This window comes from Marinobacter algicola DG893, from assembly GCF_000170835.1.
Taxonomy (GTDB): domain Bacteria; phylum Pseudomonadota; class Gammaproteobacteria; order Pseudomonadales; family Oleiphilaceae; genus Marinobacter; species Marinobacter algicola.
The window spans coordinates 1-57,671 of record NZ_ABCP01000018.1 but is presented as its reverse complement, the minus strand read 5'-3'; the positions used below and the strand labels follow the sequence as shown (position 1 = coordinate 57,671).

General features: G+C 52.1%; 53 protein-coding genes (1 of these 53 running past the window's edge). 42 read left to right on the top strand and 11 right to left on the bottom strand.

What is annotated here, in order from left to right:
* The 6 genes from MDG893_RS12475 to pilB all read right to left on the bottom strand — a co-directional run.
* Positions 1-252, bottom strand: partial view of a hybrid sensor histidine kinase/response regulator gene (locus tag MDG893_RS12475; RefSeq protein WP_007154146.1) — the 5' portion only. 2,100 nt of this gene lie to the left of the window's left edge; only the first 252 of its 2,352 coding nucleotides appear in the window; it begins with the start codon at positions 250-252; its stop codon lies beyond the left edge, outside the window.
* A gap of 41 nt (positions 253-293) precedes the next feature.
* A complete protein-coding gene (tsaA, locus tag MDG893_RS12470; RefSeq protein ID WP_007154145.1) occupies positions 294-1,040 on the bottom strand; it encodes a tRNA (N6-threonylcarbamoyladenosine(37)-N6)-methyltransferase TrmO in 747 nt (248 codons plus the stop codon).
* Positions 1,041-1,045: 5 nt separating this feature from the next.
* Positions 1,046-1,648, bottom strand: a complete 603-nt coding sequence (gene coaE / locus MDG893_RS12465) for a dephospho-CoA kinase (protein WP_007154144.1) — start codon at positions 1,646-1,648, stop codon at positions 1,046-1,048.
* Positions 1,649-2,524 (bottom strand): prepilin peptidase, encoded by an 876-nt coding sequence (locus MDG893_RS12460; protein WP_007154143.1) that lies wholly within the window; start codon positions 2,522-2,524, stop codon positions 1,649-1,651. It abuts the gene before it with no gap.
* Between the two features lie 73 nt (positions 2,525-2,597).
* On the bottom strand, positions 2,598-3,818 hold the full coding sequence (locus MDG893_RS12455) for a type II secretion system F family protein (protein ID WP_007154142.1): 1,221 nt from the start codon (positions 3,816-3,818) through the stop codon (positions 2,598-2,600).
* 2 nt (positions 3,819-3,820) lie between these two features.
* Positions 3,821-5,536 carry a type IV-A pilus assembly ATPase PilB gene (gene pilB / locus MDG893_RS12450; RefSeq protein WP_007154141.1) on the bottom strand — a complete coding sequence of 572 codons (1,716 nt, stop codon included), beginning with the start codon at positions 5,534-5,536 and terminating at the stop codon, positions 3,821-3,823.
* A 420-nt stretch (positions 5,537-5,956) separates the two neighbouring features.
* Between pilB and MDG893_RS12445 the strand changes: the two genes are divergently transcribed.
* From MDG893_RS12445 to MDG893_RS12435, 3 genes are all read left to right on the top strand, one after another.
* The gene (locus MDG893_RS12445) at positions 5,957-6,406 is read left to right on the top strand and encodes a pilin (protein WP_040474571.1); all 450 of its coding nucleotides are present in this window, start codon (positions 5,957-5,959) and stop codon (positions 6,404-6,406) included.
* A 131-nt stretch (positions 6,407-6,537) separates the two neighbouring features.
* The gene (locus MDG893_RS12440) at positions 6,538-8,043 is read left to right on the top strand and encodes an O-antigen ligase family protein (RefSeq protein ID WP_157132831.1); all 1,506 of its coding nucleotides are present in this window, start codon (positions 6,538-6,540) and stop codon (positions 8,041-8,043) included.
* 94 nt (positions 8,044-8,137) lie between these two features.
* On the top strand, positions 8,138-8,581 hold the full coding sequence (locus MDG893_RS12435; protein ID WP_007154138.1) for a pilin: 444 nt from the start codon (positions 8,138-8,140) through the stop codon (positions 8,579-8,581).
* Between the two features lie 3 nt (positions 8,582-8,584).
* On the opposite strand, the gene MDG893_RS12430 is transcribed toward MDG893_RS12435, so the two are convergent.
* A complete protein-coding gene (locus MDG893_RS12430) occupies positions 8,585-9,946 on the bottom strand; it encodes an MBL fold metallo-hydrolase (protein ID WP_007154137.1) in 1,362 nt (453 codons plus the stop codon).
* Positions 9,947-10,038: 92 nt separating this feature from the next.
* Between MDG893_RS12430 and cysQ the strand changes: the two genes are divergently transcribed.
* The 32 genes from cysQ to MDG893_RS12275 all read left to right on the top strand — a co-directional run bounded on the left by cysQ (position 10,039) and on the right by MDG893_RS12275 (position 43,079).
* Entirely contained in the window at positions 10,039-10,806 is a 768-nt protein-coding gene (gene cysQ / locus MDG893_RS12425; RefSeq protein WP_007154136.1) for a 3'(2'),5'-bisphosphate nucleotidase CysQ, read from the top strand.
* On the top strand, positions 10,803-11,294 hold the full coding sequence (gene rfaH, locus MDG893_RS12420) for a transcription/translation regulatory transformer protein RfaH (RefSeq protein ID WP_007154135.1): 492 nt from the start codon (positions 10,803-10,805) through the stop codon (positions 11,292-11,294). The genes cysQ and rfaH overlap by 4 nt, the downstream gene beginning before the upstream one ends.
* 113 nt (positions 11,295-11,407) lie before the next feature.
* Positions 11,408-12,166 (top strand): Wzz/FepE/Etk N-terminal domain-containing protein, encoded by a 759-nt coding sequence (locus MDG893_RS12415; protein ID WP_007154134.1) that lies wholly within the window; start codon positions 11,408-11,410, stop codon positions 12,164-12,166.
* Positions 12,167-12,374: 208 nt separating this feature from the next.
* Positions 12,375-13,868 (top strand): capsule assembly Wzi family protein, encoded by a 1,494-nt coding sequence (locus MDG893_RS12410; RefSeq protein WP_007154133.1) that lies wholly within the window; start codon positions 12,375-12,377, stop codon positions 13,866-13,868.
* A 17-nt stretch (positions 13,869-13,885) separates the two neighbouring features.
* Positions 13,886-16,486, top strand: a complete 2,601-nt coding sequence (locus MDG893_RS12405) for an SLBB domain-containing protein (RefSeq protein WP_007154132.1) — start codon at positions 13,886-13,888, stop codon at positions 16,484-16,486.
* Positions 16,486-17,439, top strand: coding sequence for a Wzz/FepE/Etk N-terminal domain-containing protein (locus tag MDG893_RS12400; RefSeq protein WP_007154131.1), 954 nt, complete (start codon positions 16,486-16,488; stop codon positions 17,437-17,439). Before MDG893_RS12405 ends, MDG893_RS12400 begins: the two co-directional genes overlap by 1 nt.
* 71 nt (positions 17,440-17,510) lie before the next feature.
* On the top strand, positions 17,511-18,818 hold the full coding sequence (locus MDG893_RS12395) for a flippase (RefSeq protein WP_157132830.1): 1,308 nt from the start codon (positions 17,511-17,513) through the stop codon (positions 18,816-18,818).
* Positions 18,819-18,851: 33 nt separating this feature from the next.
* Entirely contained in the window at positions 18,852-20,024 is a 1,173-nt protein-coding gene (locus MDG893_RS12390; protein ID WP_040474564.1) for a sulfotransferase family 2 domain-containing protein, read from the top strand.
* Positions 20,025-20,046: 22 nt separating this feature from the next.
* Entirely contained in the window at positions 20,047-21,045 is a 999-nt protein-coding gene (gene pseB, locus MDG893_RS12385) for a UDP-N-acetylglucosamine 4,6-dehydratase (inverting) (RefSeq protein WP_007154128.1), read from the top strand.
* Positions 21,046-21,071: 26 nt separating this feature from the next.
* Positions 21,072-21,989, top strand: a complete 918-nt coding sequence (locus tag MDG893_RS12380) for a hypothetical protein (protein WP_040474563.1) — start codon at positions 21,072-21,074, stop codon at positions 21,987-21,989.
* Positions 21,990-22,029: 40 nt separating this feature from the next.
* Entirely contained in the window at positions 22,030-23,196 is a 1,167-nt protein-coding gene (gene pseC / locus MDG893_RS12375; RefSeq protein WP_007154126.1) for a UDP-4-amino-4,6-dideoxy-N-acetyl-beta-L-altrosamine transaminase, read from the top strand.
* Complete coding sequence (pseF, locus tag MDG893_RS12370; protein ID WP_040474562.1) at positions 23,193-23,900, top strand: pseudaminic acid cytidylyltransferase; 708 nt, start codon at positions 23,193-23,195, stop codon at positions 23,898-23,900. The genes pseC and pseF overlap by 4 nt, the downstream gene beginning before the upstream one ends.
* Before the next feature lie 2 nt (positions 23,901-23,902).
* Entirely contained in the window at positions 23,903-25,006 is a 1,104-nt protein-coding gene (gene pseG, locus MDG893_RS12365; protein ID WP_007154124.1) for a UDP-2,4-diacetamido-2,4,6-trideoxy-beta-L-altropyranose hydrolase, read from the top strand.
* Positions 25,007-25,031: 25 nt separating this feature from the next.
* Positions 25,032-25,538, top strand: a complete 507-nt coding sequence (gene pseH, locus MDG893_RS12360; RefSeq protein WP_007154123.1) for a UDP-4-amino-4,6-dideoxy-N-acetyl-beta-L-altrosamine N-acetyltransferase — start codon at positions 25,032-25,034, stop codon at positions 25,536-25,538.
* The gene (gene pseI / locus MDG893_RS12355) at positions 25,535-26,587 is read left to right on the top strand and encodes a pseudaminic acid synthase (protein WP_007154122.1); all 1,053 of its coding nucleotides are present in this window, start codon (positions 25,535-25,537) and stop codon (positions 26,585-26,587) included. The genes pseH and pseI overlap by 4 nt, the downstream gene beginning before the upstream one ends.
* Positions 26,587-27,975 carry a hypothetical protein gene (locus MDG893_RS12350; RefSeq protein WP_007154121.1) on the top strand — a complete coding sequence of 463 codons (1,389 nt, stop codon included), beginning with the start codon at positions 26,587-26,589 and terminating at the stop codon, positions 27,973-27,975. Before pseI ends, MDG893_RS12350 begins: the two co-directional genes overlap by 1 nt.
* A 131-nt stretch (positions 27,976-28,106) precedes the next feature.
* Entirely contained in the window at positions 28,107-28,955 is an 849-nt protein-coding gene (locus MDG893_RS12345) for a hypothetical protein (protein WP_007154120.1), read from the top strand.
* Positions 28,956-29,038: 83 nt separating this feature from the next.
* Positions 29,039-30,100, top strand: coding sequence for an EpsG family protein (locus MDG893_RS12340; RefSeq protein ID WP_040474561.1), 1,062 nt, complete (start codon positions 29,039-29,041; stop codon positions 30,098-30,100).
* Positions 30,100-31,005: a glycosyltransferase family 2 protein gene (locus MDG893_RS12335; RefSeq protein ID WP_007154118.1), complete on the top strand. Its 906-nt coding sequence runs from the start codon at positions 30,100-30,102 to the stop codon at positions 31,003-31,005. The genes MDG893_RS12340 and MDG893_RS12335 overlap by 1 nt, the downstream gene beginning before the upstream one ends.
* Before the next feature lie 53 nt (positions 31,006-31,058).
* Positions 31,059-31,436, top strand: coding sequence for a glycosyltransferase (locus MDG893_RS20965; protein ID WP_157132829.1), 378 nt, complete (start codon positions 31,059-31,061; stop codon positions 31,434-31,436).
* Positions 31,400-32,188 (top strand): glycosyltransferase, encoded by a 789-nt coding sequence (locus MDG893_RS12330; RefSeq protein WP_167319397.1) that lies wholly within the window; start codon positions 31,400-31,402, stop codon positions 32,186-32,188. Before MDG893_RS20965 ends, MDG893_RS12330 begins: the two co-directional genes overlap by 37 nt.
* A 26-nt stretch (positions 32,189-32,214) precedes the next feature.
* Positions 32,215-32,811, top strand: a complete 597-nt coding sequence (locus tag MDG893_RS12325) for a sugar transferase (protein ID WP_040474567.1) — start codon at positions 32,215-32,217, stop codon at positions 32,809-32,811.
* Positions 32,808-33,425, top strand: coding sequence for an acetyltransferase (locus tag MDG893_RS12320; RefSeq protein WP_007154115.1), 618 nt, complete (start codon positions 32,808-32,810; stop codon positions 33,423-33,425). The genes MDG893_RS12325 and MDG893_RS12320 overlap by 4 nt, the downstream gene beginning before the upstream one ends.
* Before the next feature lie 35 nt (positions 33,426-33,460).
* A complete protein-coding gene (locus MDG893_RS12315) occupies positions 33,461-34,636 on the top strand; it encodes a DegT/DnrJ/EryC1/StrS family aminotransferase (protein ID WP_007154114.1) in 1,176 nt (391 codons plus the stop codon).
* Entirely contained in the window at positions 34,633-36,615 is a 1,983-nt protein-coding gene (locus tag MDG893_RS12310) for a polysaccharide biosynthesis protein (protein WP_007154113.1), read from the top strand. Before MDG893_RS12315 ends, MDG893_RS12310 begins: the two co-directional genes overlap by 4 nt.
* Positions 36,616-36,650: 35 nt before the next feature.
* On the top strand, positions 36,651-37,271 hold the full coding sequence (gene cysC, locus MDG893_RS12305; protein ID WP_007154112.1) for an adenylyl-sulfate kinase: 621 nt from the start codon (positions 36,651-36,653) through the stop codon (positions 37,269-37,271).
* Positions 37,272-37,277: 6 nt separating this feature from the next.
* Positions 37,278-39,047, top strand: a complete 1,770-nt coding sequence (locus MDG893_RS12300) for an SLC13 family permease (RefSeq protein WP_007154111.1) — start codon at positions 37,278-37,280, stop codon at positions 39,045-39,047.
* Positions 39,048-39,200: 153 nt separating this feature from the next.
* Entirely contained in the window at positions 39,201-39,449 is a 249-nt protein-coding gene (locus MDG893_RS12295) for a type II toxin-antitoxin system Phd/YefM family antitoxin (RefSeq protein ID WP_007154110.1), read from the top strand.
* Positions 39,439-39,732 carry a type II toxin-antitoxin system RelE family toxin gene (locus MDG893_RS12290; protein ID WP_007154109.1) on the top strand — a complete coding sequence of 98 codons (294 nt, stop codon included), beginning with the start codon at positions 39,439-39,441 and terminating at the stop codon, positions 39,730-39,732. Before MDG893_RS12295 ends, MDG893_RS12290 begins: the two co-directional genes overlap by 11 nt.
* A 42-nt stretch (positions 39,733-39,774) precedes the next feature.
* Positions 39,775-41,172, top strand: coding sequence for an MBL fold metallo-hydrolase RNA specificity domain-containing protein (locus tag MDG893_RS12285; RefSeq protein ID WP_007154108.1), 1,398 nt, complete (start codon positions 39,775-39,777; stop codon positions 41,170-41,172).
* 34 nt (positions 41,173-41,206) lie between these two features.
* Positions 41,207-42,469, top strand: coding sequence for a Vi polysaccharide biosynthesis UDP-N-acetylglucosamine C-6 dehydrogenase TviB (gene tviB / locus MDG893_RS12280; protein ID WP_007154107.1), 1,263 nt, complete (start codon positions 41,207-41,209; stop codon positions 42,467-42,469).
* 241 nt (positions 42,470-42,710) lie between these two features.
* A complete protein-coding gene (locus tag MDG893_RS12275) occupies positions 42,711-43,079 on the top strand; it encodes a histone-like nucleoid-structuring protein, MvaT/MvaU family (protein WP_007154106.1) in 369 nt (122 codons plus the stop codon).
* 49 nt (positions 43,080-43,128) lie between these two features.
* Here the strand turns inward: MDG893_RS12275 and MDG893_RS12270 are convergent, their stop codons facing one another.
* The gene (locus MDG893_RS12270) at positions 43,129-44,094 is read right to left on the bottom strand and encodes a sensor domain-containing diguanylate cyclase (RefSeq protein WP_007154105.1); all 966 of its coding nucleotides are present in this window, start codon (positions 44,092-44,094) and stop codon (positions 43,129-43,131) included.
* Positions 44,095-44,096: 2 nt separating this feature from the next.
* On the bottom strand, positions 44,097-45,125 hold the full coding sequence (locus MDG893_RS12265) for a response regulator (protein WP_007154104.1): 1,029 nt from the start codon (positions 45,123-45,125) through the stop codon (positions 44,097-44,099).
* Between the two features lie 288 nt (positions 45,126-45,413).
* Here MDG893_RS12265 and MDG893_RS12260 point away from each other — a divergent pair, with 288 nt between their 5' ends.
* Positions 45,414-46,223, top strand: coding sequence for a hypothetical protein (locus tag MDG893_RS12260; protein WP_007154103.1), 810 nt, complete (start codon positions 45,414-45,416; stop codon positions 46,221-46,223).
* Positions 46,224-46,272: 49 nt separating this feature from the next.
* Complete coding sequence (gene sbcB, locus MDG893_RS12255; protein WP_007154102.1) at positions 46,273-47,718, top strand: exodeoxyribonuclease I; 1,446 nt, start codon at positions 46,273-46,275, stop codon at positions 47,716-47,718.
* Here the strand turns inward: sbcB and MDG893_RS12250 are convergent.
* Together MDG893_RS12250 and MDG893_RS12245 are read right to left on the bottom strand one after the other, a co-directional pair.
* Entirely contained in the window at positions 47,715-49,712 is a 1,998-nt protein-coding gene (locus MDG893_RS12250) for a tetratricopeptide repeat protein (protein ID WP_007154101.1), read from the bottom strand. The genes sbcB and MDG893_RS12250 overlap by 4 nt on opposite strands.
* A 34-nt stretch (positions 49,713-49,746) precedes the next feature.
* The gene (locus tag MDG893_RS12245; RefSeq protein WP_007154100.1) at positions 49,747-51,258 is read right to left on the bottom strand and encodes a flagellin N-terminal helical domain-containing protein; all 1,512 of its coding nucleotides are present in this window, start codon (positions 51,256-51,258) and stop codon (positions 49,747-49,749) included.
* 380 nt (positions 51,259-51,638) lie between these two features.
* Between MDG893_RS12245 and MDG893_RS12240 the strand changes: the two genes are divergently transcribed.
* The 5 genes from MDG893_RS12240 to MDG893_RS12220 all read left to right on the top strand — a co-directional run bounded on the left by MDG893_RS12240 (position 51,639) and on the right by MDG893_RS12220 (position 57,660).
* Entirely contained in the window at positions 51,639-53,141 is a 1,503-nt protein-coding gene (locus MDG893_RS12240) for a flagellin N-terminal helical domain-containing protein (protein ID WP_007154099.1), read from the top strand.
* Between the two features lie 71 nt (positions 53,142-53,212).
* Complete coding sequence (locus MDG893_RS12235; RefSeq protein WP_007154098.1) at positions 53,213-53,653, top strand: flagellar protein FlaG; 441 nt, start codon at positions 53,213-53,215, stop codon at positions 53,651-53,653.
* A gap of 182 nt (positions 53,654-53,835) precedes the next feature.
* A complete protein-coding gene (gene fliD / locus MDG893_RS12230) occupies positions 53,836-55,827 on the top strand; it encodes a flagellar filament capping protein FliD (RefSeq protein WP_007154097.1) in 1,992 nt (663 codons plus the stop codon).
* Between the two features lie 36 nt (positions 55,828-55,863).
* Positions 55,864-56,265, top strand: coding sequence for a flagellar export chaperone FliS (fliS, locus tag MDG893_RS12225; RefSeq protein WP_007154096.1), 402 nt, complete (start codon positions 55,864-55,866; stop codon positions 56,263-56,265).
* A gap of 183 nt (positions 56,266-56,448) precedes the next feature.
* On the top strand, positions 56,449-57,660 hold the full coding sequence (locus tag MDG893_RS12220) for an argininosuccinate synthase (protein ID WP_007154095.1): 1,212 nt from the start codon (positions 56,449-56,451) through the stop codon (positions 57,658-57,660).
* The last annotated feature ends 11 nt before the right edge of the window (positions 57,661-57,671 follow it).

Sequence of the window (57,671 nt, the reverse complement as noted above, 5' to 3'; positions counted from 1 at the left end):
CATGTCATCCAGGCTGTTGGCGACCTCGCTGTAATTCATCAGCCAGAGGTTGTTGCTCATACTGCCAGCCACCAGTTCCGCAGCGCGTTCCTGGGTGCTGCGCAACTCTTCGGTTCTGCGCTCAAACTCGCCAATCATCTGAACGCCGGTGGCAGCCAGCGACAGGATCAGGCTGAACAACAGAACATATACCAGCAGCCTGGCAGCCAGTGGCCGTACACCTATTCGTCTGAATAACCGGATCGGAGGCAAGGCACGCGTTCCCTGTGTCGAAAAAACAACCGATCTGCAGTTTAACAGACCGTTAGCACTTCGACACGTTCCTGTGATTCATCATGGACAAAGCGGAAGCGCACGTTCAGATCGTACAAATGCGCTCCGTATATCCGTTCCTCATCCCGGCCACGCCGGAACGATGGGCGAGGGTCGTAGCTCACCACATCCTCTATCAAACCTCGGAAATCCGGATACTGGTCCGCTGGCAAGGCCGAAAGCTGTTGTTCGGCCTCATCCAGGAATATCACGGGTAAACGATCCGTCGGTGCGGACTCCGCCCAGCCCAGAGTGGCTTCTGACACCGAATCCGCAAATGGCAGATAGGGTTTGATATCCAGGATGGGGGTGCCGTCGATGAGATCGTGGTCCCCAATTCTCAAAACCAGGCGGCCATCCGCATCCCGCTTCAGTCCTTCATTTCGCACGACTGACAACCCCAGGCTATTGGGCCGGAAGGGGGATCGGCTGGCAAACACGCCTATCTTTTTGTTGCCGCCCAGCCGAGGTGGCCGAACGACCGGTCGCCATTCCGCCCGCACCGCTTCATGAAACTGGAACGTCAACCAAAGGTGGCTGGCTGTCTCTAAGCCCCGGAACGCATCCTCGCGATCGAACGGCGACTGGATGATCAGATCTGCGTGGGCAAAACGGGTCAGCCCCGGTTGTCGGGGTACACCAAACTTGTCGCGGAAGCAGGAACGTGTAATGGCAATGGGTGTCAGTGTTAAGGCATCAACGGCGGGGCGGGAGGGATGTCGGCTCATAGACACTAGCGCCCAAAGGCTGCCAGAAACGTCTGGTGCAACTGTTCAACCTGACGTTCAACGTCGATCATGGCCTGGTTGTTGTCCACCACGTGATCGGCTTTCTGGAGTCGTTGTTCACGCGGCATTTGGGCAGCAATGATGCGCTCGACCTGTTCTCTGTCATTGGTGTCCCTGGCCATGGTTCTCTCGATCTGCACCTCTACCGGCACATCCACTACGACGATCTTCTCGACCAACTCATGCTGGTCGGTTTCCAGCAATAGAGGCGACACCAGAAGTACATAGGGCAGGGCGTAGTTATCCGGATGCAACTGCCGCATCAGTTCCTCACGGATCACCGGGTGTAACAGAGACTCCAGCCACGTGCGCTCCTTCGGCGCATCGAATACGATCCGCCTCAGCGCCGCACGGTCCAAGCCGCCATCTGGTAGCAGGATCTCTTGCCCAAAATGCTCCGCAATCCGCTCGAGGGCAGGGGTGCCAGGTTCGACAACTTCACGGGCAACATCATCCGCATCCACCCAGTGCACACCCAGCGCTCCGAACAGCCGTGCAACCGTGGATTTGCCGGAGCCGATTCCGCCGGTAAGGCCTACGACTGCCATTCAGACCCCCAGATAGGCATACCAGGCCGCCTGAATCTCTGCCCCAAACCAAAGGCACAGCAAACCTGCCGCTGCCAAATAGGGCCCGAACGGAATAGGTACTTCGCGCCCGTGCTTGCGGAACACCATCAAACTGATGCCAACCACGGCGCCAACCAAAGACGACAACAGAATCACCGCCGGCAGCAGCTCCCAGCCCAGCCAGGCACCGAGAGCAGCCAGTAGCTTGAAATCGCCGTGGCCCATGCCTTCCTTGCCGGTGACCAGTTTGAACAGCCAGTACACCGACCACAACGAGAGGTATCCCGCTACGGCGCCCCAGAACGCGCTGCTGAAATCCGTCAGCACACCGAAATAGTTCAGGATCAGTCCAAGCCACATGAGGGGCAAAGTCATGCTGTCCGGTAGCAATTGGGTATCGAAATCAATCACCGTCAGTGCAATCAGAACCCACACCAGCAGTAGAGACCATAACGCGGCCTCAGACGGTCCCATGACCAAGATGGTCACCACCGAAAACAGCGCGGTAATCGCCTCAATGATCGGGTATCGCGGTGAAATGCCTGCCTTGCAGGACGCGCACTTACCACCCAAAACGAGGTAGCTGATGACCGGGATGTTCTCCCAGGCGCGAATTCTGTGGCCGCAAGAAGGACAGGTGGAGGCAGGTTTGGAGAGCGTGATCGGCTCATCGTTCTTGCGTTGATCGTCCGATAGTTCCAGGAACTCCTCACACTGACAGCGCCAGTCCTGCTGCATCATCTTTGGCAGGCGCAGAATGACCACATTCAGGAAGCTGCCAATGCAGAGGGAAAAGAAAATGACTGCGGTATAGAGAAGCCAGGGAGTGGCCAGCAACGTATCAAGGGAAACCATCAAAATGCTCGAGTTGTGCCGTTAAAGCCCCTCTCCCCTTGTGGGAGAGGGGTTGGTAAAAGGAAGGGCGTGATCAACCAACAACCTGACCCATCTGGAAGATCGGCAGGTACATACCCACAATCAAACCGCCAACCAATACACCCAGCACCGCCATAATCATTGGCTCCATCAAGGCGGTCAGGTTGTCGACCATGTCGTCAACGACACCTTCGTAGTGGTCAGCAACCTTCTCCAACATCTCGTCCAGATTACCGGACTCCTCACCGATAGCTGTTAGCTGTACGGCCATCACAGGAAACACGCCGGTGGTTTTCATGGAAGCTTGTAGCTGGGTGCCACTAGAAACGTCATCCCGGATTTTTAGTACGGCATCGCGATAAACCGCGTTACCGGTGGCACCAGCCACCGATTCAAGCGCGTCCACCAGCGGAACACCGGAGGCGAAGGTGGTTGAGAGCACTCGTCCAAACTTCGCAACGGCGGATTTGTCGAGTATTTCGCCTACCACGGGTAATCTAAGAACATACTTATCCACTAAATCTGAAAACTTCTGTGATTTCTTTTTGGCTTTTTTGAACAGGAATATAGAACCAACGATGCCCAGAAGCACGATAAACCACCACTGCTGCATCCATTCTGATAAGTCCACAATGAATTGAGTAAACACTGGTAGGTCCGCACCAAAGCCCTGGAAGAGGCTCTCGAACTGTGGTACTACTTTCACCAACAGGATGGCAGTTACCACGATCGCAACTACGATAACCGCGATCGGGTAGGTCATTGCCTTCCTTACCTTTTTCTTGAGAGTTTCTGATTTCTCAAGATACATGGCAATCCGGTCAAGCATCTGCTCAAGCGCACCTGCCTTTTCGCCGGAGTCGACCAAGTTGCAATAAAGGTCATCAAAATACTTAGGATGACGGCGCAGGGAATTGGCAAAACTGGTCCCGGAAGCCACATCGTTGCGAACCGCTGCAATTAGCTCCCTTAAGCCCTGGTTTTCGAGGCCGTCAGTGACAATATCAAAGCTCTGGACCAGAGGCACGCCGGCTTTCATCATCGTCGCCATTTGCCGCGTAAACAGAGCAATGTCGAACGGCGTGATCTTTTTGCTACCACCAAATAGCGGCTTCGGCTTCTTCTTGACCTTATCGGGAATAATGCCTTGCTTGCGCAACTGAGCCTTGACCAAAGCAAGATTAGTGCCGGATATCTCACCTTTGGATTTACTCCCCTTACGGTCTTTACCTTCCCAGACGAACGCCTGAAGTTTCTCTGCTTTTTCTGCCATGCTTAATCCTTCGTCACGCGGTTGGCTTCCTCAAGGCTGGTCACACCCTCAATTACCTTCTTGAGGGCAGACTGCCGCAAGTTCGGGAAGCCTTCGGCCTGTGCCTGCTTTGCAATTTTAATTGAACTGGCCTCTTCCATAATCATATTCGCCAGCTCGTCGGTAATCTTGACCACCTCGTAAATCCCGACGCGGCCTTTATATCCCCCATTGCATTTATCACAGCCCTTGGGGCGGTACAACGTGAACCCTGTATCAATTTGTTCCTGTGTGAACCCCTCCGCTAAAAGCACGTCTTTAGGGATGTCTGCGGCCTGCTTGCAGGAATTGCAGAGCCGCCGGCCGAGTCGTTGGGCAATGATCAGGCTGACGGATGTGGCGATGTTAAAGGCCGGCACGCCCATATTCATCATACGGGTCAGTGTTTCCGCAGCACTGTTGGTGTGCAGTGTCGAAAGCACGAGGTGGCCGGTTTGGGCAGCCTTAATGGCAATGTTGGCCGTTTCGAGATCCCGGATCTCACCCACCATGATGATGTCCGGGTCCTGGCGCAGGAATGCGCGGAGTGCTTCAGCGAAACCGAGGCCGACCTTGGTGTTCACGTTCACCTGGTTGATGCCTTCCAGATTGATCTCCGCCGGGTCTTCCGCCGTGGAAATGTTTCTTTCAGGGGTATTAAGAATATTCAGGCCGGTGTATAGGGAAACCGTCTTACCAGACCCAGTGGGGCCTGTGACCAGTATCATACCCTGTGGCTGCTCCAAGGCGTCCATATACAACTGTTTCTGCTCTTCCTCATAGCCCAAAACATCAATGCCCAGTTTGGCCTGGCTGGGGTCCAGAATCCGCAAGACAATTTTTTCGCCCCACAGAGTAGGGAGGGTGTTTACCCGAAAATCGATGGCCTTTGTCTTGGACAGCTTCATTTTGATCCGGCCATCCTGAGGTACTCGACGCTCCGAGATGTCCAGCTGTGCCATGATCTTTACGCGGGCGGAGATCTTGGGTGCCAATTTAATGGATGGGCGGGACATCTCCTTAAGGATGCCGTCCGTCCGGTAGCGTACACGGTAAGTCTTCTCGTAAGGTTCGAAGTGAACATCTGAGGCTCCCCCACGAATGGCATCAAGAAGCATCTTGTTCACATACTTGACGATAGGTGCATCGTCGACATCAGTCGCTGCAACGACAGCGTCGTCTTCCTGCTCTCCACCTTCGGTTTCCACGCCTTCAAGGTCGGCATCGTCCAGATCTCCCATGGAGCTGTCTTGCGATTCAAGATACTTATCTATCGCAGCCCGGAGTTTTGCATCGTCCACCAAGATGGCGTCCGTGCTCAAGCCAGTATTGAACTTAATCTCGTCCAGCGCCTGAATATTGGTTGGATCAGAAACCGCAATGAACAGGCGATTACCTCGCTTATACAGTGGCAACGCGTTGTGTTTGCGGATTAGCTTTTCGTCAACCACCTTCTCCGGCATCATCTCCGGCAGAAACGAGCTTAGGTCCAGTACGGATACCCCAAACTCCATGGCCGCTGAAAAAGCTAGCCCGCTGCTGTTTGCCAGATCGTTCTGAACCAGGTAGGTGATAAGAGGGATTTTGTTCTGGGAAGCTTGAATAAAGGCTTCTTTAGCCGTTGCCTCGTCCAGAAGACCGTCTTCCACGAATCGCCGGGCAAGCCCCGTTAGGGTCACGTTGGAGTTGTTAGTAGCCATAAAGGATTTAAGAATGCCGCCTAAGTTGCTGAAAATTTGTCAGGTGTTGATCAACAAGAGTTTAGATGGATGGGGGGAGTTTGGAAAGGTATTGGCGCCTGCGACAGTCCATTTCTAAGAGTGGGTCTATTTGGTCCGGTCTTTTATATAAGCGCAGCGTGACAAAAATTGTCACCGAGTGACGTGTAGGGGCAAAGGGGTCGCCGGTTCGCTGCATTGCGATGAGGTTCACATAACGCCCCAGTATACTGATTAAAAACAGGTTATCGGGTGGGTTAGAGAGTTATACAGCTTTGGCATGGACGGTGCATTGTTCTTGGCAGGCTCAAGCAACCGGTTACGGGGTGAGACTCCACCGGACCCGGGCCAAAAAGAGTTGATCAACGACAAACGCAGAGGTTAAAAATGAAAAGTATTCAGATGAATCGTGCACAGAAGGGTTTCACCCTAATCGAACTGATGATCGTTGTAGCGATCATTGGTATTTTGGCGGCAATCGCTATTCCTCAGTATCAGAACTATATTGCCCGGTCTCAGTTCTCCGAAGCCCATACGCTTCTTGGTGGTGCTAGAACGGCTGTTCAGGAACGTGTTGATCAAGGTGCCTCATTTGCCGTTTCCACCGGTACTCCTAATGCCACTACAAACGTGCTTGGTTTGCAGTTGAATGGCGAATACGGAACTATGGCAGCCCCTGCCTATAATGGCTCCGACGCGACCTATGCTTTGACTTACACTTTCGCGGCGTCAGATGTCAATGCTAACCTGCAAAACGAAACTGTCACTTACACTTATACTGCGGCCAGCGGTGAATGGGATTGTGTTACTACCGTTGAAGAACAGTTTGCGTCACAGTGCACGAGTTCTTAATTGAGGGTATAATCGCGAAGATTTTAGATTTTAGTTAAATCTTCGCGAGCAACATGAAACCCGGGATTATTTATATTGTCCCGGGTTTTTTTGGGTGACTCATAATGAGTATGAGGTGGGGGTGGAGCCACGTGCATTCGAACGTTTCTGAACATAGAATTTTGTTGAGTACGTTGAAAATACTGATTGTTTTCGCTCTATCTTGCGTTTTATTTTCAGATGTTATCCCAAAATCTTTAGCTAGTTATGCAAGCCAGCGTTTCATTTTGGTGTTTTTTCTCGGCTTTTTGGCGATTGTTTCAATATACTTCCTGTTGAATTGTCTCAGAAACCGGAGAGTAGACTGCTTTATTTTCTTGTTGCCTTCATTGTTTCTTTCGCTTTCTTTTCTTGTGGTTTCTATTCCATACGCGACACAACCTTACGCTTGGGTGGAGCCGGGAATGTACGCATTATTTTTTCTCGTTCCTGTACTTTTAGGAATATGTCTATCTGAGTTAGGGTTTGTATATAGATATATAACTTTCTTTATTTATTTCGTCGCTGCATCAAGCTTCATTTATGGAGCAATGTCTATAAATGTATATATTTTTGCGTTGAGTGATGGAGTAGTGAAACTCAGTAGTTATATTCCTTGGGGCTTTGTTAATATTCGCTACTGGAGCCATATTGCATCATGGTTTATACCTTTGTTGCCCCTCGCAGTACTGTTAGGTCCTCTCAAGCATTATCGTTTGTGGTCGTGGATAGTTGCATTAGGGGCGGGGCTTTGGTGGTGGATAGTTCTGATGTCCTCGGCCAGAGGCTCAGCTCTGGGTATTGTTTTCGGCTTTGTGTTGGCTGCGCTGCTAGCTGGTCGACCTGCAATGCCTTGGGTAAAGTTATTTGTTAATTATATTTTTATTGGTGTATTGATCTGGCTCACGTTGTCTTTTTTGATCCCCTCTTTGCTAGCTGATGATGTTCAGGTTCGTGCCACGAGATCGAATGATTCTGGGCGTATGCCATTGTTTGTGGAGGCGTGGATGATGAGCGTGCAGAATTTTCCATTTGGGATGGGGCCTCAGTCTTGGTTGACCCATGAGCCTATAACGGATGCATATAGGGAGGGGGCGAAAATTGGGCATCCGCACAATATGTATCTCATGTGGGCAGCTGAATACGGCTGGTTGGTTATAGGTCTCATTTTAGTAGTAGCTGGGCAGGCTATCCGGAATTTCTTAATAAGAAGAACTGCAATTCTTGAAAGTGGCAATACCTCCGAAGCGATAATTTTTGCTGGCATAACTGCATCGATTTCTGGTGCCTTGTTCCACGGGAGTGTTTCCGCGGTTTTCATGGCTCCTGGATCAATGTTGGTGGGTATACTTGTTTTGTCCGCATTTTGGGGCCTTCTTTACCGCTCGGAAGCCAGACCTAAACATGGGATATTAAAGAAAAGAGTGAAGAAAAGTTATTGTTGGCTGGTCATTATGGTCTTATTGCTAGCTTGGTTTGGTTGGATGCGTGAAACTATCATCTATTATGAGGCTATGAAGGCCGACGAAGAGCAATATATGGAAGGTTCTGGTGGTGGTATTATGCCTAGGTTCTGGTATCACGGAAACTTTCCTCGCTTTGAAGAGTTGAAGCAATAACTCAAGCGACACAGATTCGTGAGGAGAAGTTGGCCGGGTTTTTGCTAGTTGGTTAGTTGCTGCTACCAATAATGATTACGGTATCTTTCTGATTATGACAAAACAGTACGCTGGATTTAGTTTAATAGAGGTGATGATCGTCATGGCAATTATTGGTATATTGGCGACTCTTACGATTCCTTTATATCATGGTAATGTGCTGAAATCACAGGTAAATCGCGCTATCAGCGAGTTGAGCTCCTATAAGGCGGCATTTGAAGTTCGGGTCGTAAATGGGGAGGCAGTTACCAACTCTAATCTCGGCTACGTTCCTTCGAGCCTGACTACAGGCAGTATAGCTACCGCTATTGGAATCACTAACTCTGACGGGTCTGGTCACATGGAGGTGACTTTGGGTGACAGTGCCCACCCAAATTTGGCAGGCGTTATTCTGAGACTTGAACGAGACATGACAGGCATTTGGACCTGCAAAATTGATGTAAGTTCTGCGGGAAGCTGGCGGGAGGCCTACAGGCCACAGGACTGTAGTGTTCTTTAGCTTTTAAACCTTCACCTCACCAAACAACTCCGCCACCTCAACATCCCACCCAAACCGCTCTCTCACCCGCTTCCGCATAACATCACTGGCCACGACCTCACCGTGCGTAATGTAAACCTTCTCCGGCTTCAGCGCACCAGCTCCAAGCCACTGCAAAATCTCCTCATAATCCCCATGAGCCGACAGCGAATCCAGGTTATAAACCTCCGCTTTAACCGGCCAGTACTCCCCATGAATCTTCACCGAATCTGCACCGTTCACCAGGGCATCCCCCCGTGTACCGGGCGCCTGGAACCCTGCAAACACAACGCTGTTCCGCGGATTGGGCAGCAGTGTTTTCAGGTGATGTAGAACCCTACCACCACTGGCCATCCCGCTGGCGGAAATAATAATGCAGGGGTAGCGTACGCTGTTGAGCTCGATGGACTCGTCCACCGTGCGGACGAATTCAGTGTTTTCATCGATCATCTCGCACTGGGCGGCGCTGAGTTTGTGTTCCTTGTGGTGTCGGGAGAAGATCTCCGTGGCTTTGATCGCCATCGGGCTGTTCAGGTAAACCGGCATCTTCGGTACCCGGCTTTCCGCCATGATTTTGTGGATGAGGTACAAAAGCATCTGCGCGCGCCCGACGGCAAACGACGGCATAAGCACGATGCCACCGCGCCCGGCGGTTTTGGTGATAATCTCAGCCAGTTCGGATTCCGGGTCGCTTTCGGCATGCAGCCTGTCACCATAGGTGGATTCGCACACCAGCACATCGGCTTTCTGGATCGGTTCCGGCGGGCGCATGATCACATCGTTCTGCCGCCCCACGTCTCCACTGAACACCACCGTGCGGTCGCTTCCCCGGTGATGGACGTGAACGCAGGATGATCCCAGGATGTGCCCGGCGGGTGTGAATGTCACTTCCATGCCTTTCACGGGTTCGAAGCGTTCGTGATAATGCAGGGACTCAAAATGCTTGAGGGCCTCCTGGGCATCCTTCACGGTAAACAAAGGCTCCGGCTTTTCGTGTTTGGAGAACCCCTTGCGGAAAGCGTACTTGGCATCTTCCTCCTGCAGGTAGCCAGCATCCGGCAACAGCACCTTGCACAGTTCGTGCGTAGCCTTCGTGCAGTAGATCTTTCCCTTGAAACCGTTCTTCACCAGCGCCGGCAAGTACCCCGTGTGATCAATGTGGGCGTGGGTAAGTACCACCGCATTAATCGATGATGGTTCCACCGGAAAGGGTGCCCAGTTGCGTTTGCGCAGGTTTTTCACGCCCTGGTACATGCCGCAGTCCACCAGCAGGCGGTGTTTGTCATCCGACAACAAATAGCGAGAACCGGTTACCGTGCCTGCAGCGCCAAGGAATTTCAGTTTCATAAAACGTGTCCCTGTATTCTTTTTGATGTGTCACATCACTATCGCCCATAATAGCGCAAACGTAATTGATCTGACGCAGGAAGCCGACCCCCATGCACTACAGTTCCATCCTCCCCGATGTCCTCAAAATCGCAGACGCCGCCAGCGAAAAGGTCCTCAGCATCTACATGACGGACTTCAAGGTGGACTTCAAGGCGGACGAGTCGCCGATTACCGCTGCAGACATCGCCAGCCATCGGGTCATCGTGGAAGGCCTGCGCAATCTCAGCCACGATATCCCCGTGCTCTCGGAAGAGGGGGCCGAAATTCCCTGGAGCGAGCGCAAGCAGTGGCGGCGCTTCTGGCTGATTGATCCCATTGATGGCACCAAGGACTTCACCCAACGCACTGGCGAATTCACCGTTAACATCGCGTTGATTGAAAACGGCGAACCCATTCTCGGTGTGGTCACAGCACCTGCCTTAAAAGAAGCATACTGGGGCCTGAAAGGCGAGGGCGCCTACAAGCGGGATCGTACAGGCCGTAGCCGGCGGATCAGCGTAGTGGAGCCTGGCGAAACGAAACGTGTTGTGGCCAGTAAGAACCACTTGAACGAAGAAACCAGGGCCTTCATTGATAAACTGGGTGCCCATGAACTGGTGCAGGCGGGCAGTTCCCTCAAGTTCTGCAAAATCGCCGAAGGCCACGCGGATATTTACCCAAGGCTGGGGCCAACCTGCGAATGGGATACCGGTGCTGCCCACGCGGTGCTCTCTGCCGCAGGAGGGAAGGTAGAAACGTTGGAAGGCAGGCCTTTGCAGTACGGCAAAGAGGATGTGCTCAACCCTCAGTTCATTGCCGCTGGCAACTGGTACAAATGACCTGGTACGCATTACAGCACAAACCCAGTCAGGGCGACCGAGCCCTGACTCACTTGCAAAATCAGGACATCGCCTGCTTCTACCCGAAAATCACGGTGGAAAAAATCAAGGCGGGTAAGCGCACCAAACAGCTGGAACCCCTGTTCCCCGGCTACCTGTTCGTGAACCTGGAGCAAACCGACCCCATGTGGGCGAAGCTGCGCTCCACACGTGGTATCCTGCGAATTGTCAGCTTCGCCAACAAACCGGCTGCTATTCCGGACGATGTCATCCAGCACATTAAAGACAGCCTGCACACTGTTGCAGAGCAAGGTGGCATCAAGCCGGGCCAGGCGGTGGAGCTGGACGAAGGGCCGTTCAAGGGCATTGAAGCTATCTTCCAGGCCTACGACGGCGAAGAGCGCGCCATCGTTCTGATCAGCTTCATGCAGAAGCAACAAACCGTCAAAGTCCCCTTATCCACCCTCCATCGCCGTCGGTCGGATTAGGTCAGGCCGTAATCCGACCGACAATCCACACGATAAAAAGGAACTTTTGTTCACTACTCTTCGTCCTCAAAGCCGTCATAATGTCATTAACCTTTAACAAACGACGGTCCGCAATGGTAGAAAGCCCCCAGGGTCAACGACCCCGCTACGACGATGAAATCAGCCTGGTCGATCTGGCCGCCACATTTCTGAAGCGCCGGCGCGTGTTCTATGTCGTGTTTATCGCGATCACCCTTGCTGGCATCGCCTATGCGATCTTTACGCCAGAGAAATACGAATACGTTACCCTCGCCAAACTGGCCGAGAAATCTGGCGGAGAGTACATCGAAGAGCCTTCCACCGTTATTGCTGAGCTGGACAGTCTCTGGGTGCCGGATTTGCAGGCAAAGTTTCATGCGGAGAACAACCGTAGCCTGCCGTTTGGAGTAACAGCAAATAACCCTGAAGACACAGGGCTGGTGCGCATCGTGTCGGAAGCGTCAGCCTCCGCGGGCACGATGGTAGAACAAGCCCATCGTGAGCTGGTGGAGCGTTTAAGGTCGCAGCAAGAGCAGGCAGTGTCTGCGCTGCGCAAAAGTCTTGAGAGACAGATTGTTTCCCTGGACTCAACCATCGAAATGCTGGAGGGAGGGCAGGACACCGGTGACGCCATTGCCTCAGCCGTTGAAAAGCAGCTCTCACTGGAAGCAGATCTGGAATCGCTCGCGCCTTTTGAAGCCCTGGTTGTCAGCAGGCAAAGTGGTGAGCATACGGGGCCCGCGAGAAGCCTTGTTATCGTTCTGGCTGGATTGCTCGGATTGATGGCGGGCGTCTTTTTAGCGTTTTTCGCTGAGTTTATTGGTCTTGTGCGGAATCAGTTGGCAGGTGAGTGATCAGAATTTAAACGTTTGACAATTCTTCACTCCAGCGCGCCTGATATAGGGCATGTCAGGGTTATTGTCACTTGCGTGTCATATGGGATGCCGTAGAATCGTCACACTTCTGACACACGCACTATATTAACCCTGACAGGGATTAAGTCCGGGAACGACATTGCCGCAGTTTTCGTCCCTGTCTTACCCCCTCTAAACATGTAAATCTATGACCTCAAAACACTGGACCCTGGTCGGTGGGGCGGTAGCGTGCCTGATCGCCTCTACGCATTCCTCCATGGCTGTTGCCGCCCCCTGGCTGGAACCCGGCGACAACCGTGCCCGCTTCGCGTTGCAGAAACTGGCAGATCGGGGCCACCTGGACCGCACCACCTCCACCTGGCCGGTGATGATGGGCACCGTGCACAGCGGCCTTGGCCGGGACACCGGCAGCGACGCCCCGGCCATTGGCGGCCCGTTGGCCTACCTGAAGTTCGAGATGGACGAGCAGGGCAAACAGGGCTGGCGCGCGGAATACGAGCTGGGCGCCACGAATGAACCGACCTTTGTGAGGGGGTTCCAGGCCGGCCCCCGTGAAACGGCGGAAACCAGCCTCAACGTGCAATGGCAAGGTGAATCCTGGGCTTTTGGCCTAAAACCCGCCTTCGCAGCCAACCCGGAGGACGATGAATCCCTGCGCCTGGATGGTTCCTACCTTGCCGCCACCGCAGGCAACTGGGTATTTGGTGCCGGCGCCATCGACCGCTGGTGGGGCCCAGGCTGGCAGAGCAGTTTGATCCTTTCCAATAACGCCCGCCCCATGCCCGCCGTCTGGCTGAATCGCAAAGATGCCAGCGAACCGAAAACCAGCTGGCTGAAATGGATCGGCCCCTGGCAGTTCACCGTATTCGCCAGCCAGTTGGAAGACGAACGCGCCGTGCCGGAAGCCAAGATGATCGGCATGCGCCTGACGGTAAGGCCCATCGACGGCCTGGATATCGGCTTCTCCCGGGCCATCATGTTCGGCGGTGAAGGCCGGCCGGAAGGCGCCTCCACCATCTGGAACGCCCTGATCGGCCGCGACAACGGCCAACTGGAAGAGAACGACCCCGGCAACCAACTGGCCAGCATCGATGCCCGCTACGGCTTTGCAGTTGGCGACCAGGCCATGGGCGTCTACGGCCAAATGATGGGTGAAGACGAAGCCGGCGCCTTCCCGGCCCGTAAATCCTGGCTACTGGGCACTGACTGGACTACACAATTGCTGAGCAGCGATCAGCAATGGTTCGTCGAATACAGCAATACCCTGGCCGACGACTTCCTCGGCAATGCCATGCCCAACATTACATACGACCATTCCCGATACCGCAGTGGCTACCGCTATAAGGGCCGCAACATGGCCTCCACCTTCGACGGCGACGCGGAAACCCTGACATTGGGCGTATTCAACTTCTTCCCAGATGGCCGTAACCTCTCCGCCTCCCTGGGCTACCTTGATTTAAACAAAGACGGTGGCAACCGAACTGTCATCACGGACAACGATATTTTCTATAATGTGCCCAGCGGAGCCCAGAAAGCCGCCTTGGTGTCTCTAGGTTACGGCACACAATTTCTCAACGGTTGGATGGATCTAACAGTCCAGGCCACCGACAAAAAGATCGAACTCCTGGGTGGCGAGAAAGACCAATGGTCTGTCGGCGCCGCCTGGCGTTACCGCTTCTAAAAAACGGATTTGACTAAGTGAACCTGACCAAACGACTACTGATGTCACTGGCCCTTGTGTTGCCAGCAACCGCTGCCGCCCAATCCATAAGCCAGTCCCAGATTGAACAGTTCAAGAGCATGCCCCGGGCCCAGCAGGAAGCCTTGGCCAGCCAGTATGGGGTGGATCTGGATTCCATTGCCGGTTCGGCAGGCCAGCGGAACCAGCGGCCACAGAACGTGAATGTGGTAGAACCGGTGGACGCCATCTCCGACGAAGAAAGGGAGCGTGCCCGGCAAGAACAGGAAAACAACGAAGAGCAGGACCGCAAGAACGGTGGCCTGAAACCCTTCGGCTATGATTTGTTCGCTGGCAGCCCCACCACCTTTGCGCCGGTGACGGAAATCCCCATCCCCAACGACTACACCCTGGGCCCTGGCGACGTACTGAGGGTGCAGCTCTGGGGCAAGGAAAACCAGCAACTGGAACTGCCTGTCTCCCGCGATGGCACCATCAGCTTTCCCCAGTCCGGCCCGCAAACCATTGCCGGGCTGAGCTTCGACCAGGCCAGGCAGCAAATCAAAAATCTGGTTTCCGAACAATACATCGGCGTGCAAGCCAGCGTCACCTTGGGTGAACTGCGCAGCATGCGGGTGTTCGTGCTGGGTGAGGCAAGAAACGCCGGTTCCTACACCGTCAGCTCCCTTTCCACCATTACCAACGCTCTCTACGTATCCGGAGGCATCAAACGCACCGGCTCCCTGCGTAAAATCCAGCACAAACGGGACGGGCAACTGGTCGGCGAGCTGGACCTGTACGACCTGCTCCTGGCAGGCGATACTTCCGACGACAACCGCCTGCAACCCGGCGACGTCATCTTCATCCCGCCCGTGGGCGACCGCGTAGGCATAGAAGGCGAAGTCTATCGCCCCGCACTCTATGAGCTGAAAAACGGCACTAACCTGCAGGAACTGGTGAATCTCGCCGGTGGCCTGACCCCTCAGGCCTATCCACAACTGGTGCGCATCGAGCGCAACAATGACGATTTCCTGCGCATCATCGCCGAAGCCAACCTCACCACCCAGAAAGGCAAACAGGCGAGGGTACGCCCCGGTGACCGCATTGAAGTGGCCTCCATCTCCGACATCACCGGCCAATACGTGGAAGTGAAAGGTGCGGCCACCCGCCCCGGCCGCTATGCCTGGGTGCCGGGCATGCGAGTGAGCTCTGTTATCCGCTCCCTGGACAACGACCTGCTCAGGGAAGCCGACAAGCGCTACGCGGCCATCGTACGCACAGACTCTGAAACCGACACCGTATCCGTCATTAATCTGCGCCTGCGGCAAGCCCTGAACAATCCGGGCGGTGCGAATGACATTCGTCTGCAGGAGAAAGACCAATTCCTGATTTTTGCGGATGAAGGCAAGGTAAGCGCTAAGAGTGAAGACCAGAACGACATTGAACGCAATCGTGAGAAAGCAAGGCGCCGGAACCTTGAATTAGTGGAGAGAGAGAATGGCGAAGAGGGCGAAGAAGGTGAAGAAGACTACAGCCGCTTCAGCCGGGAGGTGTTGTTTGCACCGGTACTGCAAAGATTGAAAGCCCAGGCCAAACCGGGTGCACCCCAACAAACCATAGGGGTAACCGGCCCTGTACGTTACCCCGGAGAGTACCCCTTGCCGGCCTCCGGCAAAGTGGCCGACGCCATCTACGTGGCCGGCGGCCTGAAAGACTCCGCCTCCCTGTACACAGCGGAACTTGCCCGTTTTGGCGTGAATGATGAAGGCACCGGCGAAACCAACGTCATTAATCTTGACCTGCAGGCCGTTATGAGAGGTGACGCCTCAGTAACGCTGCAAAGCCGGGACCGCTTGCTGATCAAATCCATACCGGAATTCGCCCAGGCCAAAACCATCGAACTGAATGGTGAGGTACGCTACCCGGGCGAATACACCATCCGCAACGGCGAAACCCTGCGGGATGTGATCAAACGCGCCGGGGGCCTGACCGACAACGCCTTCCCTGAAGGCGCCATATTCACCCGTGAAAAACTCCGCCAACTGGAAGCCCAGCGCCTGCGGGAAGCTGAAGAGCGGCTGCAAAGTGATTTGGTTGGCGTGCAACTGGAAGGTGACGACTTCGGAGGTCAGAACGCAGAGCGTACCCAGCAGGTACAGGATCTACTGGAGGAAGTGCAGAGCTCTCGCCCAGTCGGCCGCATGGTAATTAACCTGGCAGCGGTTGTGGAAAGCGACGATTATCAGCCGATCCGCCTTCAGGCTGGTGACACACTAACAGTACCAACCATCCCGCAAGCCGTCAGCGTGTTTGGCGAAGTACAATTCCCCACCAGCCACCTTCATAGTGAAGGCTTGACCGTGGACGACTACCTGGAACGCAGCGGCGGCCCGACCCGCCATGCGGATGAGGAAAGGGTATACGTAGTGAAGGCCGATGGTTCGGTAATGCTGCCAGAGAAAAGCCGCTGGTTTGGTGGGCGCAGCCAGCAACTGGCACCGGGTGACACCATTATCGTGCCCATTGATGTGGATAGGCTGAACCAGTTGGAGCTTTGGAGTAACGTGAGCCAGATTGTTTATCAGATGGCGCTGGGTGCAGCGGCCGTGGGGAATCTGTAATGACCCGTTATGAACGTGTACCAGAATCGTCTGAAACCAGACATTGCTCGGATGATGAGATCGACATTCGGGAACTCTTTTTCACCCTGTGGGCGGGTAAATGGATCATTATCATTGCCACTGCAGCTTTCGCAGCAGGTGGTGTGGTATACGCGCTTAGTAAGCCCGATATCTACCAAGCGAGCGTTTTATTGGCTCCAACTGAGGGCAGCAGTGGTTCTGGCCTGAGCGGCCAGCTCGGTGGCTTGGCCAGCCTTGCTGGTGTAAGTATCGGTGCAGATGCTTCCAGTAAGACGGTAATTGCGAAAGAAGTGCTGCAGTCCCGCGCATTTCTTTCTGACTTTATCAGTCGTCACGAACTTGCTGTTCCGTTGATGGGGACCAATGGCTGGAATTTTCGTGAACGCAGTTGGGTCTTCAATCATAAGGTCTACAACGCGGATGCCGCCGAGTGGCGCAACAATTCAATGCCGACAAACTGGGATCTAGTAAAAAAGCTCAAAGAGCAGCATGTAAGCGTTAGCGAAAATGAAGAAAACGGTATGGTGACTGTTAGAGTGAAAAGCCAGTCTCCTGTAGCTGCACAGCAATGGGCGACGTGGCTAGTTCGCGATATCAACGAATATATGCGGAGTCAAGATATCGAGGAAGCCGAGGCGAGCATACAGTATTTGAAAACCAAACTGACTGAAACCAATATTACTGGTATGCAGCAGGTATTCTATCAACTTATTGAACGCGAAACGCGGACGGTCATGCTGGCAAATGCCCAGAGAGAGTATGTGTTCAAAACAGTTGATCCTGCTGTAGTGCCTCAAGAGAAAAGCCAGCCAAAGCGAGCGTTGATTGTTGTAGTTGCCTCAATGTTAGGTGGAATGCTAGGGGTAGTAATTTTGTTCTTTAGAGCCTTTATTCTCTCCTGTCCGCCACAGCGAACGAGCAGGACAGATTGACTGAGCATAAAAAGTTTGAACGAGTTGAGCTCCAACATTTCCTTGACACTACATAATTAGGCAAACTTTAGTTGAAATCCATACTACGCCACCTTAAAGGAGAGGGGTTAAAGGCCCAATTACTTCGCGGGGCCGGAGGATCGGCCGGAATCGAGGCTGTTAGTATGTTGCTCTCTTTAGTTAGCGGCGTACTACTGGCGAGAACACTTGGGCCTGAAAATTATGGCACTTACAGCTTTGCTCTTTCCGTGATCGCCCTGCTAAGTTTACCTGTTAAAGCAGGCCTTCCTACACTCCTAGTTCGGGAAATTGCAACAAATCAACTAATAGAGCGTTGGGGTCTTATACAGGGCCTTTTGCGCTTTTCAAATGGAGTAGCGCTAGCGTTTTCAGTGCTCGTTGCTGCTCTAGCGACCCTTTGGTTTTCTTGGAGAGGTGATGTAGACGCAAGCATTTTCTTGTGGGGTGTTTGGCTCCTGCCTCTAATGGCCTTGGAAGCTGTACGTGCTGGTATTCTGAGGGGGATGCGCTGGATCCTCAGCGCTCAGGTACCGGAAAAGCTAGTCAGGCCCTTCGTTTTAATCCTAATGCTTGGCACTGGACTATTTTTGGGCTGGGAACTGACAGCCCTCGCTGCAATGCAATTTCAACTAATAGCGGCTTTCGTTGCGTTTGTGATTGGTTCAGCTTTATTATCCAAAGCCTTGCCCGGAAATGTAAGAAGGGCTACGCCTGAGTATGCGCTTAAACCATGGATTGCTAGCCTGGTACCTTTAACATTATTTGTGGGTTTAAAACTCCTTGACTCTCAGGTTGCTGTGCTTTTTTTGGGCATTCTTGCAACAGCGGAAGAGGTTGGTTTATTTCGTGTGGCTGCTACAGGGGCCGGGCTCGTCGCGATCGGGCTGCTAGCAGTTAACATGGCTATGGCTCCTCAAATTGCCAGGCTGTATAAAGCTGGTGAAATGAAAAAGCTTCAGAAAGTGATAACTTTCAGTACACGAGCTGTTTCAGTTATTTCATTTCCTATCGCGATTATATTCATTGTTTGGGGAGAATGGGTTATTAGCTTTGTGTTTGGTGAAGAGTATGCAGAAGCCGCAACGGCTCTTGCAATATTGTGTATCGGGCAATTAGTTAATACCTCTGCAGGATCTGTAGGATTGGTTCTTAATATGACTGGCAATGATAAGTTGACGTTTGTTGGCGCTACTATTGCACTAGTAACCAACAGTATTCTTGGGCTAATTTTGATTCCTTTGTTCGGCTTAAATGGCGCTGCAATAAGTTTTTCCCTTTCAATATCTGTTTGGAATATTTTTCTATTTATCATGGTTAAATGGAAGGTTGGTATAAATACGTTTTTTGTTTATTGGTGATTTATTAATCTAAATAGAGATTATGAGTGTAAGATGGGAAAATCGACTTTAAGATATAGAGAAGCTTTGGCAAAATATAGAATTTCCTTGAATTGCTCGATTACTAATAATAGCTTAAAGCATAGTAGATCGGGTTTTCTCCCTTCACTTTTTCTAGGTGGCGCAGATAAAGTTAAGCGCGCTACCGCTCGTGCTAATTATTTGGTCCTCCGTGGGGAAGTCAATGAGGCTGGTGAAAGGCTGGCAAACATTGTGGAGAAGTTTCCCAAGTCAAGGGCTGCAATTATTTCTTTAGGGAGTTTGTTAAACCAAGTTGGTTGGGAAGGTCATGAGATTGCATGGACGAGGATTTTAAAGCAGTGGAGTTGGTTTGATAGGCCTGAAAAAATTAATTTAGGGAATTTTCCATTTTTCGCGCTGGGGGTTGAGCTAGCCCTTGTTTGTGAACCAAGATTGGCAGATCTGGCGATTAAGAATGTTTATTTTCCGTTTATTTGGAAGTATGAGCGAAAAGACAAGAAAGACTATGACCCCATATTTTATTGGCATGTTCCTAAAACCGGCGGGACGTCTGTAAATTACAATCTGTCGAAGGTGTGGTATAGATCAGACACTCAGTTTCTTCCTTCTTACACTACACGCGGCTTTTTTTCCTATGTGGTCGAAAATCATGATGGTGTCCTACCATATATAAGCTCTGCGCATATGTCTTCCAGCGATTTCCCGATAAAATCTATAGAGAGATATAGAAAGTTGGTTGTACTAAGGGATCCTAAAGAGCGTGCTTTATCTGCTTGGCGACAATACAGAGAAAACCCCGCAAGCAGGTTGATCGTCCTGCCTCAGCACGGGTTTGTTTGGGACTTTTTTCCAGTTCTCGATTTTAAAAACTGGCTTAAAACAGCCCCCCTTGAAGTTGTAAATCCGTTAAGTTGGACATTTTCTGGTTATTCGTCCCCCCAATCTTTGGGCCTGTCCAGAGCAATCGACGATGCAATTCTAATTAAGAACCTCGACTCCTTCGGCGATGAGTTATTGCAAAGCTTAGGCGTAGAAAATAGTAGTGAAGGATTTCGAGTATCGAAAAATATTACAAATAAGTCGATTAAAGAAGGCGAAATTGACTGGGAAGGAGTTGTGAGATTTCTGAATCCTGACTACTCAATTTATAACCAACTAAAAACCACCCCCAATGCCTTGGTTTAAACTTTTAATGCAGAGTTAATTTATGTTGAGAAACTCCACTATTCTTGTAACAGGCGGCACTGGCTCCTTCGGACATAAGTTCATTCCGATGACTCTTGAAAGGTATAATCCCAAAAAGATCATCGTTTTTTCTAGAGATGAGATGAAACAATGGGAAATGGCGAAACTATTTCACGGGGACGAGCGTCTGCGTTTCTTCATTGGAGACGTAAGAGATAAAGAGCGCCTTTATCGTGCATTGGATGGCGTTGACTACGTCGTCCATGCGGCTGCTACTAAAATCGTTCCCACAGCTGAATACAATCCCTTTGAATGTGTTAAAACCAATATTCATGGTGCTATGAACCTGATCGATGCTGCCATCGATAAAGGTGTTAAGGGAGTAGTTGCACTTTCTACAGATAAAGCGAGCAGCCCCATCAACCTCTATGGTGCAACCAAGCTAGCCTCTGACAAATTGTTTGTGGCTGGCAATTCCTATTCTGGGGGGCACGAAACTAAATTCTCCGTGGTCCGATACGGCAATGTCATGGGGTCCCGTGGTTCCGTCATTCCCTTTTTTATGTCCATCAGAGATAAAGGGGTCCTTCCCATTACTGATCCACGCATGACACGCTTTATGATCAGCCTAGAGCAGGGGGTGGAGTTGGTATGGCACGCCTTTGAGGATATGGTGGGGGGCGAAATATATGTGAAGAAAATCCCATCCATGAAAGTGACTGACCTTGCCCAAGTGGTAGCGCCAGGGGCAAAGCAGGAAGTCGTTGGCATTCGTCCGGGCGAAAAGCTGCATGAGCAGATGATAGGTGCTGAGGATTCGCACTTTACCTACGAGTATCCGGAACACTTTAAGATACTTCCCAATATTAACGACTGGGGTACGTGCGAGAATAGGATAAAGGATGGGGAAAAGGTGACTGAGGGTTTTGTCTACTCCAGTGACAATAATACAGAGTGGATGACAGAGCAGGATTTGCAGGACTGGATTGACAGAAACTACAGCGAAATCGGAAAGATCTGATTTAACTGTTGATTGGAGAAGAACTTGTGAGATTTTCGTTGCTAGGCATCGATGTAACCTTGAGTCGGGCCAAGCGTGACCAGGACAAGCTCGAACTGTCGGACATAAAAGTGGTTAATCAAGAAACGATTACCTACATAAAAAATCTGGCCAAGGAAGATATCAATCGTCGGATTTCATCGGTAAGCCGGTCATCCACGGAAGATCTTGATAGCCTAAAGCAGTGCTTAGATCATAACGGTATTGTTGTCATACCAGATTTCATACCAGAATTGCTCATGAAACGGGTCTCACCTATCATCGCCAGCGTGCGGGATGCTATAGCCCGGTTTATCCAATCCGACGATTCACTCGTTGAAGAGCCAACAGTCCTATTCCAAAAAGGGACTGCAAAGTTGAATGGATACCAAGCACTCTCCTCCCATGAAAAGTCGGTGGTGCAAGTGAGGCGTGGTCAGGACCAGGGCATGGTAGATATCTTTAATGTTGATAGATGGAAGCAAGAATTAGGTGAGGTGCTCAGACCATACTTTGAAGACCCGAAAATTCTGGAGATTATGAGGTCAGATTCTGAGCAAGTCAGAGCCAGAAATCTCAACTTGTATGTCAACAGTAATGTTGACCAAACAAGAGGCTTCCACGTTGACTCCTATAGCAGACAGTTGAAGGGATTTATCTACCTTGAGGATTGCATTTCATTGGACGATGGGCCTTATACTTATGTGAAAGGAAGCCACCGACCCTCAGCTTACACAAAGCTAAACAAGCATGTGTCCTCAGTATTGCCGAATCTGACGGAAACACCTTCGGTTCCCTTGGAAAATATACTGCCGGTCCTTGCTAAAAAAGGGTCTTTGGTTATTTCTGACCAAGGTGGCAGTCATCGTGGCTTCCCGCAGTCGAACGGGCACAATCGTGTCGTTGCGGTGATGAACTATAAGTAGTGATCAAAATGAGCAGCATCGCAAGCGGAAGCAAATGCCAATGATTCCTTACGGTAAGCAGGATATAACTCAGTCAGACATTGATGCGGTGCTTAAGGTGCTGCAGTCAGACTTCCTGACCCAGGGACCGAAGGTGCCTGAGTTTGAAGCCAAGGTGGCGGGCCATGTGGGCGCAAAACATGCCGTGGCGGTAAACAGTGCAACCTCAGCGCTGCATATTGCCTGCCTGGCCTTGGGGCTTGGTGAAGGTGACTGGTTGTGGACCACACCCATCACTTTTGTCGCCTCAGCCAACTGCGGCCTTTACTGCGGCGCCGGTGTTGACTTTGTGGACATTGATCCCGGCACCTACAATCTGAGCCCGAAGGCGCTTAAGGCCAAGTTAGAGCGCGCTAAGGGAGAGGGCCGACTTCCTAAGGTAGTGGTTGCAGTGCATTTGTGTGGCCAGCCTTGTGACATGGCAGCGATAGGCGAGCTGGCAAAAGAGTATGGGTTCAGGGTGGTTGAAGATGCCTCCCATGCAATTGGCGGTAAATACCAAGGGGAGTTCATCGGAAGCAGCCGACATAGTGACATAACGGTATTTAGTTTTCACCCAGTCAAAATCGTGACGACAGCTGAGGGTGGCATGGCTGTAACGAATAATGACTTGTTGGCAGAGAAAATGAACCTGCTGCGGAGTCACGGCATAACTCGGGACCCTTCGTTGATGACCCATGAGCCCGATGGCCCCTGGTATTACCAACAAGTGGATCTTGGCTACAACTACCGAATGACTGAGCTGCAGGCCGCCCTTGGCGTAAGCCAGATGCATCGCCTTGACGATTTTGTGGTCAAGCGCCATGAGCTAGCAAAACGTTACGACCAACTTTTGGCTGACCTGCCTTTAACATTACCTTGGCAACATCCGGACAGCTACAGCGGCCTGCATCTCTACGTGGTCCGTTTACAACTGGGCAGTACCAGCCGCGGCCATCGGGAAATCTTCCAAACTTTAAGGAATCAGGGGATCGGCGTAAATCTACATTATATCCCCGTTCACACCCAGCCTTATTATGAGCGGATGGGATTCAAAAAGAGCGATTTCCCGCAATCCATGGCTTATTATCGTGAGGCGATCAGTTTGCCAATGTTTCATGGCCTTACAGAACATCAGCAGGATGAGGTCGTTGCAGTGCTTAGAGAGATTCTGGGTAAATCACCATGAACAGCATAAAGCGTGTAGCTGTCATCCCTGCTCGGGGCGGAAGCAAACGAATCCCCCGTAAGAACATTAAAGAATTCTGCGGTAAGCCTATGATTGCCTGGTCGATCGAGGCAGCAAAAGCCAGTGGTTGTTTTGATCAGATTATTGTGTCAACCGATGATACCCAAATTGCCAAAGTAGCCCAGCAATATGGCGCCAGTGTGCCATTTATGCGCCCCGCTCAACTATCTGATGACTACACCGGCACCGTTCCCGTAATCCGCCATGCTATTAAGTGGCTGGAAGACAATGGTCAGTCTGTCGCGCAGGTATGTTGCATCTATGCCACCGCACCCTTCGTCACCTCTGAAGACTTGAGGCGTGGCCATGATTCGCTGATGCACGAAGGTTGCAGTTACGCCCTTTCCGTAACCAGCTACGCATTTCCGATACAACGAGCCATTCGCATATCAGGACAGGGCCGCGTATTGATGTTTTGTCCCGAATATTTCCAGACAAGGTCGCAGGATCTGGAAGAAGCTTGGCACGATGCAGGTCAGTTTTACTGGGGAACGGTACAGGCCTGGCTAGAAGAGACCCCCATCTTTGGTGAGGGCTCTGTACCTGTGAAGTTACCCCGCCATCGGGTACAGGATATTGATACCCAGGAAGATTGGGTGCGTGCTGAATGGTTGTTCAAGGCTCTGCGAGGGCAGGGAGTATAGTGATGCTTATAGCCTTCCGCACCGATTCTTCTATTCAAATTGGCACCGGTCACGTTATGCGCTGTCTTACCCTGGCAACAGAGTTGCGCAGTCGCGGGAATCGGTGCGTATTCATTTGCAGGAGTCATGAAGGGGATCTGAATAACCTTATTGCCCAAAAGGGGTTTGAGGTACATCGTTTGACTGGAGCTGAACAGCTAGAATCAGGAGGCCCTGAAGGGCCGTCTCTGGCCCACACTCAGTGGCTGGGTACCTCATGGTGGCAGGATGCCGAACAGTCCCTGAGTGTGCTGTCAGATATTCGGCCGGATTGGTTAGTAATAGACCACTATGCCTTGGACGCATGCTGGGAAGATCTTGTGGGCGATTCAGCCGATAAGATCATGGTGATAGATGATTTGGCTGATAGGCAGCATAGCTGTCATCTACTACTGGACCAAAATCTGGGCCGACAGGCCGAAGACTACAACGGACTGGTGCCAGATACTTGTGCCCTACTAATAGGTCCCCGCTATGCCCTGTTGCGACCTGAGTTTCCGAAGTATAGAGAACGTAGTCTGGAGCGCCGACGCAACCCTGAGCTCAAGCGTATACTGATTTCTATTGGGGGCGTAGACCGTACTAATGTAACAGGCCAGGTTTTGGATGCTCTCACGCGGGTTAAATTAGGTGAGGAAGCAGAGCTTGATATTGTTATGGGCATTGCGGCACCTCATTTGGATATAGTTCGCCGGAAAGCTGAGGAGTTAACTTGCAGTGCAACGGTGAGTGTAAATGTTTCTGATATGGCTGAACGTATGTGTCTGGCGGATGTGGCTATCGGCGCAGCCGGCGGCACTGCGTGGGAACGATGTTGTCTAGGCTTGCCTTCGATTTTAATAATACTCGCCGAAAATCAGGTGGCCGGTACAATGGCACAGAAAAATGCGGGTGTGGCGATGGCAATCCCAAACTCCGTACAAGTATCAGAGTTGTTGCCCGAGTTGGTTAAAAAGCTAACTAACCCGGATGTATTGAGGGAAATGTCAGGGGCCGCTGCAAGTATAACCAATGGTCGGGGGACGGATGAAACGGTTAAGCGCATGGAGAGGCTTCAAAGTGAGTGAACAGGGGGGGCAAGCGCTTCGAATCATGGAAGAAACAGATCTTGAAAGGGTGCTGCAATGGCGCAATCACCCGGATGTGCGCCGGTACATGTACACCACACATGAGATCAGCTTGGAAGAGCATAAGAGTTGGTTCGCCAGAACTCGCAGTAATCCCAGCATCAGCCTTTTGATCTTCGAGCAGTGCGGCGAACCTTGTGGATTTGTGAGCATCGTGCGTAGCCGCAGCCGGAAAATTGCTGATTGGGGATTTTATACTGCCCCGGATGCGCCTAAAGGTACCGGCCGAAAACTTGGCCAGTGTGCTCTGGAGTATGGATTTAACGAGCTGGCGTTACACAAGCTCTGCGGCCAGGCACTTGGCTTTAACGAAAGCTCTATCAACTTTCACAAAGCCCTCTGGTTTACCGAGGAAGGGCGTTTGAGAGAACAGCACTTTGACGGGATTGCCTACCATGATGTTGTCTGTTTTGGATTACTGGCAAACGAATGGCAATCTTTCAGAAAAGACGAAAAGGGCCAGACACAATGAGTGAGCCGATCATTACCATTGCCGGGCGGAAAATTTCCCGCCAGCAGTCGCCATACATCATCGCCGAACTATCGGCCAACCATAACGGAAAGCTCGAAACCGCCCTGCGTATCATAGAAGAAGCCGCAAAAGCTGGAGCGGATGCTGTAAAGCTTCAAACCTACCGACCAGATACCATTACTCTCAATTCCGACACAGAGGATTTTCGAATCAAAGGTGGCCTCTGGGATGGGCGAACACTCTATGAGTTATACGAAGAAGCACATATGCCTTGGGAGTGGCACAAACCGCTGTTCGACCATGCCCATAAAGTCGGCATTCCGATTTTTAGTTCACCCTTTGACAATTCCGCCGTGGATTTGCTGGAAGACCTTAACACTCCGGCCTACAAAATTGCATCCTTCGAAGCGATAGATCTGCCCTTGATCCGCCATGTGGCATCCACCGGTAAACCCATGATTATATCCACTGGCATGGCCGATGCCGAAGAAATCGCCGAAGCCATCGCCGCTGCGAGAGATGGCGGTTGTAAGGAGCTTGCCATACTTCAATGCGTAAGTGGCTACCCGGCACCGGCTGAAGACTACAATCTACGAACCATACCGGACATGATGGAAAGGTTTGGTTTAGTGACTGGTTTGTCTGATCATACTCTGGATAATACCACTGCCATTGCAAGCGTGGTTTTAGGTGCCTCCATCATCGAGAAGCACTTTACCCTTGATCGCAACGGTGGCGGCCCGGATGATAGCTTTTCGTTAGAGCCTGCCGATCTCTCCGCTCTGTGTAGGGATAGTAAAACTGCATGGAGGGCGCTGGGACAAGTTAACTACGGGCGGAAGTCCAGTGAACAAGGCAATGTACAGTTTCGGCGATCACTCTACTTTGTAAAGGATATGAACGCAGGAGAGATAATTACTGATAGTTGTGTTCGGAGTGTTCGCCCGGGCTTTGGATTGGCACCGAAACATCTGGAGAGAGTAATTGGACAAAGGGTCGTGTGTAAAGTCGGTGCGAATACGCCAGTTACGGAAGATGTACTGAACTAATGGGTTGGTATAAAGATATCAGCGCTATTTTGGAGCAGGAGTCGGAAACCTGGCTGGCTTATCTTTACGGGCAACAATTAGAAAATCTCCCCCACCTCACGAAGAAACAACCACGCTACCGCAGTGTTATCGTTCAGGTTGCAAGGTTCTTATTGCACATGCTGCGCCATTTTAGCTTTGTACAATTTATATCAGTTGAAAAACCTATAACGTTCTTTTTTTATGCTGGCTCGGAAAATCAGAAAAGTTCATTGGATAAGGCCATTGAAAGTCTGCGAAGTCAGGGAGAATCCGTTGTCGCAGTGGCGCCTAGCCGGTTGATTGCCGGGACTTCCAATAACCTATGCTACTTGCCTTTGAGGTATAATGTTTCGGACGTTTTTAGAGCCCTTGTTCTGCTAGCCCGAAAAGGGCCAGCGCTTTATATAGAACTTAAAGCTCATCATTCACCTGCTACCCTTTGGTATTTCGGAAACTTCTGCAGCGTCTATATTTACCTTAGCTATTTTAGGCGTGTGTTGATGAATCTGGAAGCAAGTTATGTTGTTGTGTCAAACGACCATAATATTTATACCCGATGCCTATTAGCAATGGCTCATAATTTGAAGATAAAAACTGCTTATTTGCAGCATGCTTCAGTAACTACGATTTTCCCTGCACTACGGGTTAATTACGCCTTTCTTGATGGCCAAAGTGCTCTGGACACATATAAAAAATGTGAACCTAATCAGCCAAAGAAGCAAAGAAATGTACCATTACCCAAAGTGCTATTAACCGGTCAGAAAAAACACTTAGTTCGCGAAAACGAAAAAAAGACTTCAGCTATAGGAGTTGCGCTCAACGCTCTTGACGATTGTGAAGAGGCAATTCGATTGGTCAGATCGATAACGGAGGAGGGAGTAGAGGTTCGTTTGCGCTGGCACCCAGGGCACGGGAGGGACCAAATAAAAAAGTATATAGGTGCCTTTAGAGACTGCCATGAGGTGGCGATTAGCGATCCAAGAAAAGAGTTGATATCGGAGTTTTTTGGTAATATTCGTTACCTGATTGCGGGTAACAGCAGCATCCACCTAGAAGCAGCATTGGCCGGAGTCAAACCAATATACTATGAACTAACGAAGCCGCAGGTAAGCGATTACTATGGCTACGTTATGAATGGAGTTGCTGTGCAGGCAAGGTCACTTACTGATTTGTTAAAAATACTAAAAGGCGGTGAAAAAGGAATTCATATTAATTCAGAGGCAGTCAGATATTACAGTGCCACGTATATGACCAGTTGGGAAGGAAGAGAGGGTGAGCTGGTGGCAGATTGCCTGATCAATATTTCAAGAGGACTTAAGCCGGCAGTTGAGGAGAGTGATGTATATAATAAGTTTATCGTCAATTGATCGGTTATGCATTGTCTTTAGATTTTTTTCGTTGATCTACTGATTTGATACTAAGTATGATCTTGGGCCGCATTTTTTGACATGACGTCTAATTTTTATATATTTAGAATTATTTAAAAGGTCCACTTGACATGTTTAAGGTCTTAGTCGTAACTCTTTTCTCTGGTGAAAATGAATATGAGCAGAGTTGTAAGTCAGTAAACTCTCAAGTTGGAGTTGATGTTCACCATAAGATTATTGAGCATCTTCCCAAGCAGGAAGCACATCAAAAACTTTATCAGTTGTTTAATGAAGGTCGCAAAAATTTTGATTTCTTTGCGAAGTTGGATGCTGATATGGCCTTTTCAAAAAATACCAGTTTACTAAATATCCTAGAGATGTTTGATAAAGGAGTAGATGTTGTCTCTGCAACCGTATATGATGGAATTACTGGAACCGACATGCAGAGTTTTAATGTTTTTTCTAATAAGTGTAGATTTTTTTATCATTCAAATGATCCTTTGTTTACCGATAAGCTGAAGATTGACTATCCCGGAGTTCAATGCTCTTACGTTGATAAACAGAGAAATGTTCTGCACGCATTTAATCCATCTCCATTCCAAGCATTTATGTTTGGTGTTCACAGGGCATTGAAGGTTGTCCAGCCAGGGAAAAAAATACCTAGCTTGAATAGTTCTTATCATCAAAAATTAATTCTTAACCAAGCATATGAGTATTATAGACGGACGAAATCAGAGCACTCGAAACATGCGTTGTGGGGAGCTACGCTTGTTTTTCAGAAAATAATAAATGATTCTGATTTATACAGAAAGAGTGACTATCTCCATATTTTTGAAGAAGTCTTGACGAAGGGGGGAGATATAGATGTTCGCCTTACTGAGCATGATATTCTCTCTTTAGTAAGCGTTGTCGGGTGGAGTAGGTTTCTGATAGCTGCCTTGAGGCAGGTTCTTTTGAAGTTGGGATTGAAAGGTTTGTGAAAATTTATTTTATGATTTTTAGGACTCCTATCCAGTAGGTATTGGATAAGCTTTGTGATTGTAGGAATCAGTTTTGGATTTTCATGTCCGGTTATTTGATTATTTTGTTTTATGCTACTCTTTTGCTACATTTTGTACGGCGTTATGGTGGCTTAGGAGTCCAAAAACTTGGTTTTTTTGTCGTAGCCCTAATGCTAATTTTGTTTGCGGGTTTTCGGGATAAGTCCGTTGGAACAGATACAATTAATTATATTGGGTTTCTTGAAAAAGTATTAACGGTAGATGATATTTTTGAATTCAAGTTGGAACCAGGCTTCAATGCATTAGTTCTCCTTTCTGGTCAGTTGAGCGATACTTATCTTTTTCTCTTAATTTGTATTGCTTCGATTGTTGTATTTTGTTATTTTTATACGGCTATTCGCTTGACAAGGCGATATGAAACCGCTGTTTTTGTGTTTATTGCTTTTGGTACCTATACATTTTTCTTTAATGGGGCTAGGCAAGGAATTGCTGCAGCAATCTGTTTTTTTGCCTTGCCAAAATTATTGGAGCGTAGGGCGCTTTCCTATCTAGCGTTGGTCAGCCTTGCAACTTTATTCCACGCATCTGCCTTAGTAGCTTTGCCACTTTATTTTTTGGCAACGCGTAGGGTTGGATGTAAAGAAATACTATTTATTGTTTTTTCTGTGATCGTTGTTTCTATATTTCTTTCATCGGTAGCGCAAGTTGCTGGGAATCTTATAAATGCTAAATATGCATCGTATGGAGAGGGAGGGCAAGGCGGAGGGTATGTGCAGGTTGCATTCTTATTTGCTCAAGGAGTTCTCCTTTTTCTATTTAAAAGTAAGGTTGATGACTCAAAAGGATATTATGCACGCCTTTTGAATATTTATCTCATTGGTTTAGTGCCTGCCCTTGCTTCAATCATTTCAGGTGTGAATCCGTCAGGTATATTGAGGCTGACGGTCTATTTTTCCCACGCCGCAATTTTACTTTGGCCAATGACTTTTTTGAGCTTTAGTAACAAGCAAGCAAAAATTCTATTTTCGTTTATTTTTGTTGTCGTTGCTATTGCTTACTTCGTATTAACAACTACTAATTTTAGTAATCTTGTTCCTTTTAATATTAATTCGGAGCTCGTTTAGTGAAATCTTTACTTCCGGAAGTTACTATTGGTATTCCCTTCTATAATGCTGAATTGACACTTCTTGATGCTGTGAAGAGCGTATTTGCGCAATCCCATCAGAACTGGGAGCTTATTTTGCTTGACGATGGTTCTACAGATCGGTCTCTCGAGTTGGCAAGATCAATAAGAGATTCTCGAGTAAGGGTATACTCGGACGGGAGAAATTGTCGGCTAGCTGCTCGTCTGAATCAGATCGCTGAATTGGCTAGTAGTGATTACATCGCTCGGATGGATGCGGATGATCTGATCTCCCCCAAGAGAATTGAACGTCAATTAGAAGTTTTGATTGCTCGACCAGAGATAGACTTGGTATCTACGGGTATATGTTCGCTAACAGGCAATGATGAACCAATTGGAGTTCGCGGAGTTCCAGATTCTCATGTAATTTCTGCTCGAGCGCTATTGCTTGGCAGTTCCGGCATTGTGCATGCCTCGCTTTTGGGTAAACGGGACTGGTTCCTGAGGAACCGTTATAGAGAAGATATACGCACAGGACAAGATGCTAATCTCTGGGTGAGAGCTTTCGCTAAAAATGATCTTCTTGTTGGTTTTATTGAAGACCCCCTCTATTATTATCGTGAAGATGGCAACGTAGTTTCGAAAAAGCTAATTAACGCTTATGGAGAAGTGATGCGAACGATAGTGAGAGATTCTGGTTCAAGCTTTTCATTGGCAGATAAGTCATATAGTTATATCTTAACATTCCTAAAAATTTTTGTTGTTCGAGTCCTCAATGTTTTCGGATCACTTACTATTCTTCGTGATCGTAGAAGTGGGGCTTTTTTAGGGTCTAAGGATAAAGAAAAACTTATTGAAGAGATTCAGTATATAAAAAATATTGATTTACCGACTTTTCTTGATTAGTGATAAGTTAACATTATCTGAAGTGTTAAGAGTATTTTTGCGTGGGAAACTAGATGAAACGTATCGCTTTTGTTGTTGCTACACCAGATACGGCAGTGGCTTTTCTGAGTGGGCATATTGACGCGCTATCCAAGTATTACGATATAGATTTGATAGCAAATTTTCCTAACGGGTATAATTCGCTCTTGCCATTAAATAAAATGCTTCACGTCCCGATTCATAGGGATATTAATATTTGGCATGACTTTGTGACACTCATTAAGTTGGCTAGACTCTTCGCTAGTAATCGTTATGATGCAGTTCATTCTGTTACTCCGAAAGCCGGGCTACTGGCAATGACCGCAGCTTGGATAGCTCAGGTGCCAGTTCGGCATCATACTTTTACTGGTCAGGTTTGGGTGACGAAAGATGGATTGTTTCGTTGGTTTTAAAATCTCTTGATAAGATTGTGCATTACTTTTCTACAGGTTCTTTGATAGATAGTCAGTCTCAACGGCAATTTCTGCTTAAAGAAAATGTAGTTTTTCCGGAAAAGTCAATTGTATTGGCAAATGGCTCTATTTCTGGTGTTAACACTGAACGATTTAAACCTGATCCGGACAGAGGAAAGGAAATTAGAAAGCGGTATGGTTTAAGCAAGGATGATTTTGTTTTTTTGTTTGTCGGCCGGGTCAACGATGAAAAGGGAGTGCCTGAACTTATTTCGGCATTTCGTGATATTTCTGGTAAGTATCCCTCGGCAACGTTGATGGTGGTTGGGCCTGACGAATCTGGTATGTTCGAAGGTAGAGCTTTCGATACTGAGTTCGGAGGTAAGTTGGTTCATGTGGGGTATACGAAAGAGCCAGAGGCATATTTCAACGCTGCAGACGTAGTTTGCCTTCCCAGCCACAGGGAGGGCTTCGGTTCAGTACTTATTGAAGCTGCCGCTTGTGGAGTTCCCAGTGTTGCATCTGACATCTATGGGATCTCGGATGCAGTTATCGACGGGCGGACGGGGCTTCTTCACGCTGCCAGATCGGTTAGCGATCTGGCAAAGAAAATGGACATTATGATTTCGCAGCCAGAATTAAGAGAGGCGCTTGCGGACAGGGCACTTGAGCGGGCGCGTGATGAATTTTCTTCGTCGATTCTCGAGGAGGCACTGGTGCAGTTTTACTTTGTGGCTTTCTATAAGTTGTGACTACTGATAATAAAGGGTGGTTGTTCTTGAAAAAGGTGTTTGATGTCGTCACAGCAACATTTGCGCTTTTGTTTTTTGCGCCGGTTATCGGGTTGCTTGCCTTGCAAATACGCCGGACTATGGGTTGCCCCGTGTTCTTTCGCCAGACTAGGCCGGGACTACATGGTGAACCTTTTGAGATGGTCAAGTTCAGGACAATGAAGGATGCTGTAGACGAACACGGCAATATCTTGCCAGATTCAGAACGCATGACATCTTTTGGTCAGTTCTTACGCTCAACGAGCCTCGACGAACTTCCAGAACTATGGAATGTGTTGAAGGGTGATATGAGTTTGGTCGGCCCACGCCCTTTGCTGATGGAATACTTGCCGTTGTATTCAAAAGAGCAGTATCGTCGGCACGAAGTGCGTCCCGGTATTACGGGATGGGCTCAAGTGAACGGTCGAAACGCTATTTCCTGGGAATACAGATTCGAACTGGATGTTTGGTACGTAAACAATCAGAGTTTTCTGTTGGACATAAAAATTCTCTATCTCACTGTAAAGAAAGTATTGGCTAGAGAAGGGATAAGCGGCGAAGGTGAAGCAACCATGAGCAAATTTACTGGGAACTCTGATCAATGAAATGCTTGGCAATTCTTGGTGCCAGCGGTCATGGAAAAGTTGTCGCGGAGGCAGCGGAATGTAGTGGTTGGGATGGCATACGTTTTTTCGATGATGCTTGGCCTGAACTGACTTCGAACAGTCGCTGGCCTGTTGTTGGAAGTACTGCGGAACTTCTAAACAACCTGGAAAAGTACCATGGAGTTGTGGTGGGTATTGGCGACAACCGCATTCGTTATCGGAAACTCCAAGATCTGAGCGCCGCGGGAGCTAATATTGTCTCTGTTATCCATCCCTCTGCAACCGTTAGCTCGTATGTGAAGCTTGAATTGGGTTCCGTTGTTTTTGCAAATGCGGTGATAAATGCAGATACGATGGTTGGTTCGGGAGCGATTATCAACACGGGTGCTGTCATAGAGCACGACTGTCGTTTGGGCACATGCATACACGTGAGCCCCAATGCGACCTTGGCGGGTGGTGTTGTTCTAGGTCGGCTAGTCTGGGTTGGCGCAAATGCCTGCGTAAGGCAGTTGGTTTCCCTTGGTGATGAAGCAGTCGTAGGGATGGGAAGCGTTGTTCTCCAGAACGTAGTTGCCGGCCAAGTTGTAGCCGGTAATCCCGCCAAGCCTCTCTAGTTTTCAGTAGTTCTTGTAGATTAAAAGGCGTCTTAATGCTTAACACACCGTTTTCTCCTTGGCCCTCCTACACTCTTGAAGAGGCCGATGCCGTTTCCCGTGTATTGCTCTCCAACCGTGTCAACTACTGGACAGGTCATGAGTGTCGCGAGTTCGAGCTTGAATTCGCTAGGTTTTCCGGAACCGACTTTGCTGTGGCCGTTGCCAATGGCACGGTCGCTTTGGACCTTGCCTTGAAGGCGCTGGGCATTGGTGCTGGTGATGAAGTTATTGTCACGTCCCGAACCTTCCTGGCCTCGGTAACGTGTATTGTTAATGCAGGGGCTTGGCCCGTGTTCGCGGACGTGGATGCGGATTCTCAGGGCATTTCAGCTAAGACGGTTGCTCCACTGATCACTGGGAACACCAAGGCGATTATTGCAGTTCACCTTGCGGGTTGGCCTTGTGACATGGATGGCCTGAACGAACTGGCTTGCCGCCATGGGTTATCGGTGATTGAGGACTGTGCCCAGGCCCATGGAGCGACCTACAAGGGCAAGCCAGTTGGGTCCCTGGGGCAGGTGGCAGCCTGGTCCTTTTGTCAGGACAAGATCATGACCACCGGTGGTGAGGGCGGCATGGTGACCACTAATGACCGGAAACTGTGGTCGCGCATGTGGTCCTACAAGGACCACGGCAAAAGTTGGGAAGCGGTCTATAAGCGCGAACACCCGCCAGGCTTTCGCTGGTTGCATGAAAGTTTTGGGACCAATTGGCGGATGACGGAGATGCAGGCAGCCATTGGCCGGATTCAGTTGCAGCGCATGCCGGACTGGACTGAGCGCCGTCGGGCAAGCTGTGAAGCTATCTGGCAGACAGCAAAAGATTGCCACGGACTTAGAGTACCAGATGTACCGGGAAATATAGGTCACGGAGGCTATAAATGCTATGTTTTTGTTGAGCCTTCGGCCCTCAAAGAAAATTGGGACAGGGATAAAGTCCTGTCAAAAATTACCGATGCGGGCGTGCCCTGTTTTGCCGGTTCTTGTTCTGAAGTGTATTTTGAGAGGGCGATACAGGATGCAGGTATGGCACCGGCAAAACGATTACCGATAGCTAGAGAACTAGGTGAAACTAGCCTGATGTTCCTGGTGCATCCAACATTGACTGCCAGTGAAATTAAACTTACGTGCGAGGTACTTGCACGGGTAATGGAGGAGGCAGCCGCGTGAACACGGACAAGTCGGCCAAGCGTGGAAGCGGTAGTTTTTTAATCAGGGCGTTTCTGAACCTTCCAAGGTTCCAAAAGCGGATTGTTTCTGTTCTTTCAGATGCGTTCTTCCTGTTTTTCGCGATTTGGGCGGCTTTTGCTCTGCGCTTGGAACAGCACCTTTGGCTGCCTACCCGCGAGCAACTGACGGTTGCAGCCATTACGGTGGTGTTTACCATCGCAGTGTTTATCCATCTCGGGCTTTATCGGGCGGTTATCCGCTATCTGGGGGATCGGGCCTTCCTCACCATCATCTACGGAGTGATTGCCTCCAGTGTATCCCTGATCATTCTGGGCTATCTATTGCAAGTGTTTGTCCCCCGTTCCGTACCCATCATTTATGGCGCCCTGGCTTTCCTGTTTGTGAGCGGTACCCGTATGGGGGTGCGGATGATTGTGAACCACCCTAAACAGATGGCCAAGGAGGCGGTTGCCATCGTTGGTGCTGGTGAAACCGGCATGCAACTGGCATCGGCGCTGGAGCAGGGCACTGAGTACCGGCCGGTGGTCTTCGTAACGTTTGACCGGGCAAACCACAAATCCATGATCAATGGCTTGCCGGTAGTCAGCATCAATCACATCGCCAAGCACATGCCGAAGTATCGCGTACAGCGGATATTGTTGGCGCTGGATGAGCATTCACAGATTGACCGCAAGAACCTGCTGAAGCAACTGGAGCCGCTTTCCATTCCGGTACAGACCGTTCCCTCCATGTCGGAACTGGTGGCCGGCCAGGCACGGATAAACGATATCCGGGATCTGGAGATTGAAGACCTGCTGGGGCGTGACCCGGTTCGTCCGGATTCGGCTGTTGTTGCCAAAAGCCTGTATCAAAAGTCCGTGATGGTGACTGGTGCCGGTGGTTCGATTGGTTCGGAACTGTGCCGCCAGATTATCCGCCATCGCCCACGATCATTGGTGCTGTTTGAGCAGTCCGAGTTTTCCCTGTACGCCATTGAGCGGGAACTGAGCGCCATTAATCGTGTTGAGGGGCTTGCGGTAGAGCTACACCCACTGCTTGGCAATGTGAGCCACCGCCGCCGCTGTGAGTCCGCCATGCGGGCGTTCGGTGTACAGACGGTTTATCACGCCGCCGCTTACAAGCATGTGCCGCTGGTTGAGCACAATGTGATTGAGGGTGTGCAGAACAATGTGTTTGGCACCTGGCACACGGCGGAAGCGGCTATTGCCGCTGGTGTTGAGCGCTTTGTGCTGATTTCCACGGATAAGGCTGTTCGCCCCACCAACGTGATGGGGGCCAGCAAGCGGCTGGCGGAGCTGGTGCTGCAGGCACTGGCGCAGCGGCAGAACAAGACGGTGTTCTCCATGGTGCGGTTTGGCAATGTACTCGGCTCTTCCGGTTCCGTGGTGCCCCTGTTCCGGGATCAGATTCGTGATGGTGGCCCGGTTACCGTTACCCACCCGGACATTATCCGTTACTTCATGACCATTCCTGAAGCCAGCCAACTGGTTCTCCAGGCCGGCAGTATTGGCCTGGGTGGCGAGGTGTTTGTGTTGGATATGGGCGAGCCGGTGAAGATTGCGGACCTGGCCCGCAAGATGATTCACCTCATGGGGCTGGAAGAGAAAACGGACAGCAATCCCGTCGGTGATATTGAGGTGACCTTTAGCGGTCTTCGCCCGGGGGAAAAGCTGTATGAAGAGCTTTTGATCGGTGACGATCCACAGGGCACGTCACACCCTCGCATTATGATGGCCAGGGAAGTATACCTGCCCTGGGAGCAGGTAGAAGACTTCCTCAGTCAGTTGCAGCGGGCCAGTCAGGCCTTCGATTGTGGTGCGATTATCGACGTGCTGAAGAACGCCAAAACGGGTTACGCGCCCAACGGCAACCTGGAGGACCTGGTGTGGTGCAATGGGCAGTCCGATGTGGTGGCTGCGGATCGCCAGGATGATAAAGTGCATCGACTGTCGGTGTAGGAAAACAGAAGTTTTAAGAGCAAGGTTGCTGTTTCATGTCTGAAAATATCGTCTGGCATCACCAGAAAGTCACCCGCGCGGACCGCGCTTCCATCAAGAACCAGAGCCCATGCCTGTTGTGGTTTACCGGCCTGAGTGGTTCCGGTAAGTCCACCATTGCCAATGCGCTGGATGTTGCCTTGTTTGAGCGCGGTTACCACACCTTTCTGTTGGATGGAGACAACGTGCGCCACGGCCTGAACAGGGATCTGGGGTTTTCTGATGAAGACCGGGTTGAAAACATCCGCCGTATTGGCGAGGTGAGCAAGCTGTTTACCGATTCAGGCGTGATTGTTCTCAGCGCGTTCATTTCACCCTTCACAAGCGACAGACGCCTGGTGCGTAACCTGTTTCCGGCGGGTGAGTTTGTTGAGGTGTTCATGGATACCCCGCTTCAGACTTGTGAGGACCGGGACCCGAAGGGCCTCTATGAGAAGGCTCGGGCGGGCAAGATCAAACACTTTACGGGTATCGATTCCCCCTATGAGTCGCCCGAACGCCCGGAAGTGCGCCTGGATACGTCGCAGATGTCGGTGGATGATTGTGTAAATCGCTTGATCAGCTACCTGCTGGACCGGCAATTGATCTTTACGTCGCCACAAGCCAACGGAGCGTAAGCGCCTATGGCGTGGGAAGCCATTGTTACACTGCTTACCTTGTTCTCGGTTCTGGCAGCGTTGGTGATTACACGGGTGTCGGCCGATCTGGTGCTGATGGCGGCCCTGGCGTTCCTGTTGATTACCGGCATCCTGGGGCCGGTTGATGCGTTGGCAGGGTTTGCAAATCCGGGTGTTATTACCATCGCGACCCTCTATGTGGTGGCTGCAGGCCTGAAGGAAACTGGCGCTGTTCAGTGGATTGCCCGTTTACTTCTCGGGCATCCGAAGACCGAAAAAGGCGCGCAACTGCGGATGCTGGCGCCGACTGGTATCCTTAGCGGTTTTATGAATAATACCGCCGTTGTTGCGATGTTCATCCCTGCTATCCAGGACTGGGCCCAACGCCTGGGTATTCCATCCTCACGTCTTCTCTTGCCCCTGAGCTATGCCGCTATTCTGGGCGGTACCTGCACGTTGATTGGCACCAGTACCAACCTGGTGGTGGACGGTATGCTGCAGGCGCGCCTGGGGATTAATCTGGGGTTGTTTGAGTTGGCTTGGGTAGGTGTGCCGTTGTTGGTGGTGGGCGGATGCTACCTGGTGCTGGTGGCTTCTCGGATTCTGCCGGACCGGGGAGGCATGCGGGAGGAGCTGGAGCAGGTGCGGGAATACGGCGTAGAAGTGGAAGTGGATGCCGCAGGCCCGTTGGTGGGCAAGACCGTGGCCCAGGCTGGATTGCGCGCACTGAATTACGGTTACCTGACGGAGATCGATCGGGGTGGCCGGCTGATTACGGCGGTGGAGCCGGATCGGATGCTGCAACCGGAGGATAAGCTGTATTTTGTGGGCGCGCCGGAATGCGCCAGTGAGCTGCGGCGCATTCAGGGCCTGAAACCTGCCCATGCCAGCATCCAGAAACTGGACCTGGCCAATCACCAGCGCTGCCTGGTAGAAGTGGTACTGGGCCAGGAGTTCACAGCTCTGGGGAAGACCGTACGGGAAAGCCGTTTCCGTACGCGCTTTAACGCCGCGATTCTCTCCATTTCCCGTGAGGGGAACCGAGTACCCGGCAAGCTGGGCGACATCACCTTCCGGATGGGCGACACCCTGTTGTTGGAAGCCAGTCACCAGTTTGTTGAGCAGTACCGCTTCCGCCGGGACTTTCTGTTGGTCAGTGCGCTGAACGATTCCACACCACCGGATTTTCATCGGGCTCCCCGTGCCTTGGGCATTCTGCTGTTGATGGTGTTGGCCAGTGCCTCAGGCCTGTTGCAGATTATTGAAGCGGCGTTTCTTGCGGCTGGCGCAATGATTGTGACTGGTTGTATTACGGCCAGCCGCGCCCGCCGCAGCGTGGACTTGCCGGTGCTGGTGGTGATTGCGGCTTCCTTTGCACTGGGTAATGCCATGACGGAAACCGGCGGGGCTGAATGGGTGGCCACCAGCCTCCTGGGTTTGTTCGGCCCGCTGACGCCCTGGCTGGCGCTGGCGTTGGTGTATATCCTCACAGCAGCCTTTACCGAAGTCATTACCAACAACGCAGCAGCAGTGCTTATGTTTCCCATTGCGTTGGCGGTGTCCGAACAATTGGGAGTGCATTTCCTGCCGTTTGCCGTGGCTGTGATGTTCGCCGCGTCCGCGTCGTTCATTACGCCGCTGGGGTACCAGACCAACCTGATGGTCTATGGCCCTGGCCGCTACCAGTTTATGGATTATGTGCGCCTGGGCTTTCCCCTCAGCCTGCTGGTAGGCTCAACCGCCATCGCCCTGATCCCCTTCGTATGGGCCTTCTGACCCGGAAGGTAGGGTTAGGCCCTCCGGTCCGATCAAACTTTTTGAGGGTATCTCCCGTAGGTTTGCTATCCGTGCGTATTGCGATAGTAAAGCTTGTGTCACTCTTATGGTTCTCGTACTATAAGACCAGTTAACAGGTCTTTAGGTGATGTTATGACCAGCCCAATTTATTCAGAAGTAACGGCCAGTGTGTCTGAGCTGAAAAAGAACCCAATGGCGACAGTCCGTGATGGGGATGGCTTTCCTGTAGCGGTGCTGAACCGGAATAAGCCTGCTTTTTACTGCGTGCCGGCTGATGTGTATGAGTCTATGTTGGAGCGTCTTGACGACCAGAGCCTTGCCGCGATCGTGCGCGAACGCCGTTCGGAGCCGAGTGTCAGGGTGGATCTGAGTGAGCTCTAAGTACCAGCTTGCCTTCAAAACGTCCGCACTAAAAGAATGGAAAAAGCTCGCAGAGCCTATAAAGAAGCAGTTCAAGAAGAAGCTTGTAGAACGGCTTGATGCGCCTCGTGTTCCTTCCGATGCTCTTTCAGGATTCATTGATTGTTACAAAATTAAGCTTCGAAGTGTTGGGTACCGGCTCGTCTATGAGGTTGAGGATGAGACGGTAACCGTCACTGTTGTCGCCGTAGGGAAGCGTGAAAGAGCAGATGTATACAGGAAGGCGAAGCGTCGCACTGAGTGATGTGTCTGCGTATAGAGCATTCAGGGAGAGCGGTAAGGGACTATGATCGACATAAAACACCACGGAGCGGTGACAGGCGTAACCGGTTCCTGCCATGAGCTGGTGGTTGGTACCTCGGGTATTCTGATTGATTGCGGCCTGTTCCAGGGAGAGGAAGCGGGTAGCAGTGCCAACGCTTCGGATCTTTCCATTGATTTTCCTATCAGCCATATCCGTGCGCTGGTGGTTACCCATGTGCACATCGACCACGTCGGTCGCATTCCCTATCTTCTGGCCGCCGGGTTCGAGGGACCGATCATCTGTTCGGAGCCGTCGGCGATTATGCTGCCGGAAATTCTCGAGGATGCCCTTAAGATTGGCTTCACCCGGGACCGGGCCCTGATTGAGAGAGTGCTGGGGTTGATTCGGTCCCGCCTTGTGCCGGTGCCCTACGAGCAATGGCATTCGGTGTTCGATGGCAAGGATGAGTCGCTTTCCGTTCGGTTGCAAAGGGCCGGGCACATTCTCGGTTCGGCTTATGTGGAGTGCGAAGCGGAGAGCGATGGCGAGTTCGAGCGGATTGTGTTTAGTGGTGATCTTGGGGCTCCCCATGCGCCACTGTTGCCTGAGCCCCAGCCGCCGGAACGTGCTGATAGGGTGGTGATTGAAAGCACATACGGCGACAAGGACCACGAGAGCCGGGAAGAGCGGCGCTATCGCCTCAAGGCGGTGCTGGAGCACGCTCTTGAGGATGGCGGGACGGTATTGGTACCTGCATTTAGCATTGGGCGTACGCAGGAGTTGCTGTACGAGATTGAAAGCCTGATTCACGAGTTCGGCAGCGATGAGGTTGCGCCAGATTTGCCTTGGCGGGATCTTGAGATTGTTGTTGATTCGCCGCTGGCCGCCACTTTTACCCGTATCTACCGGGACCTTAAACCCTTCTGGGATGCTGAAGCCGCTGAACTGGTCAGCCAGGGCCGGCACCCGCTGTCGTTCGAGCAGCTCACCTTGATCGACAGCCATGAAGACCACCTCAATGCCGTGGATTACCTGACAAAATCACACCGCCCCTGTGTGGTGCTGGCCGGCTCCGGTATGTGCGCCGGGGGCAGGGTGGTGAACTACCTCAAGGCCATGCTGGCGAGTGAGCGCAACGATGTGTTGTTCGTGGGCTATCAGGCCAAAGGCACGCCGGGCAGGGATATTCTCACTCACGGGCCCCGTGGTGGCTGGGTGGAGTTTGACGGCCAGCGTTACGATATTCGCGCCCGGGTTCACCAAGTGGGCGGTTACTCGGCCCATGCGGGGCAGTCGGATCTGGTGCGGTTTGTTACCGGGATTGAGCCGGCACCTTCGGAAATCCGGATTGTGCATGGGGATGCAGGCGCTAAAGAATCGTTGAAAAGCCAATTTCATTCCGCCGGACTAACGGGGATAATGATCCCTGGTTTGGTGTGAACCTGTTATTTGTTATTAAAGGATTGTGGGAATCATGAAAAAAATCGCCGTAGTCGGCCTTGGATATGTCGGCCTGCCTTTGGCAGCAGCTTTCGGAGAGAAGCGCGAAATTGTCGGCTTTGATATTAACGCGAAGCGAATCGCGGAACTGAAAGATGGCGTGGATTTTACCCGTGAGGTTTCCCGCGAAGAGCTGGCGGCTTCAAAAGGGTTGTCGTTTTCGGATTCTCTGGACGGTATCCGCGATTGTCAGATCTTCATTGTGACGGTGCCCACGCCGATTGATGAGTTCAAATCCCCGGATTTAACACCTCTGGTTAAAGCCAGTGAGAGTGTAGGTAGCGTGCTCAAACGCGGCGATATTGTTATTTATGAGTCCACGGTTTACCCCGGCGCCACGGAAGAGGTCTGTGTTCCCATTCTGGAAAAAGTCTCCGGCCTTGTGTTCAACCAGGACTTTCACGCCGGTTATAGCCCCGAGCGGATTAACCCGGGCGATAAAGAGCATCGGGTAACGACTATTAAAAAAGTAACTTCGGGCTCCACGCCGGAAATCGCCGATGAAGTGGACGCACTTTATGCCGGTATTATTACCGCAGGCACTCACAAAGCCAGTTCCATTAAGGTTGCCGAGGCCGCCAAGGTGATTGAGAATACCCAGCGTGATTTGAACATTGCGTTGATGAATGAATTATCGATGATCTTTTCGAAGCTGAAGATCGATACCCATGAAGTGATTGCCGCAGCCTCCACCAAGTGGAATTTCCTGCCGTTCAAGCCGGGGCTGGTTGGCGGACACTGCATTGGTGTGGATCCCTACTACCTGACCCACAAGGCCCAGGCCATTGGCTATCATCCGGAAATTATCCTGTCTGGCCGCCGCGTGAACGACAATATGGGCCCGTATGCCGCGTCTGAATTGGTGAAGGCGATGATCAAAGCCGGGCATACGGTTGCCAACGCTCGGGTGTTGATCATGGGCTTTACCTTTAAAGAGAACTGCCCCGATTTACGTAATACCCGCGTTATTGATGTGGTGAAGGAGTTGTCTGAATTTGGTTGCAAGGTGGATGTAACGGATTGCTGGGCCGACAATGAAGAGGCTGAGCATGAATACGGAATTACATTGAACCAGAATCCAGAAAAAGCCTGTTACGATGCGGTACTTCTGGCGGTTCCGCACAGGGAATATGTGGCACGCTCGTCCCATGATCTGCGCGAATATATGAAAGACAATGGGGTTTTGTTCGATCTGAAAGGTGTATTGCCATTGGGTGAGGCTAATTTGCGTTTATAAGCGCTTTTGCTACTTAAATAAAAACCAGTCTTCGGACTGGTTTTTTTATGGGTTACTTTTTCGTAAATGAATTATTTTGCCATGATCCGTTTTATAGATTACTATTTCTCGTGACTTTCAGTCATAACCATCATATTCAAAAATTATCCATTCGCAGGTTCCGTGCTTGGTTGTCTGAACTAATTGCGGCCTTCGAATATCGGCAAATCAATAGTAGTTATTTAAATAAGGGTTTGTGTCCATGGCAAAGATTAACGATTACTACCAGAAAAAACAGCTTATGGAAAAGCTCTCTGAAGAACTGGCGAAACTGGAGCAGGACCAGGCGCTGAAAAGCGAGCTTGAGTTTGAAAACAAGGTTCGCGACCTGATGAAGAAGTACGACAAGTCGCCCAAAGACGTTCTTCAGATTCTGGGCGCCATTGATCCGTCCATTTCTGGTGCCAAGGCCGACACAGCCAGCGGCAGCCGTCCCAAGCGCCCAATGAAGACCTACAAGAACCCCAACACCGGTGAAGTGGTCAAGACGCGCGGCGGGAACCACAAAGTGTTGAATGAGTGGCGCCAGAAGCATGGCAAGGAAACTGTGCAGAGCTGGCAGCAGGACTGATTGAGTCGTTTTTAACGTGGTGTCGGATTACGGCTTTGCGTAATCCGACCTACGACTTCTCCCCGAATACCACCACCCGGTTTCTTCCCCCTTCCTTGGCGGCGTACAACGCTTCATCCGCCTGTTGTAACCACTGCATATGATTCTCCGGCCTATCCGTTAATGGCGCGATGCCAATGCTGACGGTGTATTGGATCGGCGCTGCCGTGGTCTGAACCGTGCTGTTCTGTATGGCTTCCCTTATGCGCTCGCAAATCACCCTGGCGCCTTCGGCATCGGTTTCGGGCAGGATGATTCCAAACTCCTCGCCACCGTAGCGGCCGGGGCTGTCGGACTGGCGCAGATTATCCTTCATAACCTTGGCGGTGTACTTGATGACTTCGTCACCCGCCAGGTGGCCGTAGGTATCGTTCACCGCTTTGAAGTGGTCTATGTCGAACATGATCAGGCAGGTGTTGTGACCATAACGACGGTAGCGTTCGTATTCGGCGTCGATCAGGTTTTCCCAGGTGCCACGGTTGAGCAGGCCGGTCAGGCGGTCGGTCATGCTGAGCTTGGCGAGTTGTTCGTTGGCGGTTTCTAATGCTCGTTTGCTGGTGGCGATGTCGGTAACGTCGTAGACCATCAGGCAGATTTTTTCGACCTGGCCGTCTGGCCCAGAGAGGGGGCTGATGGTCAGATTCTGGTACATGAAATCTTCTGTGCCGGTAATCGGGCGCGTGTTGCGAAAGCGGAACAGGTAAGGGCGCTGTTCCCAGGAAGTGAATGCCCGGGTGTTTAGCATGGCGACTGAGTCGACCTTGCGGGTCAGCCATGCTTTGGGGATGTCCGGGAACATGTCAAACAGGACCTGCTCGCGGATCTTGCTGGCGGTGATGCCGCTGTGGTGTTCCATAAAGCCGTTCCAGGCCTGCACGCGGAAGTCCAGGTCCAGAACCACCAGGCCGACTTCCACCGATTCCAGCATGTCCACCAGCCAGTGGAAAGTGCTTGCTCCGATCTCTTTAATGGCCATGGTTAATCCACCAGGTACTGTAGTCGTTGTTCAAGGAAGGGCACTGAATCTTCGGTCAGCAGTATGAGCATGTCACAACTGATTTCCCGGTCTTCCAGTTCATAACTGATTTCAATGCACAGCAGCTTTTCCTGACGCGTACTGTGGTGTTCCAGCAGGTCTCCGATCTGTCGATGCTGACCCAGGACGGTTGGATGACCAAGGCCAAGCTTGAGATCCAGCTGGTCGCCAATGCCTTTGAGGAAGGCGCCAAACAGGATGCTGGACATGTCCATGAGCACCTCTACCTGAATGCTTTCGGTGTCCATGTCGTCGTAATGGAGCAGTTCGGCCATGTCGTTGAAGCTGGCGTCGGCAAACAACAGAAGGGCTTCTCCCGCAATACCGGCGCCGGTAAATCCCTGGCAGACAGCGGAGTAGCTGCTGTCGGCCTGCGCGGCTGAAATCGCCATGCTGAGCTCCGAGCGGGCAATCATCTCCACCCGGGGGATGGGCTGTTTGACGAATACCCGCAGCAGGCGTGCCAGCAGGTCGGATGAGCGGCCCATGGCAACGTTGGCGATTTCCCGCAGATAGTCGTTCAGGCTGATCGGCGCACTAGCTGCAGCGGTGTTGGTGGTATCGGCAGCAGGACTGTGCTCGTGTTCTTCCACCAGATCCTCAGGGCGCAGAAAGCCGTAGTCCTGAAGCAGCTTTGAAACCAGGTCGATGTCCGTGGGCTTTTTGATGAATTCGATGGCGCCAAGCTTACGAACCCGGGCCCGCGCTTCTGGTTGAATGTCGCCGGAAACGACGATGGTCAACACCGGCAGATCCTCTTTCAGGATGGCTTCCAACACTTGGTAGCCATCCATCTCCGGCATATTAAGGTCCAGAAACATCAATTCGCCGGCCCCAGCACGGAGCTTTTCCAGGGCATTGCGGCCATCAAAGGCGAAGGTGACTTCCGCGTTCCAGTTTTTGGGTAAAGCGCGAGCCATTTGTTTTCGGGCTAGAGAGGAGTCGTCACAGATAAGCACGCGGATGGTCATGGGGGCTCCGTTTATTATTTAACCCCAGTATAGCAGTGGCTTTGGTGAATTCTATGCCCTGTGAACTATCTCACTCTATTGGCCTGGTTGCCTGGGATATAGTGTCTCTGCGGTAACAAAAAGGGTTCCTATAAAAGCCAGTACCGCCTGCCAACGTGGTAACAACAATAATAACCGCAGGCAGCAAGGCCGGGCGTCGGATGGCAAGGCCTAATCAACATTCAGAGACACAACACTATGAGACAGGATGCTTGTTGGTATGCTGTCCCTCTCACCATCTGCTTGGGTATGTCGCCTGTTGCCCTGGCAGAGTTGGAGCCCATTTCCGAGCAGGAAATGAGCCAGGTGCAAGGGCAGGCAATGATGACGGTAGACCACGTGGATGGAGTTAACCACCGGTTTACTCGCGTGACACTGGGTGTGGACGCAGAAACCCGGCTGAACGCCGACAGTGTGGTGATGGGCGGGGATGATTCCGGCGCCGATCTCGACATCAAGAATTTTGCGCTTGGCCACTATGTACGCGACGACACCCGTGTCCAGATTGACGGCAACACCTACAACGTGGACGAGGTGGTTCCTTTTGAAGGTATTGAACCCTATCTCGAACTGGCTGAGCGGGATGGTCAGCTCTCCGGTTTCCGCTTTGGCCTGAACCAGGCACGAGGCACGCTGTCTGGTGAGTTTGCCAGCTTCAGCGGCAACCTGAACCTGAAAATCAACGATGCAGATGGCAACCCGGTGGACGCCATGCTGTTCGATGACGCCGGAGTGGCCACCAATCACCGGGCAACCCAGATAGGCCTGGCGGGTGAAGACGGAACCTGCAGTCAATGTGTGCCGTTGACCAATCTGCTGTCCATGGATATTGGTGTGGACAATGGCGATGGTACTGTTGGCTTTACGGAAGACCTGTTCCTGGCGTTCCAGCGTGAGTCCGTGGACTGGCAGGACCTGGGAGGCCCAGGCGCTATCCAGGGGCCCGAAGGCGTGTTCCTGAATCTACCCACCAGCATGACACTGGACATGCAGACACTGCAGAACGGTGTTCAGCGGGAGCGCACGCATTACGTGGATCGCGGTACCGGGATGTTTTGATTACACTACCCTGCATTCGACCGATTCACGCAATGCAGGAGTTCTCTCGGTGATCCGCTCTTTCTACTGGCACGACTACGAAACCTTTGGTGTCGACCCCATACACGACCGTCCGTCCCAGTTTGCCGGCGTGCGCACCGATGCGGACCTGAACATCATCGAAGACCCGCTGATCATCTACTGTGCGCCTGCAGACGACTATGTGCCCTCACCAGAGGCCTGCCTGATTACCGGCATTACCCCGCAAAAGGCACTGGAAGAAGGCTTTCCCGAGGCGGAGTTTATCGCACAGATCAACGAGGCCTTCAGCCAGCCTGGCACCTGCGCCGTGGGTTACAATAGCCTGCGCTTTGATGACGAAGTGTCCCGCCATACCCTGTACCGCAACCTTCGCGACCCTTATGCCCGGGAGTGGCAGAACGGCAATTCCCGCTGGGACATCATCGACATGGTGCGTCTGACCTACGCGTTGCGACCAGAGGGTATTCAATGGCCAAAGAAGGAAGACGGTAGCCCCAGTTTCAGGTTGGAAGAACTCACAGTTGCCAACGGCATCGCCCACGAAGCTGCTCACGATGCCATGTCGGATGTGGAGGCCACGATTGCAGTGGCAAAGCTGATCAAGGAGAAGCAGCCCAAGCTGTTTGAGTTTGTGCTGCAAAACAAGGACAAGCACTCCGCCCGCGCCATGCTGGATACTGCCAGTATGAAGCCAGTGTTCCACATTTCCGCAAAGTACCCGGCCACTCGTGGCTGCTGCGCAATGGTGGCGCCATTGGCTGATCACCCCACCAACAAGAACCTGGTGATTGTGTACGACCTGCGAGAAGACCCCAGCGAGTTGATTCACGCCACGCCTGAGCAAATCCGTGAGCGGGTATTTACTTCCCAGGCGGAGTTAGGGGAGGGCACCAGCCGTTTTCCACTCAAAGGCGTGCAACTGAACAAGTGCCCGGTATTGGCCCCCGCCACCATGCTGAAGTCACTCTCCGGAGAGCGCCTTGCAGAACTGGAACTGGACGGCGACAGACTGCGCGAGCACCTGACCATGCTTCGTAAAGCGCCGGATCTGCCTGCCCGAATCGCCGAGGCCTTCGATCAGCCGCACGAAGGGGATCTGACAGACCCGGATGAACAGCTTTATGCCGGCGGCTTTATTGGCAAAACCGACCGCGAGAAACTCAACTGGCTATTACAACAGCCGGTGGAAACACTGGGAGAGCAGGAAGTACAGTTTGAGGATGGTCGACTGCAGGAAATGTTGTTTCGCTATCGGGCGAGGAATTATCCCAGTACGCTGATCGGTGAAGAGATGGAGCGCTGGGAGGAATTCCGCAGCCAGCGCTTGATGAGTCCGAAAAAAGGTTGGCGATCACTGGAGGCGTTTGGGCGTGAACTGCAACGCCTGGCCGCCGATCCGGAGCTCACGCCGGAAAAGCGGCACGTTCTGGAGGAACTTCACCTTTACGGTGAGTCCCTCATCCCCTATGTCTAACGGCGGCGCTGGAAATACACAGACAATCCTTGCCCCATCAAACTCTGCACTTCACTTCCCAGTGCCTCTGCCTGGATCTGTTGTTGCACAGGCTTGGTGGCAAGGCTGTGGCCGTCGGTATCCCGGGCTTTAACCAGTTTCCAGTCCACTTCGTTGCTGACCAGCGCCATCAACTCTTTCAACTGCCGTGAATCCTGCTCACTAAACCAGCGGTCGCGGCAGCCACCCAGGCCGTAGAAGTCGGTTTCAGCAACCAGGGATTGCCACATCGGATCCTGACGATTGGTCAACACCATCCGGCGGAGCTGACGAAGGGCCGTACGTGTCGGTTTGAGGCCGTGCTGGGTGATCAGGCGGCGGATCTGTTTGTCGCCGTCGGTCTGTTCGTTGACGGCAGTGTGCATATGGACAACAGCACCGTTACCGGTCGCTGAACTCACGAGGGCCGCGAGCGATACGTCGGTCATATTCGTTGATGGCAGGCGCCCGATTTCGATCCAGTGAACCTTGTGGTCATCGGCAACGAACTGTTGGGCGATGGACCAGGGCCAGAACACGATGTTGCTGATGCCCATTTCGCCGGAGAGTCGCGTTGCCTTGGCAACGTTTGCTAGGGATTCGTCGACGGCGATCACTTCCACGTCTTTCAGGTAGTGCGCCAGTTCCATGGCGCGCTGGCCGGACTGGGCACCACACACCATGATTCGGATCGTTTCCGGCAGTTGGTCGGTGTTCATGCCGAGCTCAGTCGCCATCATGGTTTTCAAGCTGGTTTCGGAGCGATAGGCAAGTTTTGACCAGTTGGGCCAGGCCTGGGGAACATCGGTTTTCTCCAGGCAAAGCTCGGCCGATTTTTCGTCGAAATTCTGTTTGATAGCTTCTTCCGAGGCGCGGTTGTAGTAGCTGGCGGCCATCATCCCCTGCATGGCAACCGGCCAGTCCACCAGGTTCCAGCGGCCAAGTTGTACAGCATACTTCTGATGGAACAGAGCGCCGTACATGGCACTGATGATCAGCGAACCGATCATGCCATCCTGCTGTTCACCCATGGCAAGCTGGGCGCAAATGCTATCGTTGATGGCGGAGGCCAGTCGTTCTTCGTCGTCCTCCGCGGTCAGTGCGTAACCGGTGCGATCAGCGTAGACCGCCAGTGCCAGTGCCAGCGGTTGGAGTTCGTCCCGCAGTTCAACGGTCTGTGCGACTTCGGCAATGATCGCTCGGCGCAGCAGCGTTATCAGTTCCTCTACGGCCGGGTCCGGCATCAGGGTTTTTTCCAGTGCCAGGATCAGCAGTTCGTCCTCGCTGGCGGCGTCCAGAGCCACTTGGGCATTGGGGTTTTCCAGATCGTATTGCTGGCGGATGATGGCGCCTACGAATCGGCCGATTTCCTGGTGGGGCAGGCCGTCATGGCGTAGTAGGAGAATGGCATCGCGGGCCAGTTTGGTATCGGCCCTGTTTACATCCAGATGCTCGGCACAGGTCAGCATACCACTGTAGATCGAAGGCCATTCCAGGCCCATCTCCAGCAGTTTTCGGTAATGCAGGTAGGCCACATCGAACTGGCCCTGCAGGCACTTGGCATGGGCGACTCCACCGAAAGCGGCGGCGGATTGCCGGTCCATTTCCAGGGCCTGAATAAAATACTGCTCTGCCAGGGCCGGGCGCTCGGACTTGATCGCCCAGTAGCCCAGATTGGTGAATTGTTGGGGCTGTGCCGGGTCATGGCTCAGGCTGTCGGTGAACAGAGTGTGTGCTTTATCAAGCGCGCCATCGTCCATTTCCACGCGTCCCATCATGCCAAGTGCGATGGCGTTGCCCGGCTCCTGCGCCAGAACCTCGTTCAGATAGTCACGGCATTCCTGCCGCGACTTGAGACGCTGAACCAGTGATGTCGGCGTGTTGGACTCGGCATAAGCCAGGTTTGCCTGCAGCAGTAGCCGCGCAATGTGGGCTTTTTGTGCGTCCGTGGCATGGATATTGTGCTGAGCTTGCATGGGGCTACCCCTTTAACTCTGTGATGAAACCCGATTAACCCTGCAGCAGCTGCAGAACCTGCTGCGGTCTTGCGTTGGCCTGGGCCAATACCGACAAGCCAGCCTGCTGGAGCACTTGGGTGCGGGCGAGTTCCGCGGATTCGGCGGCAAAGTCTGCATCACGAATTCGCGAACGCGCGGCCGAAAGGTTCTCAGAGGTCGTACTCAGGTTGGCAATGGTCGACTCGAGTCGATTCTGCGCGGCGCCCAGATCGGCACGAATGCCACTGATGGTTTCCAATGCCGCATCCACAACTGCAAGTGCACTGGTTGCGCCGTCAACGGTGCTTATATCAATACCTGCCACTTCTTCAGGTGTGGAGCCGGCGGCGGTATTCTGTGCACTGTTCAGAACGCTGCCTGCGGCCAGGGTGGCGTCAGACGTCGCCGCGAAGCTAACGGAGGAGTCCAGTGTCAATTCCCCGGCGATACGTGTGGCATTGGCACCACCGTTTGTCAGTTCGATGGCACTTGGATCGCCACTACCCTGTACCGCCAGTTGCTGAGAGCCCGCTGCGGTAAAGTCTTCAATAGTGATGTCTTTACCTTGCTCCTGAATCAGCGTGATGCTGCCGTCGTTAGCGACTTCCGCGGTAATGCCGGTCTTGCCGGAAGCTGCGTTCACCTCACGTGCAATTGCTGAGAGGTCGTTCGCATCGGTGATCTGCGCGGAAATGGTTGCTGAACTGCTACCGTTGGAAAGCGTGAGCGATACGGTTTGAGGCACGGCGATTGGCGTGGTAGCGGTGTTGCTCAGGGTCGCCGATGTTCTTGCCGTTGCGTTCACACCCGTCGTGGCACCAATGTCGTTGATGGCTGCGGCGATGTCTTCCGCTGTGTCACCTGCTGTAATGGGCACCACCTGGCTGTCCAGCGAGCTGGAAATGGTGAGATTCTGCGTGGCGATCGTGTTTTGTGCGGGTAACGTCGCATTCGCTGCCGTTGTTGAACCGGTGCCCTGGTTCAGGGTTGCGTTGGCAGCGTCGAGCGTGTTGTTTGCTAGGTCGGCGGTTCGGGCACCTTCGATGGAAACGGCGATGCTCTGGTTTTCGTTGGCGCCAGCCTGGAACTTCTGAGCCTGGAAGGTGCCGTCCAGAAGTTTCAGTCCGTTGAATTCGGTGGTGGTGGCAATGCGCTCGAGCTCACCTTTTAGCTGGTTTACTTCAGACTGCAGGGCCTTCCTGTCAGATGCGGAGTTGGTAGCGTTGGCGGACTGTACGGCGAGTTCCCGGATGCGCTGCAGGATGTTTCCGGATTCGCCCAGGGCGCCTTCGGCGGTCTGAGCCAGGGAAATACCGTCATTGGCGTTTCGAATGGCCTGGTTGAGACCTTTGATCTGCGATGTGAATCGCTCGGAGATGGCCAGTCCGGCGGCGTCGTCCTTGGCGGAGTTGATACGCAGGCCGGATGACAGTCGCTGCAGGGCAACGTTGGAGTCTTCCTGCGAAGTATTCAGGTTTCGCTGTGCATTCAGCGACGCAATATTGGTGTTGATGATCTGAGGCATAACATTTCTCCCTGCTCAGAGATGCCGGTAACCCGGTGCCCGATCAAAATGGACGCCTTGCCGGCGGAAGTTCATTTAATTGCCGTTTGCAGGGAGATAAGCGAAGGCTGTGCCAATTTCGGGGTTTTATTATTAACTATATGATTGAAATAACTTTTTCGTGGGATTTTCTGGTTTTCGGGTATGAGTCCAATTGTTCACATTAGCGGTATAAGGAAGACTATTGCCGCTTTTACATTCCCTTACAAAATACCGTTAATTTTTTCTAAAGGTACGGACGGGGGCGCCGTTAAGCGCAATAACAGGGGGGCGCTCCCAAACTGAAAATGGGCGCCATTCCTTTTCCATGAAATAACGACATATGTCGAAGGAGAAGCAATATGGCTCTCGGTATTAACACTAACGTTGCGTCACTGTCAGCTCAGAACCAGCTGAACAAATCCCAGGAGCTTTCTAACCAAGCTCTGGAGCGTCTGTCTTCCGGTCTGCGCATCAACTCCGCCAAGGACGATGCTGCTGGCCTTGCAATTTCGACCCGTTTTCAGTCCCAGATCTCTGGTCTGAATGTTGCCCAGCGTAACGCCAACGACGGTATTTCCCTGGCTCAGACTGCTGAAGGTGCTCTGGAAGAAACCACCAACATCCTGCAGCGCATCCGTGAGCTGTCTGTTCAGTCGGCCAACTCTACCAACTCTTCTTCCGACCGCTCTGCACTTCAGGGCGAAGTAAACCAGCTGAAGCAAGAGCTTGATCGTATTGCCGGTACCACCCAGTTTAACGGCCTCAACCTTCTGGATGGCAGCTTCACTGCCCAGTCATTCCAGGTTGGTGCCAACGCTAACCAGACCATCTCGGTCTCTGTAACTGGCGCTCGTGGTGCCGACCTTGGTAACAACACCGTATCCGGTGAAAGTGATACCACTGTCAGTCAGGGCACGGGTTCTGTTGCAGTCGCGGCCGCTGATGTGGCAACCGTTGCCAACAATACGATTGCTACACAGAACATCACCGTTTCTGGAACTGAAGGCTCTGAGGTCATCGGTATTACCCAGGGCGATACTGCAGAAGCGATTGCGGCTGCTGTTAACGCTGAAACCGGCACGACTGGTGTAACGGCTACGGCATCCACCACGGCAACCCTCGCTGGTCTGTCTGACGATGGTACGGTTTCCTTTACGCTTGGCAGTGGTGGCGACACAGCGACCATCTCCGCAGCGGTAACGACCACTGACCTGGGTGCGCTGGCCAAAGCGATCAACGATACCTCAGGCACCACTGGTGTTACGGCTGAAGCAAACGGTGGCGAAATCACACTGACCCAGGCTGATGGCAAAGACATCCGTCTGCAGGACTTTGCCAACTCAGGTAACGCGACCGGTACCGCCACGCTGCAGGGCAGCGGTGACCCATCAGCGGTTACTTTGACCGCTGGCAGCACTGACAGCACGATTGCTTCTGGCTCTGTTGAATTCGCCTCTTCCGGTGCATTCTCAGTAAGCTCCTCTGTCGCAGAGACTGCCGGTAGCATTCTGAACGTCGCAGCCGACACCGTGGTTGGTTCCAACCTCCAGTCAGTGTCTTCTATCGACATCGGTACTGTTGCGGGCGCTAACAGCGCAATCGAGATTGCAGATGCGGCTCTGGAGCAGATCAGTGGTATCCGCGCCGATCTGGGTGCTGCCCAGAACCGGTTCGAGTCTACGATCGCCAACCTGAGCACAACTGCCGAAAACCTGTCGGCCGCTAACAGCCGGATTCTGGATGCAGACTTCGCATCTGAAACTGCTAAGCTGTCCAAGGCGCAGGTTCTCCAGCAAGCTGGTATCTCTGTACTGGCACAGGCGAATGCCCGTCCACAGCAGGTTCTGTCCCTCCTGCAGTAACAGGGGCATAACGGCAAGGCCGGGGCCTTTGGGCCCCGGTTTACTGCTGTATGAGGATAGCGAGGTGAGCTATGAATGGCGTTAACCTGAATGGCCCGGATTTGAAGCTGATTCGTTCCAGCGAGCAAGCTCCGGCTCGGGCAATTTCGTCATCTCAGGCCGAAGGCAGGAATGCCTCCGCCCTGACTGCACCTTCATCACCTGGTCTTGCTGAGCGTCCGGAGATGTTATCCGGGGCTCAGGAACTTTCGAAAGCTGAGAGGCTCGAAAGGCGCAGTGAGGCACAGAAAGAGAAATTGGATGATGCCGTGTCTCAACTGAACGATTTCGTTCAGACGGTCCAGAGGGATTTGCAGTTTGAAGTGGATAACGAGCGGGGGCAAACGATCGTCAAAGTTGTCGATCAGTCCACCCAGGAGGTTATCCGGCAAATTCCGGATGAGGTTGCGTTGAGGTTGGCAGAAAACTTGCAGCAGGATGAACCGCTGACGTTATTCAACACGAAGGTATAGGCGTTTGCCGCTCTTGGCCTGACGTTGAAAACGGTTGTTCAGCACCGCCGCACCCGAAAGGGGCCGGCGGTGTTTTGCTTACATGTGGTTACAAATTGGTCGGAAGAAAAGGCAAAGTTTTGCCGCTTTAGGCCGATATATGGAATAGCATTGGAAATTGCCCTCCTGAGGAGGCACATACTATGGCAAATATATCATCGTTGGGTATCGGGTCTGGTGTTCTGACCTCCGAGCTGGTCGATCAGTTGGTGCAAGCGGAGCGGGCACCGACGGAAAAGCGATTGGCGCAGAAAACCGAACGCACCCAGGCGCTGATTTCTGCCTACGGCACGTTGCGCAGCGCAGTGACAGAGCTGCGTCTTCCAATGCGGCAGCTGAGTGCGCCAGATAATCTCAAAGCCTTTTCTGCAACGTCGTCCAACGAAGACATTGCTGTGTCTGTGGATAGTTCCAAGGCTAACCGTGGTACTTATAGTGTCGATGTGACAAGTCTCGCCAGTGCTCAGGCGCTTGCATCGCGTGACGTATTTGCGGATCGGGACAAGACCAGTGTTGGCCAGGGAACAATGACGCTTTCCGTCGGTGACAAAACCACCAACATTGTCATAGATAGCAGTAACGATACGTTGCAGGGCCTGGCAAACGCGATCAACGATTCCGATGCAGGGGTGTCAGCAGGCGTAATCGATACCGGTAGTGGCTTTCAACTTGTGCTATCGGCAGACGAAACCGGTACGGCAAACGCCGTTAGCATTTCCGTATCGGGCGACAGCGCCGGAACGGATACCGATGCCCAGGGGCTTTCCCGCTTTGCGTTTAATGCATCAATGGATGCGGGCGCCGGTCTCAATGAGACAATCGCTGCGTCGGACGCCGTGATGAGTATTAATGGCGTCGAGGTTACCCGTTCTACCAATAGTTTTGAGAACGTCATTGACGGTTTGACATTTGATCTGACGGCCACTGGTACGTCCACGGTAAAGGTTGAACAGGATCTCGGAGCTGTAGCAGACCGTGTTCAGGGCTTTGTCGAGAAATTTAATGGCCTGCAGGAAACCATTGATGCTCTGGCAGGATTCAATGCAGAGAGCGGTAGCGGAAGCCTCCTGACGGGCGATAGCGTTATTCGGGGTATTCAGAATCAACTCCGCCAAGTGCTGACCCGCGTTGTTCCCGGTCTTGAAGATGCAAGTGTCCGAAGCCTGGCGGATGTGGGTATTACCACAAATTTCGAGACTGGTTCTCTAGAATTTGACCGCGAAGAGTTCATGGAGCAGTTAAAGGCCAATCCGGATGATGTCACGGCCTTGTTTGCCGAACAGGGCAGGGCTACGGACAGCCAGGTGGAGTTTGTTCGCAGTGGTGTAAACACCGAACCTGGAACCTATGATATCAACGTGACCCAGGCTGCGACCCAAGGCACGCTCGCCGGGAATGCTGCGGCCACTTTTCCCGTTACGATTGACGGAACAAATGATGAACTTTCACTGCTGGTTAACGGTGACACCTCCGTTAACCTTCAGCTTACGCAGCAGACTTACAACAGCGCTCAGGATCTGGCTGACGAGATTCAGGCTCAGCTTAATAGCAACAACGCGCTGAACGCGTCAGAGGGATCCGTTCAGGTGAGCCTGGGAGCAGGGGATGAGTTGGTTTTCTCTTCTTCCACCTATGGCAGCGAGTCTTCGGTCACCTTGTCGTCCGCTGAAAGCGCGGCTACGTTTGGATTGGATGCCGCCACAAGCACGGATGGCCTCGATGTTGCGGGTACCATTGACGGAAGAACGGCTGAAGGCGAAGGGCAAACACTGTTTCTGGGCGAAAACAGCGGTGCGGCGTCCGGGCTCCAGGTGAAAATACTGGGCGAGCAGACTGGAAGTCGAGGCTCGATACAGTTTATTGAAGGTGTTGGCGAACGTACGGTTGATCTGATCACCAACTTTGTCGGTGCCGATGGTGCAATTGATACCAGAACCGAGAGCCTGAACCGCGATTTAGAGCGAATTCAGGAAAATCAGATTCGGCTGGAAGAGAGAATTACAGCCTATCGAGAGCGCCTGGTGAGTCAATTCACAGCTGCGGATTCACTGATCTCGCAACTGAACAGTACGCAGGACTTTGTGAGTCAGCAGCTCGCTGCTCTGGCGCCACAGAATAATCGCAATAACAATTGATGTTTATTGCTTGAAGAGCGAATAAAGAGGTCACTTATGAACGGTTTACAGGCTTACCAACGCGTAAACGCCCAAACCAGCATTACCGATGCCGATCCTCACAAGCTGATCCAGCTTCTATACAACGGAGCGTTGGAGCGCATTAACATGGCTAAGGCCAGAATGCAGGCAAAGGACTTTGAGGGCAAAGGCCGGCTGATTTCCAAAGCGATTGAAATCATCGGTGGTCTCCGTGGCTTCCTGGATTTCGAGAAGGGCGGTGATCTGGCCGTACGCCTGGAATCGCTTTATGACTACATGGAGCGGACCCTTTTTGAAGCGAACGCCAAGAATGACGTTGCTAAGCTTGATGAAGTGGCGGACCTTCTGCGTTCAATCAAGGATGGATGGGATGGCATTCGCGAAGAGGCCACCTCCAAGCAGCAGCAGGCTGTCTGAATACGACGTTCTGGTCTGAAAATCGTGCGTTATATCCAGGATGCCACTTGGTGTCCTGCCGGTGGCATCTGCGGTCGTTAACAAGGCCGCCCGTATACCCCCAATAGCCATTCCCCCCGCTGTCCCGTACAATACGCTCCTTATTTTTTGATACATCCATTCTGTTCAGTCTGGAGCAAGGGCATGTCTGATATTAAAAAGGTGGTTCTGGCGTATTCCGGTGGCCTGGATACCTCGGTAATCGTTCGCTGGTTGCAGGATACCTATGAATGTGAGGTGGTGACGTTCACTGCCGACATCGGCCAGGGCGAGGAAGTGGAACCGGCGCGCGCGAAAGCGAAAGCGCTCGGCGTAAAGGAAATCTACATTGAGGATCTGCGCGAGGAATTCGTTCGTGACTACGTGTTCCCGATGTTCCGCGCCAACACCATCTACGAAGGAGAGTACCTGCTGGGTACCTCCATCGCACGCCCGCTGATCTCCCGTCGTTTGATTGAGATTGCCAACGAAACCGGTGCGGACGCGATTTCCCACGGTGCCACTGGCAAAGGCAACGATCAGGTTCGTTTCGAATTAGGTGCCTATGCGCTGAAGCCGGGTGTGAAGGTAATTGCCCCCTGGCGCGAGTGGGATCTGAATTCCCGCGAAAAATTGTTGGCTTACTGCGACGAGCGCAACATTCCGGTGGAGAAGAAGAAGGGCAAGAGCCCGTATTCCATGGATGCCAACTTGCTGCATATCTCTTATGAAGGCATCAACCTGGAGGATCCCTGGGCGGAAGCCGAGGAAGATATGTGGCGCTGGAGTGTGTCTCCGGAAGCGGCTCCTGACACGCCCTCCTACATCGAAGTGACCTATGAGAAAGGCGATATTGTCGCCATCGATGGTCAGGCCATGAAGCCACACGAGGTGCTTGGGCATCTGAACAAGGTTGCGGGCGAGAACGGCATTGGGCGCCTGGACATTGTTGAGAACCGTTATGTGGGCATGAAGTCTCGGGGGTGTTACGAAACTCCGGGCGGCACCATCATGCTGCGCGCCCATCGAGCCATTGAGTCCATTACCCTGGACCGCGAAGTTGCGCATCTGAAAGACAGCATCATGCCGCGTTATGCGGAGGTGATTTACAACGGATACTGGTGGTCTCCTGAGCGGGAAGCTTTGCAGGCGCTGATTGACCAGACTCAGACCTATGTAAACGGTACCGTGCGTCTGAAGCTCTACAAGGGCAATGTGGATGTGGTTGGTCGTAAGTCGAACGATTCGTTGTTCGATGAGAAAATTGCGACCTTCGAGGAAGATCAGGGCGCGTATGACCAGAAGGATGCGGAAGGCTTTATCAAGCTGAATGCCTTGCGCCTGCGTATCGCCGCTGGCAAAGGTCGCACGCTTTAAAGTCTGGATCT

Bases quoted from the DNA above. Each gene is read 5' to 3' on its own strand.
- MDG893_RS12260 (WP_007154103.1), top strand. From the start codon at position 45,414: ATGTCGCCTGTTGCCCTGGCAGAGTTGGAGCCCATTTCCGAGCAGGAA.
- coaE (WP_007154144.1), bottom strand. From the start codon at position 1,648: ATGGCAGTCGTAGGCCTTACCGGCGGAATCGGCTCCGGCAAATCCACG.
- MDG893_RS12235 (WP_007154098.1), top strand. From the start codon at position 53,213: ATGAATGGCGTTAACCTGAATGGCCCGGATTTGAAGCTGATTCGTTCC.
- MDG893_RS12285 (WP_007154108.1), top strand. From the start codon at position 39,775: ATGATCGACATAAAACACCACGGAGCGGTGACAGGCGTAACCGGTTCC.
- fliD (WP_007154097.1), top strand. From the start codon at position 53,836: ATGGCAAATATATCATCGTTGGGTATCGGGTCTGGTGTTCTGACCTCC.
- pseG (WP_007154124.1), top strand. From the start codon at position 23,903: ATGCTTATAGCCTTCCGCACCGATTCTTCTATTCAAATTGGCACCGGT.
- MDG893_RS12445 (WP_040474571.1), top strand. From the start codon at position 5,957: ATGAATCGTGCACAGAAGGGTTTCACCCTAATCGAACTGATGATCGTT.
- MDG893_RS12265 (WP_007154104.1), bottom strand. From the start codon at position 45,125: ATGACCATCCGCGTGCTTATCTGTGACGACTCCTCTCTAGCCCGAAAA.
- cysQ (WP_007154136.1), top strand. From the start codon at position 10,039: ATGCACTACAGTTCCATCCTCCCCGATGTCCTCAAAATCGCAGACGCC.
- fliS (WP_007154096.1), top strand. From the start codon at position 55,864: ATGAACGGTTTACAGGCTTACCAACGCGTAAACGCCCAAACCAGCATT.
- MDG893_RS12415 (WP_007154134.1), top strand. From the start codon at position 11,408: ATGGTAGAAAGCCCCCAGGGTCAACGACCCCGCTACGACGATGAAATC.
- rfaH (WP_007154135.1), top strand. From the start codon at position 10,803: ATGACCTGGTACGCATTACAGCACAAACCCAGTCAGGGCGACCGAGCC.
- MDG893_RS20965 (WP_157132829.1), top strand. From the start codon at position 31,059: ATGAAACGTATCGCTTTTGTTGTTGCTACACCAGATACGGCAGTGGCT.
- MDG893_RS12460 (WP_007154143.1), bottom strand. From the start codon at position 2,524: ATGGTTTCCCTTGATACGTTGCTGGCCACTCCCTGGCTTCTCTATACC.
- tsaA (WP_007154145.1), bottom strand. From the start codon at position 1,040: ATGAGCCGACATCCCTCCCGCCCCGCCGTTGATGCCTTAACACTGACA.
- MDG893_RS12320 (WP_007154115.1), top strand. From the start codon at position 32,808: ATGAAATGCTTGGCAATTCTTGGTGCCAGCGGTCATGGAAAAGTTGTC.
- MDG893_RS12315 (WP_007154114.1), top strand. From the start codon at position 33,461: ATGCTTAACACACCGTTTTCTCCTTGGCCCTCCTACACTCTTGAAGAG.
- MDG893_RS12275 (WP_007154106.1), top strand. From the start codon at position 42,711: ATGGCAAAGATTAACGATTACTACCAGAAAAAACAGCTTATGGAAAAG.
- MDG893_RS12245 (WP_007154100.1), bottom strand. From the start codon at position 51,258: ATGCCTCAGATCATCAACACCAATATTGCGTCGCTGAATGCACAGCGA.
- MDG893_RS12345 (WP_007154120.1), top strand. From the start codon at position 28,107: ATGTTTAAGGTCTTAGTCGTAACTCTTTTCTCTGGTGAAAATGAATAT.
- MDG893_RS12455 (WP_007154142.1), bottom strand. From the start codon at position 3,818: ATGGCAGAAAAAGCAGAGAAACTTCAGGCGTTCGTCTGGGAAGGTAAA.
- MDG893_RS12240 (WP_007154099.1), top strand. From the start codon at position 51,639: ATGGCTCTCGGTATTAACACTAACGTTGCGTCACTGTCAGCTCAGAAC.
- pseF (WP_040474562.1), top strand. From the start codon at position 23,193: ATGAACAGCATAAAGCGTGTAGCTGTCATCCCTGCTCGGGGCGGAAGC.
- MDG893_RS12220 (WP_007154095.1), top strand. From the start codon at position 56,449: ATGTCTGATATTAAAAAGGTGGTTCTGGCGTATTCCGGTGGCCTGGAT.
- pseB (WP_007154128.1), top strand. From the start codon at position 20,047: ATGTTGAGAAACTCCACTATTCTTGTAACAGGCGGCACTGGCTCCTTC.
- pseH (WP_007154123.1), top strand. From the start codon at position 25,032: ATGGAAGAAACAGATCTTGAAAGGGTGCTGCAATGGCGCAATCACCCG.
- MDG893_RS12430 (WP_007154137.1), bottom strand. From the start codon at position 9,946: ATGAAACTGAAATTCCTTGGCGCTGCAGGCACGGTAACCGGTTCTCGC.
- MDG893_RS12340 (WP_040474561.1), top strand. From the start codon at position 29,039: ATGTCCGGTTATTTGATTATTTTGTTTTATGCTACTCTTTTGCTACAT.
- pilB (WP_007154141.1), bottom strand. From the start codon at position 5,536: ATGGCTACTAACAACTCCAACGTGACCCTAACGGGGCTTGCCCGGCGA.
- pseC (WP_007154126.1), top strand. From the start codon at position 22,030: ATGATTCCTTACGGTAAGCAGGATATAACTCAGTCAGACATTGATGCG.
- MDG893_RS12300 (WP_007154111.1), top strand. From the start codon at position 37,278: ATGGCGTGGGAAGCCATTGTTACACTGCTTACCTTGTTCTCGGTTCTG.
- MDG893_RS12410 (WP_007154133.1), top strand. From the start codon at position 12,375: ATGACCTCAAAACACTGGACCCTGGTCGGTGGGGCGGTAGCGTGCCTG.
- MDG893_RS12250 (WP_007154101.1), bottom strand. From the start codon at position 49,712: ATGCAAGCTCAGCACAATATCCATGCCACGGACGCACAAAAAGCCCAC.
- MDG893_RS12295 (WP_007154110.1), top strand. From the start codon at position 39,201: ATGACCAGCCCAATTTATTCAGAAGTAACGGCCAGTGTGTCTGAGCTG.
- MDG893_RS12400 (WP_007154131.1), top strand. From the start codon at position 16,486: ATGACCCGTTATGAACGTGTACCAGAATCGTCTGAAACCAGACATTGC.
- MDG893_RS12270 (WP_007154105.1), bottom strand. From the start codon at position 44,094: ATGGCCATTAAAGAGATCGGAGCAAGCACTTTCCACTGGCTGGTGGAC.
- MDG893_RS12390 (WP_040474564.1), top strand. From the start codon at position 18,852: ATGGGAAAATCGACTTTAAGATATAGAGAAGCTTTGGCAAAATATAGA.
- MDG893_RS12350 (WP_007154121.1), top strand. From the start codon at position 26,587: ATGGGTTGGTATAAAGATATCAGCGCTATTTTGGAGCAGGAGTCGGAA.
- tviB (WP_007154107.1), top strand. From the start codon at position 41,207: ATGAAAAAAATCGCCGTAGTCGGCCTTGGATATGTCGGCCTGCCTTTG.
- pseI (WP_007154122.1), top strand. From the start codon at position 25,535: ATGAGTGAGCCGATCATTACCATTGCCGGGCGGAAAATTTCCCGCCAG.
- MDG893_RS12435 (WP_007154138.1), top strand. From the start codon at position 8,138: ATGACAAAACAGTACGCTGGATTTAGTTTAATAGAGGTGATGATCGTC.
- cysC (WP_007154112.1), top strand. From the start codon at position 36,651: ATGTCTGAAAATATCGTCTGGCATCACCAGAAAGTCACCCGCGCGGAC.